The sequence below is a fragment of the Streptomyces sp. NPDC002795 genome (assembly GCF_042888725.1).
In the GTDB taxonomy this organism is placed as follows: domain Bacteria; phylum Actinomycetota; class Actinomycetes; order Streptomycetales; family Streptomycetaceae; genus Streptomyces.
In genome coordinates this window covers 161409-218550 of the sequence record NZ_JBIAQB010000012.1, presented here as the reverse complement: position 1 = coordinate 218550, position 57142 = coordinate 161409, and the positions used below count along the sequence as shown (strand labels likewise).

47 protein-coding genes and 1 tRNA gene (1 of these 48 running past the window's edge) are annotated in these 57142 nt (G+C 70.9%); 18 read left to right on the top strand and 30 right to left on the bottom strand.

Features of this window, described 5'->3' with window-relative positions; all coding sequences use genetic code 11:
• Positions 1 to 876, bottom strand: partial view of a class A beta-lactamase gene (gene bla, locus ACFYWS_RS32285; protein ID WP_389282456.1) — the 5' portion only. 36 nt of this gene lie to the left of the window's left edge; 876 of the gene's 912 nt are visible here — the first part of the coding sequence; it begins with the start codon at positions 874 to 876; the stop codon falls past the left edge of the window.
• Positions 877 to 1024: 148 nt separating this feature from the next.
• On the opposite strand from bla, the gene ACFYWS_RS32280 reads away from it, so the two are divergent.
• On the top strand, positions 1025 to 1867 hold the full coding sequence (locus ACFYWS_RS32280) for a nitrilase-related carbon-nitrogen hydrolase (RefSeq protein WP_389282344.1): 843 nt from the start codon (positions 1025 to 1027) through the stop codon (positions 1865 to 1867).
• Positions 1868 to 2038: 171 nt separating this feature from the next.
• Entirely contained in the window at positions 2039 to 3739 is a 1701-nt protein-coding gene (locus ACFYWS_RS32275) for a bifunctional 3'-5' exonuclease/DNA polymerase (protein WP_389282343.1), read from the top strand.
• Between the two features lie 126 nt (positions 3740 to 3865).
• Here ACFYWS_RS32275 and ACFYWS_RS32270 read toward each other — a convergent pair whose 3' ends face one another.
• From ACFYWS_RS32270 to topA, 6 genes are all read right to left on the bottom strand, one after another.
• Positions 3866 to 4432: a Uma2 family endonuclease gene (locus ACFYWS_RS32270; RefSeq protein WP_389282342.1), complete on the bottom strand. Its 567-nt coding sequence runs from the start codon at positions 4430 to 4432 to the stop codon at positions 3866 to 3868.
• 319 nt (positions 4433 to 4751) lie between these two features.
• A tRNA-Thr gene (locus ACFYWS_RS32265) sits at positions 4752 to 4825 on the bottom strand.
• A gap of 94 nt (positions 4826 to 4919) precedes the next feature.
• Positions 4920 to 6497 (bottom strand): alpha/beta hydrolase, encoded by a 1578-nt coding sequence (locus ACFYWS_RS32260; RefSeq protein ID WP_389282341.1) that lies wholly within the window; start codon positions 6495 to 6497, stop codon positions 4920 to 4922.
• A gap of 124 nt (positions 6498 to 6621) precedes the next feature.
• Positions 6622 to 7827 carry a DNA polymerase III subunit delta' gene (locus tag ACFYWS_RS32255; protein WP_389282339.1) on the bottom strand — a complete coding sequence of 402 codons (1206 nt, stop codon included), beginning with the start codon at positions 7825 to 7827 and terminating at the stop codon, positions 6622 to 6624.
• A gap of 91 nt (positions 7828 to 7918) precedes the next feature.
• Positions 7919 to 10999 (bottom strand): dTMP kinase, encoded by a 3081-nt coding sequence (gene tmk / locus ACFYWS_RS32250; RefSeq protein WP_389282337.1) that lies wholly within the window; start codon positions 10997 to 10999, stop codon positions 7919 to 7921.
• A gap of 104 nt (positions 11000 to 11103) precedes the next feature.
• Entirely contained in the window at positions 11104 to 13935 is a 2832-nt protein-coding gene (gene topA / locus ACFYWS_RS32245) for a type I DNA topoisomerase (protein WP_389282335.1), read from the bottom strand.
• A gap of 385 nt (positions 13936 to 14320) precedes the next feature.
• Here topA and ACFYWS_RS32240 point away from each other — a divergent pair, with 385 nt between their 5' ends.
• Positions 14321 to 14914 (top strand): TM2 domain-containing protein, encoded by a 594-nt coding sequence (locus ACFYWS_RS32240; RefSeq protein ID WP_389282334.1) that lies wholly within the window; start codon positions 14321 to 14323, stop codon positions 14912 to 14914.
• Between the two features lie 3 nt (positions 14915 to 14917).
• Positions 14918 to 15334, top strand: coding sequence for a DUF2752 domain-containing protein (locus ACFYWS_RS32235; RefSeq protein WP_389282332.1), 417 nt, complete (start codon positions 14918 to 14920; stop codon positions 15332 to 15334).
• A gap of 125 nt (positions 15335 to 15459) precedes the next feature.
• Here ACFYWS_RS32235 and ACFYWS_RS32230 read toward each other — a convergent pair whose 3' ends face one another.
• The 6 genes from ACFYWS_RS32230 to bldG form a co-directional block, all read right to left on the bottom strand.
• Positions 15460 to 15657: a hypothetical protein gene (locus ACFYWS_RS32230; RefSeq protein ID WP_389282331.1), complete on the bottom strand. Its 198-nt coding sequence runs from the start codon at positions 15655 to 15657 to the stop codon at positions 15460 to 15462.
• A gap of 119 nt (positions 15658 to 15776) precedes the next feature.
• Positions 15777 to 17303: a methyltransferase gene (locus ACFYWS_RS32225; protein WP_389282329.1), complete on the bottom strand. Its 1527-nt coding sequence runs from the start codon at positions 17301 to 17303 to the stop codon at positions 15777 to 15779.
• Between the two features lie 95 nt (positions 17304 to 17398).
• Positions 17399 to 17980, bottom strand: a complete 582-nt coding sequence (locus tag ACFYWS_RS32220) for a small secreted protein (protein WP_389282327.1) — start codon at positions 17978 to 17980, stop codon at positions 17399 to 17401.
• 252 nt (positions 17981 to 18232) lie between these two features.
• Positions 18233 to 20644, bottom strand: coding sequence for a sodium-translocating pyrophosphatase (locus ACFYWS_RS32215; protein WP_389282325.1), 2412 nt, complete (start codon positions 20642 to 20644; stop codon positions 18233 to 18235).
• A gap of 291 nt (positions 20645 to 20935) precedes the next feature.
• Complete coding sequence (locus ACFYWS_RS32210) at positions 20936 to 21370, bottom strand: ATP-binding protein (protein WP_389282323.1); 435 nt, start codon at positions 21368 to 21370, stop codon at positions 20936 to 20938.
• A 115-nt stretch (positions 21371 to 21485) separates the two neighbouring features.
• The gene (gene bldG, locus ACFYWS_RS32205; RefSeq protein WP_125514212.1) at positions 21486 to 21827 is read right to left on the bottom strand and encodes an anti-sigma factor antagonist BldG; all 342 of its coding nucleotides are present in this window, start codon (positions 21825 to 21827) and stop codon (positions 21486 to 21488) included.
• Between the two features lie 82 nt (positions 21828 to 21909).
• Between bldG and ACFYWS_RS32200 the strand changes: the two genes are divergently transcribed.
• Positions 21910 to 24366, top strand: coding sequence for a DEAD/DEAH box helicase (locus ACFYWS_RS32200; protein ID WP_389282321.1), 2457 nt, complete (start codon positions 21910 to 21912; stop codon positions 24364 to 24366).
• A gap of 71 nt (positions 24367 to 24437) precedes the next feature.
• Here ACFYWS_RS32200 and ACFYWS_RS32195 read toward each other — a convergent pair whose 3' ends face one another.
• The 7 genes from ACFYWS_RS32195 to ssd form a co-directional block, all read right to left on the bottom strand.
• Positions 24438 to 24998, bottom strand: coding sequence for an Rv3654c family TadE-like protein (locus ACFYWS_RS32195; RefSeq protein WP_389282454.1), 561 nt, complete (start codon positions 24996 to 24998; stop codon positions 24438 to 24440).
• Between the two features lie 50 nt (positions 24999 to 25048).
• Positions 25049 to 25423 carry a TadE family type IV pilus minor pilin gene (locus ACFYWS_RS32190; protein ID WP_389282320.1) on the bottom strand — a complete coding sequence of 125 codons (375 nt, stop codon included), beginning with the start codon at positions 25421 to 25423 and terminating at the stop codon, positions 25049 to 25051.
• Positions 25410 to 25646 carry a DUF4244 domain-containing protein gene (locus ACFYWS_RS32185; RefSeq protein WP_389282318.1) on the bottom strand — a complete coding sequence of 79 codons (237 nt, stop codon included), beginning with the start codon at positions 25644 to 25646 and terminating at the stop codon, positions 25410 to 25412. Before ACFYWS_RS32185 ends, ACFYWS_RS32190 begins: the two co-directional genes overlap by 14 nt.
• A gap of 49 nt (positions 25647 to 25695) precedes the next feature.
• Positions 25696 to 26478, bottom strand: coding sequence for a type II secretion system F family protein (locus ACFYWS_RS32180; protein ID WP_389282317.1), 783 nt, complete (start codon positions 26476 to 26478; stop codon positions 25696 to 25698).
• 6 nt (positions 26479 to 26484) lie between these two features.
• Positions 26485 to 27342 (bottom strand): type II secretion system F family protein, encoded by an 858-nt coding sequence (locus ACFYWS_RS32175; protein WP_389282315.1) that lies wholly within the window; start codon positions 27340 to 27342, stop codon positions 26485 to 26487.
• A 108-nt stretch (positions 27343 to 27450) separates the two neighbouring features.
• On the bottom strand, positions 27451 to 28614 hold the full coding sequence (locus tag ACFYWS_RS32170) for a TadA family conjugal transfer-associated ATPase (RefSeq protein WP_389282314.1): 1164 nt from the start codon (positions 28612 to 28614) through the stop codon (positions 27451 to 27453).
• A 109-nt stretch (positions 28615 to 28723) separates the two neighbouring features.
• Entirely contained in the window at positions 28724 to 29800 is a 1077-nt protein-coding gene (gene ssd / locus ACFYWS_RS32165) for a septum site-determining protein Ssd (protein ID WP_389282313.1), read from the bottom strand.
• A 571-nt stretch (positions 29801 to 30371) separates the two neighbouring features.
• Here ssd and ACFYWS_RS32160 point away from each other — a divergent pair.
• Positions 30372 to 31223: an HAD family hydrolase gene (locus tag ACFYWS_RS32160; protein ID WP_389282312.1), complete on the top strand. Its 852-nt coding sequence runs from the start codon at positions 30372 to 30374 to the stop codon at positions 31221 to 31223.
• A 345-nt stretch (positions 31224 to 31568) separates the two neighbouring features.
• Here the strand turns inward: ACFYWS_RS32160 and ACFYWS_RS32155 are convergent, their stop codons facing one another.
• The gene (locus ACFYWS_RS32155; RefSeq protein ID WP_389282310.1) at positions 31569 to 32393 is read right to left on the bottom strand and encodes an oxidoreductase; all 825 of its coding nucleotides are present in this window, start codon (positions 32391 to 32393) and stop codon (positions 31569 to 31571) included.
• Between the two features lie 101 nt (positions 32394 to 32494).
• Here ACFYWS_RS32155 and ACFYWS_RS32150 point away from each other — a divergent pair, with 101 nt between their 5' ends.
• Positions 32495 to 33475 (top strand): ATP-binding protein, encoded by a 981-nt coding sequence (locus tag ACFYWS_RS32150; RefSeq protein WP_389282308.1) that lies wholly within the window; start codon positions 32495 to 32497, stop codon positions 33473 to 33475.
• A gap of 18 nt (positions 33476 to 33493) precedes the next feature.
• Here the strand turns inward: ACFYWS_RS32150 and ACFYWS_RS32145 are convergent, their stop codons facing one another.
• Positions 33494 to 34801: a hypothetical protein gene (locus ACFYWS_RS32145; RefSeq protein ID WP_389282306.1), complete on the bottom strand. Its 1308-nt coding sequence runs from the start codon at positions 34799 to 34801 to the stop codon at positions 33494 to 33496.
• Positions 34802 to 35148: 347 nt separating this feature from the next.
• Here ACFYWS_RS32145 and ACFYWS_RS32140 point away from each other — a divergent pair, with 347 nt between their 5' ends.
• The 6 genes from ACFYWS_RS32140 (at position 35149) to ACFYWS_RS32115 (ending at position 43509) form a co-directional block, all read left to right on the top strand.
• Positions 35149 to 37548 (top strand): SulP family inorganic anion transporter, encoded by a 2400-nt coding sequence (locus tag ACFYWS_RS32140; RefSeq protein ID WP_389282304.1) that lies wholly within the window; start codon positions 35149 to 35151, stop codon positions 37546 to 37548.
• Positions 37549 to 37734: 186 nt separating this feature from the next.
• Positions 37735 to 39690 carry an acetate--CoA ligase gene (gene acs, locus ACFYWS_RS32135; protein ID WP_389282302.1) on the top strand — a complete coding sequence of 652 codons (1956 nt, stop codon included), beginning with the start codon at positions 37735 to 37737 and terminating at the stop codon, positions 39688 to 39690.
• Between the two features lie 198 nt (positions 39691 to 39888).
• Entirely contained in the window at positions 39889 to 41292 is a 1404-nt protein-coding gene (gene nhaA / locus ACFYWS_RS32130; protein WP_389282301.1) for a Na+/H+ antiporter NhaA, read from the top strand.
• A 64-nt stretch (positions 41293 to 41356) separates the two neighbouring features.
• A complete protein-coding gene (locus ACFYWS_RS32125; RefSeq protein WP_389282300.1) occupies positions 41357 to 41866 on the top strand; it encodes a phage holin family protein in 510 nt (169 codons plus the stop codon).
• Positions 41863 to 42816: an alpha/beta fold hydrolase gene (locus ACFYWS_RS32120; RefSeq protein ID WP_389282298.1), complete on the top strand. Its 954-nt coding sequence runs from the start codon at positions 41863 to 41865 to the stop codon at positions 42814 to 42816. The genes ACFYWS_RS32125 and ACFYWS_RS32120 overlap by 4 nt, the downstream gene beginning before the upstream one ends.
• A 510-nt stretch (positions 42817 to 43326) precedes the next feature.
• Positions 43327 to 43509 carry a hypothetical protein gene (locus ACFYWS_RS32115; RefSeq protein ID WP_389282296.1) on the top strand — a complete coding sequence of 61 codons (183 nt, stop codon included), beginning with the start codon at positions 43327 to 43329 and terminating at the stop codon, positions 43507 to 43509.
• Positions 43510 to 43523: 14 nt separating this feature from the next.
• On the opposite strand, the gene ACFYWS_RS32110 is transcribed toward ACFYWS_RS32115, so the two are convergent.
• From ACFYWS_RS32110 to nth, 3 genes are all read right to left on the bottom strand, one after another.
• Entirely contained in the window at positions 43524 to 44723 is a 1200-nt protein-coding gene (locus ACFYWS_RS32110; protein ID WP_389282295.1) for a MarP family serine protease, read from the bottom strand.
• A gap of 72 nt (positions 44724 to 44795) precedes the next feature.
• Positions 44796 to 45548, bottom strand: coding sequence for an NUDIX hydrolase (locus tag ACFYWS_RS32105; protein ID WP_389282294.1), 753 nt, complete (start codon positions 45546 to 45548; stop codon positions 44796 to 44798).
• 50 nt (positions 45549 to 45598) lie between these two features.
• Positions 45599 to 46501, bottom strand: coding sequence for an endonuclease III (gene nth, locus ACFYWS_RS32100; protein ID WP_389282292.1), 903 nt, complete (start codon positions 46499 to 46501; stop codon positions 45599 to 45601).
• A gap of 431 nt (positions 46502 to 46932) precedes the next feature.
• Here nth and ACFYWS_RS32095 point away from each other — a divergent pair, with 431 nt between their 5' ends.
• On the top strand, positions 46933 to 47607 hold the full coding sequence (locus ACFYWS_RS32095) for a Crp/Fnr family transcriptional regulator (RefSeq protein ID WP_164258843.1): 675 nt from the start codon (positions 46933 to 46935) through the stop codon (positions 47605 to 47607).
• A 78-nt stretch (positions 47608 to 47685) separates the two neighbouring features.
• Entirely contained in the window at positions 47686 to 48582 is an 897-nt protein-coding gene (locus ACFYWS_RS32090) for a sigma-70 family RNA polymerase sigma factor (protein ID WP_389282290.1), read from the top strand.
• 336 nt (positions 48583 to 48918) lie between these two features.
• Here the strand turns inward: ACFYWS_RS32090 and ACFYWS_RS32085 are convergent, their stop codons facing one another.
• From ACFYWS_RS32085 to ACFYWS_RS32070, 4 genes are all read right to left on the bottom strand, one after another.
• Complete coding sequence (locus ACFYWS_RS32085; RefSeq protein ID WP_389282288.1) at positions 48919 to 49749, bottom strand: MBL fold metallo-hydrolase; 831 nt, start codon at positions 49747 to 49749, stop codon at positions 48919 to 48921.
• A complete protein-coding gene (locus tag ACFYWS_RS32080; protein ID WP_389282286.1) occupies positions 49746 to 50636 on the bottom strand; it encodes an NUDIX hydrolase in 891 nt (296 codons plus the stop codon). The genes ACFYWS_RS32085 and ACFYWS_RS32080 overlap by 4 nt, the downstream gene beginning before the upstream one ends.
• An 87-nt stretch (positions 50637 to 50723) precedes the next feature.
• Complete coding sequence (locus ACFYWS_RS32075) at positions 50724 to 51197, bottom strand: RidA family protein (RefSeq protein WP_389282284.1); 474 nt, start codon at positions 51195 to 51197, stop codon at positions 50724 to 50726.
• Positions 51194 to 51358, bottom strand: coding sequence for a DUF4177 domain-containing protein (locus tag ACFYWS_RS32070; protein WP_326023179.1), 165 nt, complete (start codon positions 51356 to 51358; stop codon positions 51194 to 51196). Before ACFYWS_RS32070 ends, ACFYWS_RS32075 begins: the two co-directional genes overlap by 4 nt.
• An 85-nt stretch (positions 51359 to 51443) precedes the next feature.
• Between ACFYWS_RS32070 and ACFYWS_RS32065 the strand changes: the two genes are divergently transcribed.
• Together ACFYWS_RS32065 and ACFYWS_RS32060 are read left to right on the top strand one after the other, a co-directional pair.
• Positions 51444 to 52445, top strand: a complete 1002-nt coding sequence (locus ACFYWS_RS32065; RefSeq protein ID WP_389282282.1) for an ArsA-related P-loop ATPase — start codon at positions 51444 to 51446, stop codon at positions 52443 to 52445.
• A 13-nt stretch (positions 52446 to 52458) separates the two neighbouring features.
• Positions 52459 to 53700: an ArsA family ATPase gene (locus tag ACFYWS_RS32060; RefSeq protein WP_389282280.1), complete on the top strand. Its 1242-nt coding sequence runs from the start codon at positions 52459 to 52461 to the stop codon at positions 53698 to 53700.
• A 42-nt stretch (positions 53701 to 53742) separates the two neighbouring features.
• Here the strand turns inward: ACFYWS_RS32060 and ACFYWS_RS32055 are convergent, their stop codons facing one another.
• A complete protein-coding gene (locus tag ACFYWS_RS32055) occupies positions 53743 to 54087 on the bottom strand; it encodes a WhiB family transcriptional regulator (protein ID WP_389282278.1) in 345 nt (114 codons plus the stop codon).
• Between the two features lie 450 nt (positions 54088 to 54537).
• On the opposite strand from ACFYWS_RS32055, the gene ACFYWS_RS32050 reads away from it, so the two are divergent.
• Positions 54538 to 56778: a transglycosylase domain-containing protein gene (locus tag ACFYWS_RS32050; RefSeq protein ID WP_389282276.1), complete on the top strand. Its 2241-nt coding sequence runs from the start codon at positions 54538 to 54540 to the stop codon at positions 56776 to 56778.
• The last annotated feature ends 364 nt before the right edge of the window (positions 56779 to 57142 follow it).

The following is a 57142-nucleotide window of genomic DNA, read 5'->3' as shown; positions in this document are numbered from 1 at the left end:
CCGCGCCACGAGCGGGTCGTCACCTTCGGCGCCCTGGTCCGGCTTGGTCGACAGGACGGAGAGGATCACCGGCGCCCCGTCCGGCGTCCAGGCGATGCCGACGTCGTTGGTGGTGCCGTACCTGCCCGTGCCGGTCTTGTCGCCGACCACCCAGTCGGCGGGCACCGCCTTGCGGATCCGTTCGTCGCCGGTGGTGTTGTCGAGCAGCCAGCGGGTCAGCCGGTCCCGGTCGGCGGGGGCGAGGGCGTCACCGAGGACCAGACGCGCGTACGTCGTCCCGATCGCGCGGGGCGTGGAGGTGTCGGTGACGCGGCCCGGCTCGGCCGAGTTCAGCTCGGGCTCCCAGCGGTCGAGCCGAGTCGTGCGGTCGCCGATCGAGCGGACGAAGCGGGTGACGGCGGTGGGGCCACCGAGGTACTTCATAAGGAGGTTGGCCGCGGTGTTGTCGCTGTACGAGATCGCGGCGCCGCACAGCTCGTCGACGGTCATGCCGTGCGCGAGGTTCTCCGGCTTCCCGGTGACCGGGGCGCCGCCCGCACGGTCGATGTCGGCCTGCGTGTAGTGGACGCGGCGGGCCAGGAACTCCCCGTCCTTGTCGAGGTCGCGCAACACAGCGGCGACGGCCAGCGTCTTGAACGTGGAGCACATCGGGAAGCGCTCGTCGGCACGGTGCCGGACCGTGCGCCCGGTGCTGATGTCGTGCGCGAACACGCCGAGGCGGGCGCCGTGCCTGCGCTCAAGGGCGGCGAAGCGGCGGTCGGCCGACTCGGCGTGCGCCGTGCCGGTCGCCGCCCGGGCGGTGGCGGTTCCGGCGAACGCGGTGGCGCCGATGGCGGTCGCGGTGGTGAGGATGGCGCGGCGGGTGGTGGACACGATGGAGGGTGGCCCTTTCTGCGCGACGATGATCTTTTCGACCGGTACGGGTACGAGGACGGTCCCGCCCACCCCAACGGTTGCGGCCCCACCGAGGTGCCCGGGACCACCGAGATGCCAGAGGCCACCGCGACATGCGAGGCTCGGGGGCATGAGAGTGGCACTGGCGCAGACCGACTGCGAACTCGGCGATGTTGACGCCAACCTGGAAACCGCCCGCGAACAGATCGCGCAGGCCGCGGCCCAGGGAGCGGATCTGGTCGTCTTTCCCGAACTGAGCCTGCACGGCTACCACCTGGGCGGCCTGAAGTCGGACACGTCGATCGCCACGAACGATCCACGACTGCTCGGCCTCACGTCCCCCGACGGACCGGACGTCATGGTGGGCCTGCACGAACACACCAGCCTGCGCGCGTACAACACATCCGCCTACTACGCGGGCGGCGCCCTGCTGCACGCCCACCGCAAGCTGTACCTCCCGAACTACCTGGCCTGGGAGGAGCGCAAGCACGTCAGCCCCGGCCAGCACTCCCGCGCGTACGACCTGCCCCGCGACCACGGCCGGGCCGCGACGCTGGTCTGCAACGACGCGTGGCAGCCGGTGCTCCCGTGGCTGGCGGTGCAGGACGGCGCGGAGGTCCTGTTCGTGCCCGCGAACAGCGCGGCGACGCTCGACCCCGAGGCCATGGACACGACCCTGTACTGGGACACGCTCCTCTCGTACACGGCCAAGATGCTCCAGTGCTGGGTCGTCTTCGTGAACCGCGTCGGCAACGAGAACGGGGCGTCCTTCTGGGGCGGCTCCCGCGTCGTCGACCCGCGCGGCACGGTGGTGGCGCAGGCGCCGCAGTGGGAGCCGGGGCTCGTGACGGTCGACATCGACGTACACGAGGCGCGACGCCAGCGGAGGGCGGTCCCCTTGGTGGCGGAGGCGCGGCTTGGGCTGGTCGACCGGGAGGTCCGCCGATTGATCGACGAGGGCGGCGACAGCTAGGCACTCGGACGAGCCCATCAAGCCCCTGCGGCGTCCGGACCAATCCTCCTGCGGCGGTCGAGCCAATCAAGCCCCTGCGGCGATTGAGCAGCGGGGTCCGGGGCAGAGCCCCGAGACCGCAACACCGTCGCGGCGGAAAGATTGTCAGTGCCGGGTGTGACACTCGGCACTGTGACCGAACGATGGGCCCTCGCCCCCACCGAGCACGGCGGCGCCGACCTCGCCCCGCTGGGCCCGGACGGCCTGCCCACCGGCCCGATCACCCAGGCCCCGGACCTCGCGGCCGCCGTCCGCTCCCGACCGGAGGTCACCCGCTGGGTCTGGCGCGACACCCACGCCGTCTACCCCCACCTGCTCGCCGCCGGCGTCCGCGTCGAACGCTGCTACGACATCGAGGCCGCCGAGAACCTCCTGATCGCACACGAGGGCCGGCACGGCGAACCCCATTCCGCCGCGGCGGCCCTCGCCCGGCTCAAGGGCGCCCCCATCCCGCCCGACCCCCCGCCCCGCGTCGCCGCCCCCGGCTCGCAATCCTCCCTCTTCGAACCGCGCCCACCCGTCGACGTCACCCTGACCGATCTCATCGACGTATACGCGGAGCAGCAGCGCCGCCACGAGGCGACCGCCCAGCCGGGCCGGATGCGGCTGCTCACCGCGTCCGAGTCGGCGGGCATGCTGGTGGCCGCCGAGATGCACGCGGCGGGCCTGCCATGGCGGGCGGACGTGCACCGCGCGCTCCTCGGCGAACTGCTGGGCGAACGCTACGGCGGCGGGGGCGAGCCGCGCCGCCTGGCCGAGCTGGCGGACGAGGTGTCGGCGGCGTTCGGCAGACCGGTCAGACCCGACCTCCCCGCCGACGTCATCAAGGCGTTCGCCCACGCCGGCATCAAGCTCACGTCCACGCGCCGCTGGGAGATCGAGGGCATCGACCACCCGGCCGTACCGCCCCTGATCGAGTACAAGAAGCTGTACCGGATCTACACGGCGCACGGCTGGTCCTGGCTCCAGGACTGGGTCAGGGACGGCCGCTTCAGACCCGAGTACCTGCCGGGCGGCACGGTCTCGGGCCGGTGGACGACGAACGGCGGCGGCGCCCTGCAGATCCCCAAGGTCATCCGCCGCGCGGTGATCGCCGACCCGGGCTGGCGGCTCGTCGTGGCCGACGCCGCCCAGATGGAACCACGCGTCCTGGCCGCGATCTCCCGCGACCCGGCGTTCATGGAGGTCTCCGGCCAGGCCGCCGACCTCTACCAGGCGGTCTCCGACCGGGCGTTCGCCGGTGACCGGGGCCAGGCCAAGCTGGCGGTGCTCGGCGCGATATACGGGCAGACCTCGGGCGACGGCCTGAAGAACCTGGCGCTGCTGCGCCGCCGCTTCCCGAAGGCGGTCGCGTACGTCGACGAGGCGGCGCGCGCGGGCGAGGAGGGCCGCCTGGTCCGCACATGGCTGGGCCGCACCTGCCCACCGGCCGTGGGCACCGCCGAGCCCGAGGAGGCCGGCATCCCGCAGGACGAGCCCGAACAGCCCGCGGACACCGGCGGATTGACGTCCGGTTACGGCTACGGATACGCCTCGTCGAACTCGCGCGCCCGCGGCCGCTTCACCCGGAACTTCGTCGTGCAGGGCAGCGCCGCCGACTGGACCCTCCTCGTCCTGGCCGCACTGCGCCGTGATCTCGCTTCCATGGCCGCCGAGTTGGTCTTCTTCCAGCACGACGAGGTGATCGTGCACTGCCCGGCCGAAGAGGCGGACCGGGTCAGCGAGGCGATCCGGGAGGCGGCAGACCTCGCCAGCCGAATCGCCTTCGGCGAAACCCCGGTGCGCTTCCCGTTCACGGTGGCGGTGGTGGAGTGCTACGCGGACGCCAAGTGACCACCGGCACAACCAAAACCCCAGACCGGATTCGATCCGACCTGGGGTCCGCGTCTGAGCCGCCCTCGGAACCGCCCGATCCCGCAGCGCTCACGTGCCTCGGCAAGCCGCTCTCTGGCGTGGGGCTCAGATCCGCCCGAGGTCAACCTCGACCGGGAAGGGCGCCGAGGACTTCACAACACCGGTGAACACGTCCCCGTCCCGGTAGGTCCTGCTCGCCGGATCGAGCACGTACGTATACACCAGCGGGACCCCGGTCGCGGCCTGCTCGACCCGCCAGTAGAAGGCGATGCCGGCCTTGGCGTACTGGTCCGTCTTCACGATCCGATCGGTGGTCTCCGACCCCGGCGAGACGACCTCGACGACGAGCAGCACGTGCTCCGGCCGGGTGGGCGAGACATCAATCGTGTCCGCGCGATACACCACAACATCCGGACGCCGATTGGTGAGCGGAACATCCTGCAGACGGACATCGAAGCCGGTGTCGGCGTTCCACTCCGTCCCCGCAGCGGCCTCCAAGGCATTCGCCAGGATCCGGACAAGCCGGTTGTGGCGCTTGGTCGTACTGGGACTCACGACGACCATCCCGTCCACGATCTCGATCCCCGCACACTGCTCCTCGGACCAGGAGTCGTACTGCTCCGCCGTGATCTGCTCGTGCATCCACGCAGGAGCCACCGACTCGGCAGTCATGACTCACCTCCTGGACACCATGCGAGCGGGACCGATCCCGCTGAGATCAACGTACTGTCCCGACCGCCCCGGCAGGCGGTAAGCACCTGGCGACCTCGTAGAGCCCGCGGAACCAGGCGGGGTTGCCGACACATCTGGGCGTGTAGAGCACTCACCGTCCGTTCGCCGCCAAAGCCGAACAACGCGTCGAACGACCCGGCACGGGCTCCGGGCTCCCCGCATCTCCTCAAAACCGCAGGTATAAGCCTGCCCGCCACCGCACCCACAGCAACGACAAAACCCCAGGTCGGAATATGTTCCGACCTGGGGTTCCAATCTGAGCCGCCTTCGGGATTCGAACCCGAGACCTACGCATTACGAGTGCGTTGCTCTGGCCATCTGAGCTAAGGCGGCGCCGCCGCGCGCACCGGAGTGCGTCAGCAACGTCGCCAATCCTACACGCTCCTCAGGAGTGCTCCGCACAGCCTTTATGGCCGGGGGACACGCACTACGAGCAGCGTTTTCCGTCGGCCGGAGGGGTGCCGGTCAGCAGGTATTCGTCGATCGCTCCGTCCACGCAGTCGCTGCCGCGGCCGTACGCCGTGTGACCGTCGCCGTCGTACGTGAGGAGGCGGCCGGAGGAGAGCTGGGCGGCGAGGGACTTCGCCCAGCGGTAGGGGGTGGCCGGGTCGCGGGTGGTGCCGGCCACGACGATGGGGGCGGCGCCTTCGGCGGTGATGCGGTGGGCTTCGCCGGTCGCCTTCACCGGCCAGTAGCCGCAGTTCAGGGAGGACCAGGCGAGGCCCTTGCCGAAGACCGGGGACGCCTTCTCGAAGTCGGGGAGCGCCTTCTCGACCTCCGCGGGCGAGGTGAAGGACGGCGGCTGGTCCAGGCAGTTCACCGCGGCGTTGGCGAACATCATGTTCGAGTACGTGCCATCGGGGTCGCGCTCGTAGTAGCTGTCGGAGAGGGCGAGCAGACCCGCGCCGTCCTTCTGCTTCATGGCCGCGGTGAGGGCCTCACGCAGCTGCGGCCAGGCCCCCTCGTCGTACATCGCGGCGATCACGCCGGTCGTGGCGAGGGCCTCGCCGAGCTTGCGGCCGCCCTCGTCCCCGGTGTCGATCGGCGAGCGGTCGAGGGTGGCGAAGAAGCCCTTGAGGCGCTTGCCCGACTGGTCGGGGGTGCCGGTGCCGAGGGGGCAGTCGGAGCGCTTCGCGCAGTCCTTCGCGAAGGACTTGAACGCCGTCTCGAAGCCAGCGGTCTGCTGTTCGTTCATCTCACGCGCGGGCAGGGAGGGGTCCATCGCGCCGTCGAGGACGAGCCGGCCGACCCGCTCCGGGTACAGGCCCGCGTACGTCGCCCCCAGGAACGTCCCGTACGACGCGCCTACGTAGTTGAGCTTCTCGTCGTCGAGGGCCGCGCGTACGAGGTCCATGTCGCGGGCCGCCTCGACCGTGGAGACGTGCGGCAGAACTCGGCCGGACGTGCGGGTCGACGCCTCGCAGCCGGCGCCGAACCCCTTGTAGGCGGCGGTCAGACGGGCCCGCTCGGCCTGGTCGTCCGGGGTGACGTCGGTCTGCGTGTACGCGTCCATCCGCTTGCCGCCGAGGCAGGTGACGGGTTCGCTGCGGGCGACGCCGCGCGGGTCGACGGCGACCATGTCGTAGCGGGCGCGGACCTTCTCCGGGTAGCCGATGCCCGCGTACGACTGGAGGTAGCCGACCGCCGAGCCGCCGGGGCCGCCCGGGTTGACCAGGAGCGAACCGAGGCGCTTGCCGGGTCCCGTGGCCTTCTTCCGGGAGACGGCGAGGTCGATGTCGCCGGCGGACGGCTCGTCGTAGTCGAGCGGCGCCTTGAGGGTGGCGCACTCGAATCCGGGCACGCCGCACTCGCGCCACTTCGGGGCCTGCTCGTAATACGGGGCCAGATCGGCCGGCGTGGCACGGGGCAGCGCGGCGAGCGAGGACCCCGGAGCCCCCGAACTGCCCGACGCGCAGGCGGAGATGGAGGCAAGCAGTATCCCACCGGCGACGGCGAGCACGGCGGGGCGGCGGCGTGGGGTGAGGGGGTGGCGCCAGGAGTACATCGGCCGAGCGTAACGCTCCGCGCGCGACCGGTCACCTTGCGTACGACCGGTGGAAAGGTCACGCCCCGCTCTGGGACGAGAGCCAGCGGGGCCCGGGGCAGAGCCCCGCGGCGTGGGCCCGCGACTACCCCGCCCGCAACGCCACCGTCATCGCCTCCACCGCCAAGAGCGGCGCCACATTCCCGTCCAACGCCACCCGGCACGCCCCGATCGCCTCGATCCGCCGCAGCGTCGACTCGGGAGAGGTACCACGGGCGACCCGCTCCAACGTGTCCTGGATCTCGATGTTGGCCAGGTCCACGCGCGAGCCGAGCTGCATCGCGAGCACGTCCCGGTAGACGACCGTCAGCTCGGTGAGCGCAAGGTCGAGGCTGTCGCGCTGCGAGCGCGTGCGGCGCCGCTTCTGCATGTCCTCGAGGTCCTTCATGGCCCCGGCGGTGCCGCGCGGCATCCGCCCGCCGCTCTGCCCGCCGAGCGCCGCCTTCAGCTCTTCCGTCTCTTTGGTGTCGACCTCTTCGGCGAGCTGCTTGGAGTCCTCTGCGGCAGCGTCCACCAGTTCCTGCGCCGCCTTGAGGCAGCCGCCGATCTCCTCGACGCGCAGCGGCACCTTCAGGACGGCGGCCCTGCGCTCCCGCGCGCGCGGGTCCGTGGCCAGGCGGCGGGCCCGGTCGATGTGGCCCTGCGTGGCGCGGGAGACGGCGGCCGCGACGTCCGGCTCGATGCCGTCACGCCGGACGAGCATGTCGGCGACCGCGGAGACGGCGGGCGTGCTCAGGGTGAGCAGGCGGCAGCGGGAGCGGATCGTCGGCAGTACGTCCTCCACCGAAGGTGCGCAGAGCAGCCACACCGTGCGCGGAGCCGGCTCCTCCACCGCCTTCAGGACCGCGTTCGCCGACTTCTCGTTGAGCCGCTCGGCGTCCTCCACGAGGATCACCTGCCAGCGGCCGACCGCCGGTGACGTGTACGACTTGCGGACCGTGTCACGCATGTCGTCGACGCGGATCTGGGTGCCGACCGCGGCCACCGTCGACACGTCCGCGTGCGTGCCGAGCAGCGCGGTGTGGCAGCCGTCGCAGAACCCGCAGCCGGGGGCGCCGCCGAGGGCGCGGTCCGGGCTGACGCACTGGAGGGCCGCGGCGAACGCGCGGGCCGCGGTCTCCCGGCCGGCCCCCGGCGGCCCGGTGAACAGCCAGGCGTGCGTCATCTTCGACGCGGCCGGCGGCGGGGTGTTCGCGGAGGCCGCCGTCACCAGGGCGTCCGCGTCCCGGGCGGCCGCGCTCAGCTCCGCGATCACCCGGTCCTGACCGACCAGGTCGTCCCATACGGCCATGCGGCCACCGTCCCTTGCTCATGCCGAGTCCCAGCGAAACTCATTGTGCCGGTCCCCACTGACATCGCCCGAACCGTGGCCGGGATCCCGCCTACCGGCGGCGCCGGCCACCCCGGTCGTCCTCGTCCTCACGGTCACCGAGCAGCTCGTCCGCCAGCGACGGCAGGTCGTCCAGCGGCGTCTCCTCCGCCCAGTCGGGCCGGGGCCGCCGCGGCTTGCCGCTCTCGTCGACCTGCGGAAGCTCCGCCGTACGCTCATTGGGACTGTCCGGCCCTGAACCCGCCCGCTCATCGCGGAAGTAGCCGCTCGGCACCCGGTCGGCCGGCTCGGACACCTGAGGGAGGACCGCCGTCTCGTCCGCCGCGCCGGGCACGGGCGGCTGCGGCAGCTGCGTCGTCTCCTCGGCGTCCTCCGCGTCCCGTACCTGCGGCAGCACCGTGGTCTCTTCGGCGTCGGGCCGCACGATCGGCGTCGGCACCGTCGTCTCGTTGTCCACCGGCCCGTCGTCCGGCGCCTCGCTCGGCAGCTCGACCTTGCGGAAGTTCGCGGTCGGCGCGCCCGCGCTCCGCTGCGCCTGCTCCGCGGCCTGCGCCGCGAGCCGCCGCGCCTCCTCCGCACGCAGCAGCGCCTCTTCGGCCTTGCGCTGCTTCTCCAGGCGCCGCTCCTCGGCCTCGGCCCGAAGCCGCGCCTCGTCCTCGGCCTGCTTACGAAGTCGCTCCTGCTCGGCGGCGCGTGCCTCTGCCTCGGCCTTCAGGCGGGCCCGCTCCTCCTCGGCCTTGCGGCGCTCCTCCTCGGCGCGCTGCCGCGCCTCCTCGGCCTGCCGCTCGGCCTCCAGGCGCTGCGCCTCCTCCAACTCGCGGCGCTTGCGCTCCTCTTCCTCGGCACGCAGCTTGGCGAGCTGCTCCTGGCGCTCGCGCTCCAGGCGCTCCTCCTCCGCCTTTCGGGCGGCCTCTTCCTCGGCCTTGCGGCGCGCCTCTTCCTCGGCGGCCTTCCGGGCCTCCTCCTGCGCCTTGACCTCGGCCTCGGAGAGCGGGAGGAGTACGTCGAGCCGGTGCCGGACGACGGTCGTGACGGACTCCGGCTCCTGGCCGGCGTCGACCACCAGGTAGCGACCGGGGTCGCCCGCCGCCAGCGTCAGGAAACCGGAGCGCACGCGCGTGTGGAACTCCATCGGCTCCGACTCGAGCCGGTCGGGCGCCTCGGTGAACCGCTCGCGCGCGGCCTCCGGGTCGACGTCGAGCAGCACGGTCAGGTTCGGTACGAGACCGCTCGTGGCCCACCGGTTGATGCGGGCGACCTCGGTCGGCGACAGGTCGCGTCCCGCGCCCTGGTAGGCGACGGACGAGTCGATGTACCGGTCGGAGATGACGACGGCGCCGCGCTCCAGGGCGGGCCGGACGACCGTGTCGACGTGCTCCGCGCGGTCGGCGGCGTAGAGCAGCGCCTCGGCCCGGTGGGAGAGCCCCGCCGAGGACACGTCCAGCAGGATGGACCGGAGCCGCTTGCCGACCGGCGTGGCGCCCGGCTCGCGCGTGACGACGACCTCGTGGCCCTTGCCGCGGATCCACTCCGCGAGCGCCTCGGCCTGCGTCGACTTCCCGGCGCCGTCCCCGCCCTCCAGGGCGATGAAGAATCCGGTCGCGGCCGGGGCCTGCACCGGGTCGTTCCCGCCGAGCAGCGCGTCCCGCAGGTCGTGCCGGAGCGGCACCCCGCTGCGGTCGTCGGCCTTGGCGAGCACGAGCGCGGCGACGGGCAGCAGCAGCGCGCCCACGAGCATCAGCGTGTACGCGGCGCCCCCGTGCGCGAAGACGAACTTTCCGCTCTCCAGGTGATGCGGACCGATGAGCGCGGCAAGGACCGGCGCGAGCAGTGCGCCGAGCGCGACACACCCGCGTACGACGGCCTGCAAGTGCTCGGTCGTGCGCGCCCGCCGGTGGTCCTCGGACTCCTGGTCGAGCAGCGTGTGCCCGGTGTTCGCCGCGATGCCCGCGGTGACCCCGGCGAGCGTCACGAGGAGGATCACGCTCGTCACGTCGGGCACCAGGCCCGCCGCGAGCAGTCCGATGCCGGTGAGCGCGATGGCGAGGGCGAAGAGTCGGCGCCGCGAGAGCGGCGGCAGCACCTTGGGCGCCATGCGGATGCCGACGACGGTGCCGCCGGTCAGGCCGAGCACGAGCAGGCCGAACGTGACCGGGCCACCGCCCAGGTCCTTGGCGTGCAGCACGGACACGGCGACGGCCGCCGCGATCGCCCCGGCGACACAGGAGCAGGCGAGCACGAGCAGCCGGATCACGCCGGTACGGCCCTTGTCCACGCCCGTGCCGGTGCTGGGCCTGCGCAGACCCTCCAGCGGCGACCGCGCGCGCGGGGTCTGCGTGTCGGGCAGCTCCAGGAAGAACACGACCGACAGGGAGGCGGCGAAGAGACCCGCCCCTACGTAGGACGACAGCGCCACCTGGTGCGCGGCGAACCAGTCCACGCCCGCACCGATCAGGTTCTGCACCAGGGTCACGACGACGAGGCCGGCCGCGCCCAGCGGCACGGCGACGAATCCGGTGCGCAGCGAGAGCCGCCGCAGCGCGTCCGTGTGGTCGGGCAACGGCCTGACGGCCGCGCCCTCCAGAGGCGGCGGGGGCAGCAGCGCGGGCGCCGCGCTCGCCTTGGCGACGGTCCAGAACCGCTCGGCGACCCCGCCGACGAAGGCCGTCACGAGGAGCATCGCCAGCGCGTTGTCCGGCACCCAGTCGATCCACAGGGGGGCGACGATGAGCAGCGCGGCGCGCACTCCGTCGGCGCCGACCATGGTCCAGCGCCGGTCGAGCGGTCCGCCGGGCGTCGTCAGTGAGGTCAGCGGCCCGAGCAGGACGGCGCCGAACAGCAGCGTCGACAGGATGCGCGCCCCGAACACGGCGGCGACGGCGAAGGCCACGCCCCGGTATCCACCGCCGAACGACTCCTCGGGGATGGCCGTCTGTACCGCCAGCACCACGAGTACGAGCAGCCCGATCACGTCGCCGACTCCGCCGACGAGCTGGGCCGACCACAGTCGCTTCAACTGCGGTACGCGCAACAGTGCGCGCACCGCACGCTCCCTGGAGTCCGCCACCAGGGCGTCGTCGGAGGCCGTGTCGGAGGCCGTGTTGGGGTCCGTTGGCTGCGCGGCTGGGGTCATTCGTCCAGCCTATAGGGCCCCACTGACACACCGAAGGTGTGTTCCCGGTGTGAACGCCTCCCCGCATGCGACACGGGGAGGCACTCGTTCCGCCGGGCCGCCGACTACTCCGCCGGGGCCGTCTTCTTGGCGGCCGTCTTCGCGGTCGTCGTCTTCTTGGCCGCGGTCTTCTTCGCCGTGGTCGTCTTCTTGGCGGCCGTCTTCTTGGCCGCCGTCTTCTTCGCGGCGGTCTTCTTGGCGGGCGCCTTCTTGGCCGCGGTCTTCTTCTTGGCCGGGCCCTTGGCCCGCTTCTCGGCGAGCAGTTCGAACCCGCGCTCCGCCGTGATCTCCTCCACGGAGTCGTCCGAGCGCAGCGTCGCGTTGGTCTCACCATCGGTGACGTACGGGCCGAAGCGGCCGTCCTTCACCACGACGGGCTTCTCGCTGACCGGGTCGGTGCCGAGCTCCTTCAGCGGCGGCTTGGCGGCCGCGCGTCCGCGCTGCTTCGGCTTGGAGTAGATCTCCAGGGCCTCTTCCAGCGTGATGTTGAAGAGCTGCTCCTCGGTCTCCAGGGAGCGCGAGTCCGTGCCCTTCTTCAAGTACGGGCCGTACCGGCCGTTCTGCGCGGTGATGTCGACGCCCTCGGCGTCCTGGCCGACGACGCGCGGCAGCGACATCAGCTTCAGGGCGTCGGCCAGCGTCACCGTGTCGAGCGCCATGGACTTGAAGAGCGAGGCGGTCCGCGGCTTCACCGCGTTCTTCCCGGTCTTCGGGGTGCCCTCGGGGAGCACCTCGGTGACGTACGGGCCGTAGCGGCCGTCCTTGGCGATGATCTGGCGCCCGGTCTGCGGGTCGGCGCCCAGCTCGAAGTCGCCGCTCGGCTTGGCGAGCAGCTCCTCGGCGTACTCCACCGACAGCTCGTCGGGCGCGAGGTCCTCGGGGACGTCGGCGCGCTGGTGGTTCTCGGAGTCGCGCTCACCGCGCTCGATGTACGGGCCATAGCGGCCGACACGCAGCATGATGTCGCTGCCCACGGGGAACGACGAGATCTCGCGGGCGTCGATCGCGCCCAGGTCGGTCACGAGCTCCTTGAGGCCGCCGAGGTGGTCGCCGTCACCGTTCCCGGCGTCCGCGGCGCCGCCCTGGCCGTCCGAGCCTTCGCCGAAGTAGAAGCGCCGCAGCCACGGCACAGCCTGTGCCTCGCCACGCGCGATGCGGTCGAGGTCGTCCTCCATGGAGGCGGTGAAGCTGTAGTCGACCAGCCGGCCGAAGTGCTTCTCCAGCAGGTTGACGACGGCGAACGACAAGAAGGAGGGCACAAGCGCCGTCCCCTTCTTGAAGACGTAACCGCGATCCAGGATGGTCCCGATGATGGACGCATACGTAGACGGGCGGCCGATCTCGCGCTCTTCGAGCTCCTTGACGAGCGAGGCCTCGGTGTAGCGCGCGGGCGGCTTGGTGGCGTGGCCGTCGACCGAGATCTCCTCGGCGGACAGACCGTCGCCCTCGGCGACCTGCGGCAGCCGGCGCTCACGGTCGTCCAGCTCCGCGTTCGGGTCGTCGGCGCCCTCCACGTAGGCCTTCAGGAAGCCGTGGAAGGTGATCGTCTTGCCGGAGGCGCTGAACTCGGCGTCGCGGCCGTCGGCGGACGTGCCACCGATCTTGACCGTGACGCTGTTCCCGACCGCGTCCTTCATCTGGGAGGCGACGGTGCGCTTCCAGATCAGCTCGTACAGCTTGAACTGGTCGCCGGTCAGGCCGGTCTCGGCGGGCGTGCGGAAGCGGTCGCCGGAGGGGCGGATCGCCTCGTGCGCCTCCTGCGCGTTCTTGACCTTGCCGGCGTACGTACGCGGCTTGTCCGGCAGGTAGTCGCTGCCGTAGAGCTGCGTGACCTGCGAACGAGCGGCCGCGACGGCCGTGTCCGACAGCGTCGTGGAGTCCGTACGCATGTAGGTGATGAAGCCGTTCTCGTACAGCTTCTGGGCCACCTGCATGGTCGCCTTCGCGCCGAAGCCCAGCTTGCGCGAGGCCTCCTGCTGCAGCGTCGTCGTACGGAACGGGGCGTACGGCGAGCGGCGGTACGGCTTGGACTCGACGGAGCGTACGGAGAACTGCGTCTGCTCCAAGGCGGAGGCGAGCGCCCGGGCGTTCGTCTCGTCCAGGTGCAGCGTGTTCGCCGAACCGGCCTTCAGCTGGCCGAGCGAGTCGAAGTCGCGGCCCTGTGCGATGCGCTTGCCGTCGACCGCGCTGAGGCGGGCGGTCAGCGACGACGGGTCGGAGGAGTCACCGGCGCGGCCCGTCGCGAACGTGCCCGTCAGGTCCCAGTACTCGGCCGAGCGGAAGGCGATGCGGTCGCGCTCGCGCTCGACGACGAGGCGGGTGGCGACGGACTGGACACGGCCCGCCGAGAGGCGCGGCATGACCTTCTTCCACAGGACCGGCGAGACCTCGTAGCCGTAGAGGCGGTCGAGGATGCGGCGGGTCTCCTGGGCGTCGACCAGCTTCTTGTTCAGCTCGCGGGGGTTCGCGACGGCGGCGCGGATCGCGTCCTTGGTGATCTCGTGGAAGACCATCCGGTGGACCGGGATCTTCGGCTTGAGGACTTCCTGGAGGTGCCACGCGATGGCCTCGCCCTCGCGGTCCTCATCGGTGGCGAGGAAGAGCTCGTCGGATTCCTTCATGAGGTCCTTGAGCTTCTTGACCTGCGCCTTCTTGTCGCTGTTGACGACATAGATGGGCTGGAAGTCGTTCTCGACGTCCACCCCGAGGCGGCGCACCTCACCGGTGTACTTCTCGGGGACCTCGGCCGCGCCGTTGGGGAGGTCGCGGATGTGCCCGACGCTCGCTTCGACGACGTATCCGGGGCCGAGATAGCCCTTGATCGTCTTCGCCTTGGCGGGCGACTCGACGATGACGAGTCGGCGGCCGCCCTGTGCGGTCTCGCTGGTCGGGGACAACTTCGCTCTTCTCTCCGGTCGGCGGTTCGGGGCCGTGTCGATGGCTTTCTCCCGCGGGATCGTGCCGTTTCCGCGGCACTGCTGCGGAGTGTGACGGTACCTCCCGCCGGTGTGTCAAACGGGAAAAGCACGCAGCAGCCACTCGGAACGGTAACCCGACTCTTCGGGATCCTGCCCCCGGACCGTTGAGTGGACGCCTCGCCTCCGGGTGCCCGTGCCGGTGCTTCGTGTGTCGGGTTCCTGTGGCGAACGTCCCTATTACGTAGCGGTCCGTGCCCTAGGACTCCCCTGTTTATCCCTTCCTGACAAGATGGCGCGTGGCTGGGGGAGCCCGCGGGAGCCTCCGGCTCGTCCCCAAGGCATCACTATCCAGGAGCTTCCCGAAATGTCCGACAGCAATCCGTACGGCCAGCCCCCCAAGGACCAGTCGGGCGGGAACCCGTACAACCAGCCCCCGGCGGACCAGCCGGGCCAGCAGGGCGCGGGCCCGTACGGCTACCCGCAGCAGGGCTCGCAGCCCGGCTACGGCACGCCGCCCCCCGGCCAGCCCGGTCAGCCGCAGGGCCAGCCCGGTCAGCCCGGTCAGCCCGGTCAGCCCAGCTACGGCTACCCCTACCCCGGCTCCGCCCCGGCCGGCGGCGGCGCGTACCCGCCCCCGCCGGGCCCCGGCATGGGCGGTCCGGGCATGGCCCCCAACATGGGCATGCCCTACGACCCGGCGGCGCCCTACGGCTACGACCCGTACGGCCGCCCGTACTCGGACAAGACGAAGCTCGCCGCGGGTCTCCTCGGCATCTTCCTCGGTTCGTTCGGCGCGGGCCGCTTCTACACGGGGCACACCGGGATGGCCGTCACCATGCTCATCGTGTCCGTGGTGACCTGCGGACTCGGCGGCATCTGGGGCCTGATCGACGGCATCATGATGCTCGCCGGCGGCAACGCCACCGACTCTCAGGGCCGCCTGCTGCGGGACAACTGACCCGTGCCCCGCGCCGCGTCCCCCACGGCCCGCCTCAGGGGCGCGCTCGGCGCCCCCGCGGCGGTCCCGCTCGGGGTGCTCGCGGCGGGGGCAGCGGCCGCGCTGTACCTGTACGGCACGGACCCGCACGAGCCGGGCCACGCCCTGCCGGGCTGCCCCTTCCGGTTCGCCACGGGGCTGCTCTGCCCGGCGTGCGGCGGGACGCGGATGGTCTACGACCTGATGCACGGTCAGTACGTCATGGCCTGGCACGACAACGGCGCGCTGCTGTTCGCCGCCCCCTTCGCCCTTGCCCTGCTGGGGCGTTGGGCGTACGAGGGGCTGCGCGGCCGTCGCTGGTCGCCGCCGATCGGGGGTCGCGGTGCGGCCGCGATCCTGATCGGGGCGCTGGCCTGGGCGGTGCTGCGCAACGCGCTCTGAGTCACCTCTGAGCGACTTCCGAGCGACTTCTGAGCGCTTCTGATCTGCTCGCTGGTCTGCTTGCGGGTCTGTGCTTGCTGGTCTGCTTCTGATCTGCTCCTGGGCGGCGCCCAGTTGGGCCGGGCCTAGACCTGGCCGAAACACCACACGGCGAGCGCCAGGGCTCCCGCCCCGGCCGCCCCCGCGAGCACCACCGACGTCACAGGGCGCACCCCGTACGCCACCGGCTCACGGTGCGCCGCGCGCGCCCCGGTCCACGCCAACAGGCCTGCCCCGAACAATCCGAACACCGCGCCTGCGAACACCGCGGGAACACTCTCCATCGCCTTGCCTCCCCCACCTACGGACCGATTCCGGTACCCAGGCGGGTGACGCTGACACGGGCAGCCGAACCCCGGATGAACTCCCGGGCGCCACAAGGCGAAGTGCGGTCGACCGGCTTTCAGTCGACGGGCGTGAACGGCTCCAGGAACCCCAGCTCGACCAGCGTGCGGATCTGCGCGGGAGTGCGGTCGCGCAACGAAACCGGGTCCTCGCCCACGAGTTGGGCGATGGCGTCCAGGATCGTCCCGGCGCTCAGCGACCCGTCGCACACACCCGCGAACCCGGCGCCGACCGTGTCCACCTTCGTCGCACGGAGCATCCCCCGCCCCTGCCGCAGCACGACGTGCTCCGGGTCCTCGGCACCCGGCAGCCCGACCTGCTCCTGCACGACCTCCCCGGCCAGCTTGAAGTGCGCGCCGAGCAGCGCCGCGTCGTCGTACGCCCGCAGCCAGTCGACCCGCTCGAAGTGCGCGCGCACGGTCTCGCCGAGCGGCTGCTCGACAGGGTGCGGCCACTCCTCGATGACGATCGAGGGCTCTTCGGAGGCGGTCTTCCTGAGCGTGATCCAACCGAAGCCGACGGCCCGCACCTTGCGCGCCTCGAACTCGTCGAGCCAGGCGTCGTACCGCGCCGCGTACGCGGCCTGATCGCCGCGGTGGTCACCGGCGTCACGCAGCCACAACTCGGCGTACTGCGCGACGTCCTGCACCTCGCGCTGCACGATCCAGGCGTCACAGCCGCGCGGCACCCAGGAGCGCAACCGCTCGGTCCACTCCTCCCCCTCCACGTGCTGCCAGTTGGCCAGGAACTGCGCGTGCCCCCCGTCGTTCAGGTGCTCCCCTGCCTCCTGAACGACCGAGCGGCACAGATCGTCCCCGCTCATGCCGCCGTCGCGGTACGTGAGGCGGGCTCCCGGGGAGATCACGAACGGCGGGTTGGAGACGACCAGGTCGTACGTGGCGTCGCCCACGGGCTCGTACAGCGAGCCCTCCCGCAACTCAGCCGCCTGCACACCCGACAGCGCGAGGGTCAGCGCGGTCATGTGCAGCGCCCGCGGGTTGAGGTCGGTCGCGGTGACCCGCGTGGCGTGGCGCGCCGCGTGCAGCGCCTGGATCCCGGATCCGGTCCCGAGGTCGAGGGCCGAGTCGACGGGCGTACGCACGGTGATCCCGGCAAGCGTCGTGGACGCCCCGCCGACCCCGAGCACGACGCCTTCCTGGCTGCTGCCGATGCCTCCGGCGCCCCCGACCGCGCAGCCGAGGTCGGACACGATGAACCAGTCCTCGCCCTCGGGGCCGCCATACGGGCGTACGTCGACGCTCGCCGCGACCTCGTCGCCCCCGACGGCCCGCAGCCAGCCGCTCTCCACGCACGCGTCGAGCGGCAGCACCTCGGCCACGCGCTCGCGCGGCGCGGGCTGCTGCAACAGGAAGAGCCGGACGAGCGTCTCCAGGGGGCGCTCGCCCCGGGTGGCCCGCAGAGCGGGCACGGTCTCGCTGCGCGCGAGCGCCGCGTAGGCGGACGCCCCGAGCAGCTCAAGCAGCCCATCGGCAGTGAACTCGGCAGAAACCAGGGCGTCACGCAGGGACCGGGCGACGTCGGAACGGTCAACGGAGGGCAGCGGTGCAGCAACGGAAGAACTCACCCCTCCATTGTCACCCGCACACCGCGAACACGACGGCGCCCCCGGCGCGGCGCAGCAATGGCGCGACCCCGGGGGCGCAGAAGAAAACGTGAGGCCTAGGACCCCGAAGGCGTAGCGGATGCGCTCTTGCAGCTCTCCTGCTTCGCCATCGCCTTGCCCACGTCCCCCTCCTCAAGGTTCTTGAGCGCGTCGCTGCCGTCCTGGCTCAGCGTGTCCAGCTGGCCGGCGATGCCCTTGAGCCCGTCGGCGAACTTCGCCTGGTCGCCGGTGTCGAGCTTGTCGACCTTCTTCTTCAGGTCGGCGTACGACGTCGAGATCTTGTCGAGCTCCTTGACGGCGTTCTGCTGCTTCTTGTCACCGCCGTCGACCGGCGGAGCGCCGGCCTTGTCGACCGCGTCACCGATCGCCTTGTACGCGTCGGACATGTCCTGGAACGCCTGCGAGTCGGTCTTCTGGACCTGCTCGGGTTCGCTGTTGTCCGAGGTCTCCTTCTGGATCGCGGTGTTCGCGGCCTCGATCTTCTTGGCCTGCGGCTGGACCTTGTCGCAGACCTGCTTGGCCCAGGAGTCGAGCTTCTCGTTGCTGTCGTCGCTGCAGCCCGACAACGCCAGTACCAGTACCGCACCGCCGGACAGTGCGGCAGCAAGCTTCTTGTTCACCGGATTGGTCCCTTCCATGGCTCTCGGCCCCGGAACTTACACGCCACGCACACGACAATCGCACGCCGGGTGTCCTGTACGACCACTTTATTGACCTTTAGCAGCCATTTGCACCAGGAGAGATAAGGCTCACTGAAACCGGAAGGGCCCGCCCCGCAGACGTAAGGAAACTACGCCAGAACACACCGATGGGCGGACAGCCCGTCAAAAGGCGCTGTCCGCCCACCTGTTGTCACCCTGACGTGCACTCAGGTCACGTACGCATGTTCCTCACGTACGTGTCGTGGAGACCACGGCGGGATCCGACTGTTCCGGCACCCGTCCGGCCCCTTCGGCGCCCCCGTCCTCGTCCCCGCCGACCGCGATGCCGCGTCGCTTGGACATGTACACAGCACCGATGATCACGGCGAGCGAGACGACGGCGGCCGTGATCCGCACGCCCACGCTCGCGTCGTCCCCGTAGCTGAACTTGACCACCGCGGGCGCGATGAGCAGCGCCACGAGGTTCATCACCTTCAGGAGCGGGTTGATCGCGGGGCCCGCGGTGTCCTTGAAGGGGTCGCCGACCGTGTCGCCGATGACCGTCGCCGCGTGCGCCTCGCTGCCCTTGCCGCCGTGGTGCCCGTCCTCGACGAGCTTCTTGGCGTTGTCCCACGCACCGCCCGAGTTGGCGAGGAAGACGGCCATCAGCGTGCCCGTCCCGATCGCCCCCGCGAGATACGCGCCGAGCGCGCCGACGCCGAGCGTGAAGCCGACCGCGATCGGCGCCAGGACGGCGAGCAGCCCGGGCGTGGCGAGCTCCCGCAGCGCGTCCTTCGTACAGATGTCGACCACACGCCCGTATTCCGGCTTCTCCGTGTAGTTCATGATCCCGGGGTGCTCGCGGAACTGCCTGCGCACCTCGTAGACCACCGAACCAGCCGACCGCGAGACGGCGTTGATGGCGAGCCCGGAGAAGAGGAACACCACCGCGGCTCCGGCGATGAGCCCCACCAGGTTGTTGGGCTGTGAGATGTCCATGACCAGGTTCATGGGCCCGCCGTCGCCGACTTTCTCGCCGACGTCTCTGGCCGCTGTGAGGATCGCGTCCCTGTACGAGCCGAACAGGGCGGCGGCCGCGAGCACGGCGGTCGCGATGGCGATGCCCTTGGTGATGGCCTTCGTCGTGTTGCCGACGGCGTCCAGGTCGGTGAGCACCTGCGCGCCCGCGCCCTCGACGTCACCGGACATCTCGGCGATGCCCTGCGCGTTGTCGGAGACCGGGCCGAAGGTGTCCATGGCGACGATGACGCCGACCGTGGTGAGCAGCCCCGTACCGGCCAGGGCGACCGCGAACAGGGCCAGCATGATCGACGTACCGCCGAGCAGGAACGCCCCGTACACGCCGAGCCCGATCAGGATCGCGGTGTAGACGGCCGACTCGAGGCCGATGGAGATGCCGGCGAGCACGACGGTCGCCGCGCCGGTCAGCGACGACTTGCCGATGTCCTTGACCGGTCGCCTGCTCGTCTCGGTGAAGTAGCCGGTGAGCTGCTGGATGAGGGCCGCGAGCACGATGCCGATCACCACGGCGACGACCGCGAGGATCCGCGGGTCGCCCGCCTTGCCGCTGATCGCCTCGTCCGTGACGCCGTCCAGGTCGGCGTACGTCCCCGGCAGATACGTGTAGACGGCGATGGCGACGAGCACGATCGAGATCACCGCGGAGATGAAGAACCCGCGGTTGATGGCGCTCATCCCGGAGCGGTCGGAGCGGCGCGGCGCGACGGCGAAGATGCCGATCATGGCCGTGATGACCCCGATCGCGGGCACGATCAGCGGGAACGCGAGGCCGGCGTCGCCGAAGGCGGCCTTGCCGAGGATCAGCGCGGCGACCAGCGTGACGGCGTACGACTCGAAGAGGTCGGCGGCCATCCCCGCGCAGTCTCCGACGTTGTCGCCCACGTTGTCGGCGATGGTCGCGGCATTGCGCGGATCGTCCTCCGGAATGCCCTTCTCGACCTTGCCGACCAGGTCGGCGCCGACGTCGGCGGCCTTGGTGAAGATGCCGCCTCCGACACGCATGAACATCGCGATCAGCGCGGCACCGAGCCCGAAGCCCTCCAGGACCTTGGGCGCGTCGGCCGCGTAGACGAGCACGACACAGGAGGCGCCGAGCAGGCCGAGCCCCACCGTGAACATGCCGACGACGCCGCCCGTACGGAAAGCGATCTTCATTGCTTTGTGCGAGACGGCGGTGAGATCCTTTTCCGGCTCGCCTTCCGCCGGGGTCGCTTCTCTTGCGGCGGCGGCGACGCGCACATTGCTGCGCACCGCGAGCCACATTCCGATATAGCCGGTGACGGCCGAGAACACCGCGCCGATCAAGAAGAAGATCGACCGGCCCGCTCGCTGATTCCAGTCGTCCGCCGGAAGCAGCATGAGCAGGAAGAACACGACGACTGCGAATACGGCGAGGGTTCGCAGCTGTCGGCCCAGATAGGCTTTCGCGCCTTCCTGGACCGCGCCCGCGATCTCCTTCATCGAGTCCGTGCCCTCGCCGGCCGCGAGTACCTGGCGCACCAGGACTCCGGCGACGGCGAGCGCCGCGAGCGCGACGACGGCGATGACGACGACGATCAATCTGTTGTCGTCGGTCAGAACTGCGGCTGCGAACGTAGCAGGGGTAGAGGGCTCCGCCATTCGTCCTCCTTGACGCTTGGACTGAGCTCAAGATGTGGACGGATTGTAGGGAGCGGACCCTGATCAAAACAGGGCGCGGCAAACGGAATTGTTTCCTACCCAGCAAATGTTCGGTGAACCTCACCCGGCAGGCAGAGGCGGAATTGCTAACCCCTTGAAGGCATTAGCGAAGATCTTTTATTGGCCGATTGGTTGATCGACCTCAGGAAATACCGAAGAGGCCCGGATCACCGTCTGGTGATCCGGGCCTCTTCGAAAGATCTCCGGGCAGCGCGCGGAGCGCTCGGCGTGCTACGGAAGCGTCGCCGGCAGGGTCGGCCACGTCATCCGAATGAGTCCGCCGTCCGTGTCCGCGGTGACCTCGACATCGTCCACGAGGCCGCTGATGACGGCGAGACCCATCTCGTCCTCACCCTCCGCCTCCAGATCGTCGGCGGAGCCCGTGCCGTCGGCCGCGGCCGACGGGGGCACCGTACGCGGCGCCTCGTCACCGACCTCGATGGAGAACTGCTTCTCGTCCTCGATCAGGGCCACCCGCACCGGCGCCGCGATGCCGCTGCTCTGGTGCAGCCCGACCGCGCGGCTGCAGGCCTCACCGACGGCGAGCCTGACCTCGTCGAGCACGGCCTCGTCCACGCCCGCCCTGCGCGCCACGGCGGCCGCCACCAGGCGGGCCGTCCTGACGTGCTCGGGCAGAGGGCTGAAGCGGAGTTCGACAGTGGCCATGCATCCCCCTCGGACAGACGGGCCCACAGTGGTACGAGCGTGCTCCCGGGGATCGGCCGGCCTCGGCCGCCCGATCCCCTTGTCTCCACCGGTGTCACCACCGGCATCGACCGGATCAGTCGGTCGCCGAGACGGCTTCCTCGACCGAGGTGTGGATCGGGAACACCTTGGTCAGTCCGGTGATACGGAAAATCTTGAGAATGCGCTCCTGGTTGCACACCAGGCGCAGCGAGCCCTCATGGGCACGCACGCGCTTCAGGCCGCCGACCAGCACGCCGAGCCCGGTGGAGTCGAGGAAATCCACGCCCTCCATGTCGACGACAAGGTGGAAACTGCCGTCGTTCACCAGCTCGACCAGCTGCTCGCGCAACTTGGGCGCGGTATATACATCGATTTCGCCACCGACCTCGACGACCGTACGATCGCCGACGGTACGGGTCGACAGGGACAGGTCCACGGATCCTCCAGCACCTTGCTATCGAGCGGTCGCCCCTCGGGGATACCTCGGCTTGATCCCCCGGGACGGTTCGCCAGCCGCGATGGCATTCAATCACTTACCGGCAGGCGTGCACGACGCCTTGAGAGCATTGTCCGTCACGCCAGTGACACACTCGGTGCCGATGGCCAAGAATCACCGATCCGAACGACCCTCGGTATCCGCCCCAGACCGCCCCTCTCCCGGTGCGGTCCTGGACCGGCTCGCCTCGGGTCCGAGCAGGGCTGCGCGTGTCACCCATACGGAGCACTTGCCCCCTCGCCCCGGCCGTCATGCCGTCTGGCCCGATCGGATCCGGGCCGAGGTCATCGCGGCCGTGCAGACCGCCGGAATCGCGCACCCCTGGGCCCACCAGGCACTCGCGGCGGAGCACGCCCTGGACGGCGATTCGGTGGTCGTCGCCACCGGCACGGCCTCCGGCAAATCGCTCGCGTATCTGGTTCCGGTCCTGTCGTCCCTGCTGGACGGATCCGAGGCGCCGAACGGGCGCGGCGCGACCACGCTCTACCTCGCCCCGACGAAGGCGCTCGCGGCGGACCAGTGCCGATCGGTGAAGGAACTTTCACAACCGCTCGGTACGGCGATTCGTCCCGCGGTCTACGACGGCGACACTCCGTTCGAGGAACGCGAGTGGGTACGCCAGTACGGAAACTACGTCCTCACCAACCCGGACATGCTGCACCGCGGCATCCTGCCCTCGCACCCGCGCTGGTCCTCCTTCTTCAAGGCGCTCAAGTACGTCGTGATCGACGAGTGCCACACATATCGCGGCGTCTTCGGCTCCCATGTGGCGCAGGTGCTGCGAAGACTGCGCCGCATATGTGCCCGCTACGGATCCGACCCCGTCTTCCTGCTGGCCTCGGCCACCTCGGCCGAACCGGCCGTCTCCGCCCAGCGGTTGACGGGTCTGCCGGTCGTCGAGGTCGCGGACGACGCCTCGCCGCGCGGCGAACTGGTCTTCGCGCTCTGGGAACCCCCGCTGACGGAGATGCAGGGCGAGAAGGGCGCGCCGGTGCGGCGCACGGCGACCGCCGAGACGGCGGACCTGCTGACCGACCTCGCGGTCCAGGGCGTGCGCTCCGTCGCCTTCGTACGCTCCCGGCGTGGCGCCGAGCTGATCTCGGTGATCGCGCAGGAGCGGCTCGCCGAGGTCGACCGCTCGCTGGCCCGGCGGGTCGCGGCCTACCGCGGCGGCTATCTCTCCGAGGAACGCCGCGCCCTCGAAGCGGCCCTGCACTCCGGCGAACTCCTCGGCCTCGCCGCCACCACCGCCCTCGAACTCGGCATCGACGTCTCGGGGTTGGACGCGGTGCTGATCGCCGGATACCCCGGTACGCGCGCGTCCCTGTGGCAGCAGGCAGGACGTGCGGGCCGCTCGGGCCAGGGGGCGCTGGCGGTCCTGGTGGCCCGTGACGACCCCCTGGACACCTACCTGGTCCACCACCCTGAAGCCCTTTTCGACCAGCCGGTCGAATCGACGGTCCTCGACCCCGACAACCCGTACGTCCTCGCTCCGCACCTGTGCGCGGCGGCGGCGGAGATCCCCCTGACCGAACCGGACCTGGCCCTGTTCGGCCCTGCGACGGGGGAACTACTGCCGCAGCTGGAGGCGGCGAAGCTGCTGCGGCGCCGCTCCGCCACGAAGGCCTGGCACTGGACGCGCCGCGAGTCCGCCGCGGACCTGGCCGACATCCGCGGCGAGGGCGGCTCCCCCGTACAGGTCGTCGAGGCCGGCACCGGCCGGCTGCTCGGCACCGTCGACGCGGGCTCCGCCCACACCTCGGTGCACGACGGCGCGATCCACCTCCACCAGGGCCGCACGTACGTGGTGAAGAAGCTGGACCTCGACGACAACGTCGCCCTCGTCGAAACAGCGAACCCCACCTACTCGACCACCGCCCGCGACACCACGGCCATCTCCATCCTGGAGACCGACGTCGAAGTCCCTTGGGGCGACGGCAGGTTGTGCTACGGCTCGGTCGAGGTCACCAACCAGGTCGTCGGCTACCTCCGCCGCCGCCTCATCACCGGCGAGGTCCTCGGCGAGACCAAGCTCGACCTCCCTCCTCGTACGCTGCGCACCCGCGCCGTGTGGTGGACGGTCACCGAGGACCAACTCGACGCCGCCCGCATCAACCCCGAGATCCTCGGCGGCGCCCTGCACGCCGCCGAACACGCCTCCATCGGCCTGCTCCCCCTCTTCGCCACGTGCGACCGCTGGGACATCGGCGGCGTCTCGATGCCGCTCCACCCGGACACCCTCCTGCCCACGGTCTTCGTCTACGACGGTCATCCCGGCGGCGCGGGCTTCGCCGAACGTGCCTTCCACACCGCCCGCGAGTGGCTGACCGCCACCCGCGAGGCCATCGCGTCCTGCGACTGCGACGCCGGCTGCCCCTCCTGCATCCAGTCCCCCAAGTGCGGCAACGGCAACGATCCGTTGCACAAGCGGGGGGCGGTACGTCTGCTCTCCGTTCTGCTGAAGGGGGTGGCGGGGTAGGCGGGCGGGTCACCCGTTCCGTTTCGGCCTTCCGTCCCTACGCCTCGGGGCTCCGCCCCGGACCCCACGCCTCAAACGCCGGCGGGGCTTGATCGAGGGCCCGCCCGTACCCGGACCTCCGAGCACCCCTCGGGGCTTCGCCCCGGACCCCGCGGGCTCTCGTCCAAGAGCGGGACTTGATTGAGGGCCCGCCCGTACCCGGACCTCCGAGCACGCCTCGGGGCTTCGCCCCGGACCCCGCGCCTCAAACGCCGGCGGGGCTTGGCTGTGGGCCCGCCCGTGCCCGGATCTCCGAGCACGCCTCGGGGCTTCGCCCCGGACCCCGCGGGCTCTCGTCCAAGAGCGGGACTTGACTGAGGGCCCGCCCGTGCCCGGACCTCCGAGCGGAATGCCCCGTGCCCCGCTACCGCGGTCACATCCGACACCTCCCCGCGCACCGCGCACCGCACCACCCCCGCCTCCTGCGCCCGCGCCACCCGTGCCGCCAGCGCGCACGCCTTCGCTCTCCCCTCCGTCCAGTGGTCCGCCGCGGCGAGCGCCGCCAGGTCGGCCGCCGAGCCCGCACGGTGCCGTGCCTCGACCGCCTGCCCCATGGCCAGCACCGCCCCGAACACCACCCCCACCGCGGCCATCGCCATCGCGACCCACACGGTCGCCGACCCGCGGTCACCCCCTCTCGCCCTCATGTCCCCGCCACCGCTTCCTCCGCCGCCGCCACCGCCTGCGCGCTCAGCTCCACCCCGAGCGCTCCCGGCCCCACGGATCTCGCCCGCACCGTCACCCGCACCAGATCGCCCTCCCGGCCCACCGCGACCCGCGCACCCGGCGGCGCGGCCTCCCGCGCCGCCGCCACCGCGGCGCCCCTGGGCTCCTGCCGGGCCACCGCCCTGGCCCCGGCCCGCGCGGCGTCCACGCACCTGATCTGCGCCGACGCCGCGAGCACCACCCAGACCAGCGCCATCGTGAACGCCACGAGCACCGGCAGCACCACGGCCGCCTCCGCCGTCACAAACCCCGCATCGCGCCCCCGCCCACGTCGGGGCTCAGAACGAGCCATGGAGCGCCTTCGCCACCAAGGACTGCAACGCCGACTGCACCACGTCGCTCGTCACCACCTGGTACAGCACCCCGGCGAAGCCCACCGCCGCGATCAGCCCCACCGCGTACTCGGCACTGACCATCCCGGCGTCCCGCCCGCCGGACCGCACCGACCGCGCCCATCGACGAACGCCTCCGCGCAGCCACTCGCACCAGGCCCGCCCCACACGCATCCCACTCATGCCAACTCCCTTGATAGGTCACCCTGTTCTGCCTTCCGAAGCCCGCCGCTCAACTCCCTCCCAGCACCCCGCCTCCCAGTCCGATCACCACCGGCACCACCCCGACCACCAAGAACGCGGGGAGGAAACACAGGCCCACCGGCGCCGTGATCGCCACCGCGGCCCGGCGTGCCACCGTCGTCGCCCGACGTCCCCGCTCGGCCCGGCACTCCGCGGCGAACCGCGCCACCGGCGCCGCCGCAGGAGCCCCGGACTCACCCGCCCGCTCCAACAGCCGGACCAGCCCATCGGCGCCCGGCACCGCCGACAACTCCCGCCACGCCACACCGAGTTCACCGCCGAGCCGCACCTGCGCCGCGCCCCGCTCAAGCCCCCGCCCGACGGGTCCGCCCAGCGCCTCACCGACGGCCCGCGCCGCCTCCACCGGCCCCGCACCCGCCGCGAGACATGACGCCAACAGGTCGCAGGCCAATGGCAGTTGACGTACGGCGACACCCCTCGCACCCACCCCCATCCCGGCTCTCGCCCCCTCCTCCCGGCCGCGCCACCAGCGCCACACCCCCATCCCGCAGACCACCCCGACCACGGCCCCGGCCGCCCCGCCCACCAGCACGAACCCGGCACACACCGCCCCCGCGACCGGCACCCACCGCCGCACCCCGGCCGGCAGCACCACGGCCCGCCGCACCGACTCCGCCGCGGCCACCTCGAGCACGACCCGCACCCGCCGCCGCAACGCCCGCTCGGCCCTCCGCTCCGCGACCTCCCACACCAGCCACATCACCATCACCGCGGCGCACAGCACCGCCCCCAGCCTGTGGACAACGTCCATGGCTCCTCACCCCTCCGCCCCTCGCACGATCCGCATCGCCCACCACAACCCGGCGGCTTCCAACGCCCCACCCACCACCAGGCAGCCGATCCCCGGCCACGTGTGCAGCAGCACCCGCAGGGGCCGCGCCCCCATGCCCGCCCCGAGCAACAGCGCGAACACGGGCAGCCCGGCGAGCAGCACCGTGGTCGACAAGGGGCCCGCCAACTGGGCTCTGAAGTCGGCCCGTTGATCCCGCTCCGCACGCAGCGCGTCCGCGAGCCGTTCGAGACCGGACGCGAGCCCGGCACCCCGGTCCACCGCCACCCGCCAGCACGCCGCCAGCCCGTTCAACCCCTCGGCCCCCGGCTCCCGCGCCGCCGCTCTCAGGGCCCCGGGCACCTCCCCGCCGAACCGGGCCGCCGCCACCACGGCCGCGCTCCCCGCACCGGTCAACGCCTCGGACCCCCGCACCGCCACCACCAGCGCATCCCCCGGCTGCCGGCCTGCCCGCACCTCACCCGCCAACAGCCCGCACAGCCGGATCACCGCCTCCCCTCGCCGCTCCTTCCCCCGCCGCGCCGCCCCGGCCGCGCGGAGCCGCCCCACTCCCGGCACGGCACACACCGCGAGGACGACCGGCAGCACCGAGGCTCCGGCGACCCCGACCACCACCCCGCCCACCGCGCACCACCATTCGGGTCGCGCGCGTACCCACGCCCACCACCGCTCCCCCAGGCCCAGCCACCGGGACAACACCCCGAGGTCCGCCCCCACCCCCAACACACTCCGAGCCCGCCGCACCTCCAACTCCCGTACCCGCACCGCCCGCATCACGACCACCGCCCCCAACGCGGCCACCACCACACCGGAACCACCGCCCAAGACCCCACCACCCACAGCCCACGCACCCCTCTCCACCGGCTCTGCCGAATCCACCGACCACGCGCCTTCTCCCAGGCCCCACGTCCGACGCCGCGCGGGCCGGCCCACTCACCCCAACCGCACCCCCAACAACCCACCGAGCCGCGCCCACCCCGCCCCCTCCACAAACCCCCGCTCGCCCCACTCCAGCGCCGGTACCGCCCGCACCCAGCCCTCCGCGTCCCGCTCCAGCACCTGGACCTGGGCGATACGCCGCCGCCCGCCCCGGTCCCGTACGAGATGCAGCACCACGGAGACCGCCGCCGCCAACTGGCTGTGCAGCGCCGCCCGGTCGAGCCCCGCCGCCGTCCCCAGCGCCTCGAGCCGCACCGGGACATCGCTCGCCGCGTTGGCGTGGACCGTCCCTGAACCGCCCTCGTGGCCCGTATTCAGGGCGGCCAGGAGCGAGACCACCTCGGCGCCGCGCACCTCGCCCACCACCAGCCGGTCGGGCCGCATCCGCAGCGCCTGCCGGACCAGGTCGTCGAGGCCCACGGCCCCCGCGCCCTCCTGGTTGGCGGGGCGCGATTCGAGCCGTACGACGTGGGGGTGGTCCGGCCTCAGCTCGGCGGAGTCCTCGGCCAGGACGATCCGCTCCCCCGGCCCCACCAGGCCGAGCAGCGCGCTCAGCAGCGTCGTCTTGCCGGTGCCCGTACCACCGCTGATCAGGAAGGACAGGCGCGCGTCGAGCAACGCCCGCAGCACCCGGTCGCCGCCCGGCGGCACCGTCCCCGCCGCCGTCAGTTCCTCCAGGGTGAACGCCCGGGGCCGCACGACCCGCAGGGACAGGCAGGTGCAGCCCGCCGCGATCGGTGGCAGCACCGCGTGCAGCCGGGTCCCGTCGGGCAGCCGGGCGTCCACCCACGGCCGCGCGTCGTCCAGGCGGCGCCCCACGACGGCAGCGAGCCGCTGCGCCAGCCGCCGTACGTCGGCGGCGCTTTCGAAGGCCACGTCGGCCCGTTCCAGGCCGCCTCCCCGGTCGACCCACACCTTGTCCGGCGCCGACACCAGGACGTCCGTCACCGAAGGGTCGGCGAGCAGTGCCTCCAACGGCCCCGCGCCCACCAGCTCCGACCTCAACCGTCCCGCCGCGCCCAGCACTTCGGCGTCGCCCAGGATCCTGCCCTGCGCCCGCAGCGCCTCGGCCACGCGCGCGGGCGTCGCCTCCGACCCGTTCTCGGCCAGCCACTGCCGTACGCCGTCCAGCATGCGCGCCCCGACCACCGCACTCATGACACCCCTCCTCGCACCCTCTGCTCGACCGTCCACACGCCGACCGCTCCGGCCGCCACCGCGCTCTCCCCAGGCCGCCCGACCGCGCCGGGCCACTCGCCCTCCCGATTCACGCCGCATCCCCCTCCACCGCCGCCACCGGCATCCGCTCCCAGAACGCGCCGCAGAACCGCACCAGCGGCCCGCTCTTCACCACCCCGGCGTCCGCGGGCAGTTCACCGGCGAACGGCAGTCCGACGAGCCGCGCCACCTCGTCCGCCGCGAGGCCTCCCGCGCCGCCCGCGGGCGCCGTCACCACCCGCAGGTCCCGCAGCACCATCCCCGCCGCTCCCGCCATCCGGCGGGCCGCCGCGACGGCCCGCAGCTCCGGTGGCACCACGAGCAGCCCCAGGTCGAGCTGTGCCAGGGCCTCGACGGATCCGGCGTCGACCCGGCGCGGCAGGTCCACCACGACGACGCCACCCCTGCGCCGCCCGGCCGCGAGCACGGCCCGCACCGCCTCAGAGGGCACCGTCGCAAGATCGCCGCGGTCCCAGCTGAGCACCCGCAGATCGTGCAGCCGGGGCAGCGACTCCTCCAGGGCCGTGCTGCCGACCCGGCCCCGCGACTCGGCGAAGGCCGGCCAGCGCAGTCCGTCCACCGCCTCGCCGCCGAGCAGCACGTCGAGCCCACCGCCGAGCGGGTCCGCGTCGACGAGGAGCGTGCGCCGTCCCGACCGTGCGGACGCCACGGCCAGCGCGCAGGCGAGCGTGGAGGCTCCGGCCCCGCCGCGTCCGCCGAGCACCCCGACGGTCAGGGCGGGCCGCCCCACTCCCTCGACGACATCGGCGATCCGGTCCATCAGCCACTGCTCGCCGTCCGGCAGGACAAGGACATGGTCGGCGCCGATCTCCACGGCCCGCCGCCACACCCCGGAATCGTCCTGATCACGCCCAACCAAGATCACTCCACGCCGTCGGGACACCCCGCGCAGCCGCCGCGCGGCATCGTCTCCGACCAGCACGAGCGGCGCCGATTCCCAGCCTCCCCAGCCCTCTCTGCCCGCCGGCGCCCCGTGCCCGACCTCGGGCCGCACGCCCGCCGCCGCGCACAGACGCAGCAGGTCGTCCAGCAGGTCCACGTCCTCCGTCACGATCAACGGGGCGCGTCGCACGTCCCGCGCTTCGCACTCGATGACTTCCGCCATGGTCCGGTCCCCCTCTCGCCGCGCTCGCCCGCCCATGCGGACGATCCGTTCCGCACGTGAAGTCGGAGGTGTCCAAGGCGCCGAATACCGCCCGTCCACCACGGCTCGGCCATAACAAACCGGCCATGAACACGGATCCGAACTTCGCGTGCGGAATCACCGTGCAGCGATCCCGGAAAACGTGGGGATCTTGGTCAATAACTGTGGACACGAGAAGGCTTGTGAATATCCCAGTCACCCATACCGGTGACACCTTGAACTAGGCATGAAACTGTCCACAGAGCAGCGTCACGGTCACACAGCGTGAGGAACCTTCAGCGCGCCGCCCGCAGTGCGCGAGCCTGCGAGAACCCGCCGTCCGGGCATGAAAAAAGGACCCGAAAACGGGTCCGGACATGCGACGACCCCCGCCGGGGGGGAGAGCGGGGGTCGTCCTCCACGGTCCGACTCGGGGGGGGAGGAGCCAGACCGGGTACGCACGGTCGCGAACGATCCGTGACTTCCATGGTGTACCCGAGAGGCTTCTCAAGCAAACCCACGCGCCACAGCTTACGCCGAATGGTTGGCGCCTATGCTCGGCCTCGTGGAAAACCACTCCTTGCCTCACTCCGCGCCCCGTACAGCAGCGTTCTTTGACCTGGACAAGACGGTCATCGCTAAGTCGAGCACACTTACCTTCAGCAAGTCGTTCTACCAAGGCGGTCTGATCAACCGGAGGGCCGTACTGCGCACCGCGTACGCCCAGTTCGTCTTCCTCGCCGGCGGCGCCGACCACGATCAGATGGAGCGGATGCGCGAGTACCTCTCGGCGCTCTGCCGCGGCTGGAACGTGCGGCAGGTGAAGGAGATCGTCGCCGAGACCCTGCACGATCTGATCGACCCGATCATCTACGACGAGGCGGCGTCCCTCATCGAGGAACACCACACCGCCGGACGCGATGTGGTCATCGTCTCCACATCCGGCGCCGAGGTCGTCGAGCCGATCGGCGAGCTCCTCGGTGCGGACCGGGTGGTCGCCACTCGCATGGTCGTGGGCGACGACGGCTGCTTCACGGGCGAGGTGGAGTACTACGCGTACGGGCCCACGAAGGCGGAGGCCATCAAGGAACTGGCGCGCTCCGAGGGGTACGACCTCGCGCGCTGCCACGCGTACAGCGACTCGGCGACGGACCTGCCGATGCTCAGCTCGGTCGGGCATCCGCACGCCGTCAACCCGGACCGGGCGCTGCGCCGCGAGGCCCTCGCGCGCGGGTGGCCGATCCTCGACTTCCACCAGCCGGTCCGGCTCAAGCAGCGCCTGCCTCACCTGTCCACGCCCTCGCGCCCCGCGCTGCTCGCGGCGGCCGGGGTCGGCGCGGCGGCGGTCACGGCCGGCCTGGTCTGGTACGCGAGCCGGCGGCGCGCGACGTCAGGCGTCCAGTGATGCCGCTGATGCCGCCGGTTCGCCCTATTTGAACCTAAAAGTAAAGAAGTGTGGCCAGGGCTTCCGCTTGCCCTGGCGGAGGAGTACAAAGGATTCAACGGCCCGCGAGACCAAGGACATCCGAGAGGAACACCTTTAACCGCAATCAGGCCCCACGGACCGATGCATGAACACCGGGCACCCACGCGACGTCGACCCGTCGATTACGGGCCAGCCGCACCAGGCGACGGGCAAAGAACCCGACCTGATGGGCAATATCTCGAGGACGCTTGGTAACCCAGTGGACATGCCAGCGGCGGTACGAGCACTCGTACCGCCGCACCTCTTTTTCCCGGCCTTTTCCCGCTACGCGGCGCCCCGCTGCAGCGCCTCACAGACGGCCGTCGACTCCCTGGCACCCAACTCGATCGCCTTGCCGCAGTGGGTGATCCAGGCCGCCATCCCCTCCGGCGTACCGGAGACGTAACCGTCGAGTGCGGCCGCGTAGGCCGCGCGCCCCAGTTCGGCGTGGCCCAGCTCCGCCGGGCAGACGGACTTCGGGTCGAGGCCGCTGCCCACCAGAACGATGCGCTCGGCGGCGCGCGCGACCAGGCCGTTGTCCGAGCCGAAGGGGCGCAGGGCGAGCAGCTCGCCGTGCACGATGGCGGCGTTCACCAGGGCCGGGGCCGCGCTCTCGGCGATGATCAGCTGCGAGAGCCCCTCCAGGCGGCCCGCCACCTCCTCGGCGTCCGGCACCGGGAGTTCGACGAGCGGCTCGTCGACCGTCTCGCCCGCGAGCCGCGGCCGGCCCACCGCGTCACTCTTGTCGGCCGCCGCGACCAGGTGGAGGCGCGCGAGCACCCGCAGGGGCGACTGCCGCCAGATGGAGAGAAGCTGACCCGCCTCGGCGGTCAGCCGCAGGGCCGCGCCGACCGTGGGCGCCTCCTTGTCGCCGTCGCCGCCGCTGAAGTCGGTGCGCCTGCGCACCTCTTCGAGCGGCCAGTCAGCGCCGGAGAGCGCCGCGCTGCCACGCGCGCCGCGCAGTGCGGCCTCGGACGTGATCTCGTTGCTGCGACGCCGCATGACCCGGTGCCCGTAGACCCGGTCCACAGCCTTGCGCACGGAGTCCACTGAGTCGGCCACGCCCGGCAGGTCGGCCAGGGCGGCGAGGGGGTCGGCTGTCGTACTCATGAGTACGACCCTACGGGCCACGCGGCGCCGCCCCACGAAGGAGTGGTCTTCTTCACGCGACATCGACACGGACGGCGACCATACCGATACCCTTTGTGAACATGAAGATCGCTTTCGTCGGGAAGGGCGGCAGTGGCAAGACCACGCTGTCCTCCCTGTTCATCCGCCACCTCGCCGGCACCGGCTCCCCGGTCATCGCCGTCGACGCAGACATCAATCAGCACCTCGGGGCCGCGCTCGGGCTCGACGAGGGCGCCGCGGGCGAGCTGCCCGCGCTGGGGGCCCGGCTGCCCCTGATCAAGGACTATCTGCGCGGCTCGAACGCGCGGATCGCCTCGGCCGACACGATGATCAAGACCACGCCGCCCGGCGAGGGCTCGCGACTGCTCAGGGTGCGCGAGAACAATCCGGTGTACGACGCCTGCGCCCGCGATGTGGAACTCGACGGCCACGCCGTGCGTTTGATGGTCACCGGACCCTTCACCGAGGCCGACCTCGGTGTCGCCTGCTACCACTCCAAGACCGGAGCGGTGGAGCTGTGCCTGAACCACCTCGTCGACGGCCGGGGTGAGTACGTCGTGGTCGACATGACCGCGGGCTCCGACTCCTTCGCCTCGGGCATGTTCACCCGCTTCGACATGACGTTCCTGGTCGCCGAGCCGACCCGCAAGGGTGTCTCGGTCTACCGCCAGTACAAGGAGTACGCGCGGGACTTCGGCATCGACCTGAAGGTGGTGGGCAACAAGGTGCGGGACGCGGACGACCTGGAGTTCCTGCGCTCCGAGGTCGGCGAGGACCTGCTCGTCACCGTCGGACACTCGGACTGGGTGCGCGCCATGGAGAAGGGGCGCCCGCCGCGCTTCGAGCTCCTGGAAGCTCCCAACAAGGCTTCCCTGCAAGCACTTCAGGACGCGGCCGACGCCACGTACGAGGTCCGCGACTGGGAGCGGTACACGCGGCAGATGGTGCACTTCCATCTGAAGAACGCCCAGAGCTGGGGCAACGAGAAGACAGGGGCCGACCTGGCGGCGCAGGTCGACCCCAGCTTCGTACTTCGCGAGAGCGTCGCGGCGACTGCCTGAGCAACGGCAGCGCGGTGGCTACGACTTGGTGGCCGGGGCTCCCGGCACCCCCTTCGGGGCCGGAGCCCGCTTGCCGCCGAGGTAGGACTCCCAGCCCTGCTTCGGCCCCTCGCCCACACCGAGGCCCCCGAGCTTCTTCAGGACCTTCGGGTCCTGGGCGTCGAGCCAGTCGGCGAGCTGCCGGAAGGAGACACAGCGGACGTCGGGCTTCTTGCAGACCCGCTCGACCGTCTCCTCGACGGCGCGCATGTAGGTCCCGCCGTTCCAGGACTCGAAGTGGTTGCCGATGACGAGCGGCGCGCGGTTGCCCTTGTAGGCGCGGTCGAAGCCCGCGAGCAGGCTGTCGCGCATCTGGTCACCCCAGTACTCGCGCTTCGAGGGGTCGCCCTGGGTCGCCGTGCCGGACTGGTTGACCATGAAGTTGTAGTCCATGGTCAGCTGCTCGTAGGAGTGGCCCTTGAACGGGACGAGCTGCATCGACAGGTCCCACAGGCCGTTCTTCTTCTTGGGCCAGACCTGGTCGTTGACGCCGCTGGTGTCGTAGCGGAAGCCGACCTCGCTCGCGGCGCGCGTGAAGTTGTCCTTGCCCTCGAGGCAGGGGGTGCGGGCGCCGATGAGCTCCTTGTCGTAGTCGAAGGGCAGCGGCGCGGACCGGTTCAGGCCCGCGTTCGTCTTCCAGCCCTTCACGAACGACTTGGCCTGCTGGATCTCGCTCTTCCACTCGGCCACCGACCACTGGCCGACCCCGCCGCTCTTGCCGCAGAAGTGGCCGTTGAAGTGGGTGCCGATCTCGTTGCCCTCGAGCCAGGCGCCGCGCAGTTGCTCGACGGTGTCCTTGATTCCCTTGGCGTCGTTGAAGCCGATGTCCGAACGGCCGGCCGAGTGCTGCGGCGCGTGGTACTTGTCGGCCTTGTCCTGCGGCAGCAGGTACACGCCGCTCAGGAAGTACGTCATGGTCGCGTTGTTCTCCTTCGCGACCTTACGGAAGTGCGAGAACAGCTTCTGGCTGTCCTCGCCCGCGCCGTCCCAGGAGAAGACCACGAACTGCGGCGGCTTCTGCCCCGGTCTGAGGCGCTCGGCCCGTGGCAGGTTCGGCTGCCGCCCGGTGTACGCGGTCGAACCGTCGCCGATCAGCTTGATCGCGCTGCCCGGCTTGGCCTGCTTCGGGCCGGGGGCGCCCTGACGGGGCTTGGTCTTCTCGGTGCGGTGCTCGCCGGATCCGCCGGTTTCCCCGGTGGCGCATCCGGCGAGTGCCGCGGCGCACGCCGCGACGGCGGTGATGCCCGCGGCGAGCCGCTTGGCGGCAGTCCTGTGGGTGGCGGCCATCTTCCGCCCACCTTCTTCCTGGAGTCGGCTTGTGTGGCGGTGGAATGCGAGAAACGCCCGTTATGCACGGACATCGCCGACACCGTGGCACGAGAGCCGAACGGAGATAGTCCGACAAGCCGACCAGGATTCTTATTCACTACTGAGCGTGAACCGTTGACCCATTTGCCCCTTTAATCCGTCCACAACCTTTACTCTGCATTACGATTCATTTACCGACCGCTACTGAGCGTTGCTTTCATCCCGCCGCTGCACGCCGTGAACCACGGCCGCGATCGACCCCGCCCACCGCAAGGGGTCACCCCACATTCCGCGACCGCGCTGCACCCCGGAGGAGACGGGAAACCATGTCAGCCTGCGTATCCACCCACGCCAGCGACTCCGACCGGACGGGAGGGCCCTCGGGCTCCGCCCGTACCGCGCACAGCCCACCACCCCCGCCCCGCCGCTTCCGCATCGCAGGAGCCGACCTCTCCGCGTCCGTCGCGGTCTTCCTCATCGCCCTGCCGCTCTCCCTGGGCATCGCCCTCGCGACCGGCGCACCCCTGGAGTCGGGGCTCGTCGCCGCCGCTGTCGGCGGCATCGTCGCCGGCTGCATCGGCGGAGCGCCGCTCCAGGTCAGCGGGCCCGCCGCGGGCCTCACCGTCGTCACAGCCGAGCTGATCCAGCGCTACGGATGGCGGACCACCTGCGCCATCACCGTCCTCGCCGGAATCGCCCAACTGGGCCTCGGCTGCCTACGAGTGGCCCGCACCGCCCTCGCCGTCAGCCCCGCCGTCGTCCACGGCATGCTCGCCGGTATCGGTGTCACCATCGCCGTCGCCCAGCTGCACATCGTGCTCGGCGGCAGCCCCGACAGCTCGGTGCTCGCCAACTTGGCTTCGCTGCCGAGGCAGTTGGTTGACGCCCAGCCCGCCACCCTGGGCGTCAGCGCGCTCACACTCACCGTGCTGCTCGCCTGGCCCCGCATCCCGGGGCGGATCGGCCGCTTCGCGCGCAAGGTGCCGGCCGCGCTCATCGCCGTGACCGCCGCGAGCGTGACCGCCGCGCTGCTCGGGCTCAGCCTGCCCGAGGTCGATCTGCCCTCCTGGAGCAGCCACGCGCTCGCCGGGCTGCCGGACGGGCCCGTGCTCGGCATCGTCGCCGCGGTCCTGACGACCACGCTCGTGTGCAGCGTGCAGTCGCTGCTCGGGGCGGTCGCCGTGGACAAGATGACCGCCAAGCGCTCGGACCTGCCGCCCGCGACGCGCCGCTCGAACCTGGACCGGGAGCTGCTCGCGCAGGGCGCGTCGAACATCGTCTCCGGCTCGCTCGGCGGGCTGCCCGTCGCCGGCGTCGCGGTGCGCAGTACGGCGAACGTGAAGGCGGGCGCCGTGAGCGGGAACTCCTCGATGCTGCACGGCGTTTGGGTAGTAGCCGCCACACTGCTCCTGGTGCCCGTCCTGGAGCTGATCCCGCTCGCCGCGCTCGCCGCCCTGGTGATGGCGGTCGGCATCCAGATGGTGTCCCTGAACCACATCCGCACGGTCACCCGCCACCGTGAGGTCCTGGTCTACGCGGTCACCACCCTCGGCGTCGTCGTCTTCGGCGTGCTCGAAGGCGTAGGACTCGGCGTCGCGGTGGCCGTCGGCGTCGCGCTGCACCGCCTCGCGCGCACCCGCATCACGCACGAGGTGGATTCCCGCGGCGTCCACCACGTGCGCGTACGTGGGCAGTTGACGTTCCTCGCGGTGCCCCGGCTCAGCCGGACCCTGCACCAGGTGCCGCACGGAGCGGGCTGTGTCGTGGAGCTGGACGGGTCCTTCATGGACCACGCCGCGTACGAGGCGTTGCAGGACTGGCAGAAGTCGCACACCACGCAGGGCGGCAAGGTCGAGGTGGCCGGGCGGGGAGGGGCCCGGATCGCCGAACCCGCGCGCGCGAGCCATACCTGCTGCCGGCCCTGGACGCCGTGGCGCAACCACCACTGCGACCGACCCTCGCACGACCACGACCACGACCGCGACCGCGACCGGGCAGCGCCCGAGGCCGCCCGGCCGCGGCGGGCCGGCGGGCATCAACTGGCCAGCGGGATCAGCGCGTTCCAGCGCAATACGGCGCCGCTGGTGCGCGAGGAGCTGGCGCGGCTCGCGCGCGAGGGGCAGAAACCCACGCAGCTGTTCCTGACGTGCGCCGACTCCCGGCTCGTCACATCGATGATCACGTCGAGCGGTCCCGGTGATCTCTTCGTCGTACGGAATGTGGGCAACCTCGTGCCCCTGCCCGGTGCCGAGAGCGGGGACGACTCGGTGGCGGCCGCGATCGAGTACGCCGTGGACGTGCTCCAGGTGCAGTCGATCACCGTGTGCGGGCACTCCGGATGCGGGGCGATGCAGGCGCTGTTGAGCAGCCCGCCGAGCGGCCATGGGGCGCTCACCCCGCTCAAGCGCTGGCTGCGGCACGGGATGCCGAGCCTGGAGCGGCTGTCCGACATGGGGCTGCCGTGGGCGCGGCTCGCGGGGCGGGCGCCCGCCGACGCGGTCGAGCAGCTCTGCCTGACCAATGTCGTCCAGCAGTTGGAGCACCTGCGGAAGCACGAGTGCGTGGCGCGCGCCCTGGAGCGGGGCGCGCTCGAACTGCACGGCATGTACTTCCACGTCGGGGAGGCGCAGGCGTATCTGCTCGCGGAGACCGACCCGGTCTTCGGACAGGTCGCGGCCACCGCCCTCGACGGCAGCCTCGACGAAGGCAGCGCCACGCGGGCCTGAACCAACCCACTCCCGCCTCCGTGCAACAGATGAGACCGTAGGGCCCCCGACCTGGTCGGGAGCCCTACGCGTACAGGTCTAAACCAATTCGCGGACCCCCCTTGTCACCAGGGGTCGCGGTCTGATGAGCTGTGGCCTGGGACACAACGGTCGCCTCCGACACAAACACTGCATGGGAGAAGCGTCGTGAGCAACGAAAGCCTGGCCAACCTTCTTACGGAGGAGCGACGCTTCGCGCCGCCCGCTGACCTGGCCGCGAACGCCAACGTCACGGCCGAGGCGTACGAGCAGGCCAAGGCTGACCGGCTCGGTTTCTGGGCCGAGCAGGCCCGCCGCCTGACCTGGGCCACCGAGCCGACCGAGACCCTCGACTGGACGAACCCTCCGTTCGCCAAGTGGTTCAAGGACGGCAAGCTCAACGTCGCGTACAACTGCGTCGACCGCCACGTAGAAGCAGGAAACGGCGACCGCGTCGCGATCCACTTCGAGGGCGAGCCCGGCGACAGCCGCGCGATCACCTACGCCGAGCTCAAGGACGAGGTCAGCCGGGCCGCGAACGCCCTGACCGAGCTGGGAGTTCAGGCCGGCGACCGGGTCGCCGTCTATCTGCCGATGATCCCGGAAGCGGTCATCTCGATGCTCGCCTGCGCGCGCGTCGGCGCCGCGCACTCCGTGGTCTTCGGCGGTTTCTCGGCCGACGCCATCGCCAAGCGCATCGAGGACGCCGACGCCAAGGTCGTCATCACCTCCGACGGCGGCTACCGGCGCGGCAAGCCGTCCGCGCTCAAGCCCGCGGTCGACGAGGCGCTGACCCGCGTATCCGTCGAGAAGGTCCTCGTCGTGCAGCGCACGAAGCAGGACGTGGCGTGGACCGAGGGCCGCGACCTGTGGTGGCACGAGACCGTCGGCCGCCAGTCCACCGAGCACGCGCCGCAGGCCTTCGACGCCGAGCAGCCGCTGTTCATCCTGTACACGTCGGGTACGACGGGTAAGCCCAAGGGCATCCTGCACACCTCCGGCGGCTACCTGACGCAGGCCAGCTACACGCACCACGCCGTCTTCGACCTCAAGCCGGAGACGGACGTCTACTGGTGCACGGCCGACATCGGCTGGGTCACGGGCCACTCGTACATCACCTACGGGCCGCTCTCGAACGGCGCGACGCAGGTCATCTACGAGGGCACGCCTGACACCCCGCACCAGGGCCGCATCTCCGAGATCGTGCAGAAGTACGGCGTCACGATCCTCTACACGGCGCCCACCCTGATCCGTACGTTCATGAAGTGGGGCGACGAGATCCCCGCGAAGTTCGACCTGAGCAGCCTGCGGGTGCTCGGTTCCGTGGGCGAGCCGATCAACCCCGAGGCCTGGATCTGGTACCGGAAGCACTTCGGCGCCGACAAGTGCCCCGTCGTGGACACCTGGTGGCAGACCGAGACCGGCGCGATCATGATCTCGCCGCTGCCGGGCGTCACCGAGACGAAGCCGGGCTCCGCCCAGCGCGCGCTGCCGGGCATCTCCGCGACCGTCCTCGACGACGAGGCGAACGAGGTGCCGAACGGCGGGGGCGGCTATCTCGCCCTCACCGAGCCGTGGCCGTCGATGCTGCGCACCATCTGGGGCGACGACCAGCGGTTCATCGACACGTACTGGTCCCGCTTCGAGGGCAAGTACTTCGCCGGTGACGGTGCCAAGAAGGACGAGGACGGCGACATCTGGCTGCTCGGCCGGGTCGACGACGTCATGCTCGTCTCCGGGCACAACATCTCGACCACCGAGGTCGAGTCGGCGCTCGTCTCGCACCCGGCCGTCGCCGAGGCCGCCGTGGTCGGCGCCGCCGACGCGACGACGGGCCAGTCGATCGTCGCCTTCGTGATCCTGCGCGGCACCGCGAACGCCGACGACGAGTCGCTGGTGGCGGACCTCCGCAACCACGTGGGCACCGCCCTCGGCCCGATCGCCAAGCCCAAGCGCGTCCTGCCGGTCGCCGAGCTGCCCAAGACGCGCTCCGGCAAGATCATGCGCCGCCTGCTGCGCGACGTCGCGGAGAACCGGGCGGTGGGCGACGTCACGACGCTCGCCGACTCCTCCGTGATGGACCTGATCCAGGCGGAGCTGCCGTCGGCGTCCAGCGAGGACTGATCCGCGTACGAACCCACGGGGACGGGCATCCGGCGAGCGCGCCGGGTGCCCGTTTCGTACGTAAGGTGATGATCACCAAGTAGGCCGGGGCACCCTGTAGGGTAAAAGTCGCGTCAACGACGCGACAGAGATCCAACAGGTGCGCCGGGAAGTCTGGTCGGCAACGTAGTCAGCCGTACCCGACCGGAGGTCTCACCCGTGAGCGCGCCCCATAACAAGCCCGGCCGCAAGGCGTTCGGCCGACTCTCGCTGCCCGAGCGGACCTTCGTCGCCGACGCGCTGCGCACCGAGACCGTCGGCGGTGTCCTGCTCCTCGTCGCCGCGATCACCGCCCTCGTCTGGTCCAACATCCCGGCCCTGCACCACAGCTACGAGGCCGTCAGCGACTTCCATCTGGGGCCCGGGGCACTCGGCCTCGACCTCTCCATCGAGCACTGGGCCGCCGACGGGCTGCTCGCCGTCTTCTTCTTCGTCGCCGGCATCGAACTCAAGCGCGAGCTCGTCGCGGGTGATCTGCGCGATCCCAAGGCCGCCGCGCTGCCGGTCGTCGCCGCCCTCTGCGGCATGGCGATGCCGGCGCTCGTCTACGTGGTCGTCAACGCGATCGGCGGCGGCTCGATGGCTGGCTGGGCCGTGCCGACGGCCACCGACATCGCCTTCGCGCTCGCCGTCCTCGCCGTCATCGGCACCTCGCTGCCGAGCGCCCTGCGCGCGTTCCTGCTGACCCTCGCGGTCGTCGACGACCTCTTCGCGATCCTGATCATCGCGGTCTTCTTCACCGACGACCTGAACTTCGCCGCGCTCGGCGGCGCGTTCCTCGGCCTCGCCGTCTTCTGGCTGCTGCTCAAGAAGCGGGTGCGCGGCTGGTACATCTACGTACCGCTCACCCTGGTCATCTGGGGGCTGATGTACAACAGCGGCGTCCACGCCACCATCGCCGGTGTCGCCATGGGCCTGATGCTGCGCTGCCACCGGGAGGAGGGCGAGGAGCGCTCGCCCGGCGAGCACATCGAGCACCTGGTGCGGCCGCTCTCCGCGGGGCTCGCGGTGCCGCTGTTCGCGCTGTTCAGCGCCGGTGTCGCGGTGTCGGGCGGGGCCCTGGGCGACGTGTTCACCAAGCCGGAGACCTTGGGCGTGGTGCTCGGTCTCGTCCTCGGCAAGGCCCTCGGAATCTTCGGCGGTACGTGGCTGACCGCCCGGTTCACCAAGGCCTCGCTCTCCGACGAACTGGCCTGGCCCGATGTGTTCGCGGTGGCCTCGCTCGCCGGCATCGGCTTCACGGTCTCGCTGCTCATCGGGGAACTGGCCTTCACCGACGACCCGTTGCTGACGGACGAGATCAAGGCGTCCGTGCTGATGGGCTCGCTGATCGCAGCGGTGATCTCCAGCGTGCTGCTGAAGATCCGGAACGCCAAGTACCGGGCCCTGTGGGAGGCCGAGGAGCGCGACGAGGACCTTTCCGGGATACCGGACATCTACGAGGTGGGCGATCCGGAGTACCACCTTCGGATGGCCGAGATGTACGAGCGGAAGGCCGCGGAACAACGAAGGCTTGCGCAAGTGGCGGCCGGGGCAGGCGGCGAGGACGAGCGTCCGGCATGATCTGACGGAGAATCGGCGCAGTACGCGCAAATGAAGCAGCCACAGAAGAACAGGGGAGTACGCGATGAGCGCACCCGACGACAACCCGGTCGGCGCCGAACGCAGCGTCGGCCAGCTGTTCGCATCGGCGACGGCCGAGATGTCCGCGCTGGTGCACGACGAGATCGCCCTGGCCAAGGCACAGCTGAAAAAGGACGTGAAGCGCGGCGCGACCAGTGGTGGCGCGTTCATGGCGGGAGTGGTCGTCCTGACCTTCTCGCTGCCGATGCTGAGCTTCGCGCTCGCGTACGGGATCAACGCGTGGACCGGCGGGTTCAACGGTGACGGCGGCTGGAACATGGCTTGGTGCTTCCTGCTGTCCTTCGCCGCGAGCGTGGTCATCTTCCTGCTGCTCGCACTTGTCGGCGTCGTCTTCGCCAAGAAGGCCAAGCAGGGCAAGGGCCCGCAGAAGACCGCCGCCTCGTTCAAGGAGACGGCGGGCGTACTGCAGAACGCCAAGCCGCACCCCCGTGAGGTGACCGCGGACGGGCACGACACGAAGTCCATCGAGGCTGTGGCACGCTCGTCTTCATGACGGACCCTGCCACTCCTTCGGCCCAGCCGCCCGGATCCTTGGTGCTCCTCGACGTCCCGGGCGGGCACAAGGTGACCCACCGGGACGTCGCGGCCAACGGTGCGCGCTTCCACATCGCCGAGATGGGGGACGGGCCGCTGGTCCTGCTCCTGCACGGCTTCCCGCAGTTCTGGTGGACGTGGCGGCACCAGCTCGCCGCGCTCGCCGACGCGGGCTTCAGGGCCGTGGCGATGGACCTGCGGGGGGTGGGCGGCAGCGACCGTACGCCGCGGGGGTACGACCCGGCGAACCTCGCGCTCGACGTCACCGGGGTGATCCGGTCGCTGGGCGAGCCGGACGCGGCGCTCGTGGGCCATGACCTCGGCGGATATCTCGCCTGGACCGCGGCCGTGATGCGGCCCAAGCTGGTGCGCCGGCTCGTGGTCTCCTCGATGCCGCATCCGCGCCGGTGGCGCTCGGCGATGCTGGCGGACTACCGGCAGTCGCGCTCTGGATCGTACGTCTGGGGTTTCCAGCGCCCCTGGCTGCCCGAGCGTCAACTCCTCGCGAACGAGGGCGAGTTGGTTGGCAAGCTGGTCCGGGACTGGTCGGGTCCGCACCAGCCCGACGACGCGACCGTGCGGGCCTACCAGCAGGCCATGTGCATCCCGTCGACCGCGCACTGCTCGATCGAGCCGTACCGATGGATGGTGCGCTCCCTCGCGCGCCCCGACGGGATCCAGTTCAACCGGCGGATGAAGCGCCCCGTGCGGGTACCGACGCTGCATGTGCACGGCTCCCTCGACCCGGTGATGCGCACACGCAGCGCGGCGGGCTCGGGCGAGTACGTGGAGGCCCCCTACCGCTGGCGCCTCTTCGACGGCCTCGGCCACTTCCCGCACGAGGAGGACCCGGCGGCGTTCTCCAAGGAACTGGTCAACTGGCTCAAGGACCCCGAACCCGACCGGTAGACCCACGCGAAGCCGCCGCCCCCGGCTGGGGGTCCGGGGGTCATCCCCCGGGAAGACACAGTCCGCACGAGGAGGACCCGGCGGCGTTCTCCAAGGAGCTCGTGAACTGGCTCAAGGACCCCGAACCCGACCGGTAGACCCACGCGAAGCCGCCGCCCCCGGCTGGGGGTCCGGGGGTCATCCCCCGGGAAGACACAGTCCGCACGAGGAGGACCCGGCGGCGTTCTCCAAGGAACTGGTCAACTGGCTCAAGGACCCCGAACCCGACCGGTAGACCCACGCGAAGCCGCCGCCCCCGGCTGGGGGCCCGGGGGTCATCCCCCGGGAAGACACAGCCCAAGGAACTGGTCAACTGGCTGAAGGATCCCGAGCCGGGTCGGTGAGCCCTGCTTGGCGGGAGAATGGCGAGGGGAACGCCTGTGCTTCGAACGGCCAATTGCCTCGCGCATACGCCAATTTGGGGGGCGTGAGGGCGGTTACCGACCATGGGGCAGGGGCACACGTCGGGGTATGGGCTGGACGCACGACTACAGTGACGCAGCACGCAATCGCCGCCCAGCGATGACGCTGGGCTCTCCCCGGAGAGGGGCGCCGGACGGCTTGTCGGCGCACGATCCCCGGTTGGGCATTCCTCGTATTCTGCGGCGCCGGGCCCGGTGGGTCTCCGCGCGGATACGGCACGGGGGCCGTTGACCCGCTGAACTCACCTACAGCGCGCAGGCGTCCGTGTCGACCTGCTGGTTGGCCGCACGGCCGCGCGTGATGTCGGTGCTGATCTCGTCACCGGACAGCGCGTAACCCGTCTCCGAGTCGTCGAGCGACTTGGCGAACACGACGCCGTAGACCCTGCCGTCCGGAGTGAGCAGCGGTCCGCCGGAGTTGCCCTGACGGACCGTCGCGAACAGCGAGTACACATCGCGGCGCACGGTGCCGCGGTGGTAGATGTCCGGGCCGTTCGCCGTGATGCGGCCGCGTACGCGCGCGGGGCGGACGTCGTACGCGCCGTTCTCCGGGAAGCCCGCGACGATCGCGCCGCCACCGCGCTGCGCGTCGGTCTCCGTGAACTGGAGCGGGGGCGCCTTGAGGGCCGGCACGTCCAGGACCGCGATGTCGCGCTTCCAGTCGTAGAGCACGACCTTCGCGTCGTACTTCACGCCCTCGCCGCCTATCTGCACGGTGGGTTCGTCGACGCCGCCGACCACATGCGCGTTCGTCATCACGCGGCGGTCGGAGAACACGAAGCCGGTGCCCTCCAGGACCTTGCCGCAACTGGGCGCCTGGCCCACGACCTTGACGATGGACCGCTTCGCGTTGCGCGCCACCTGGCTGCCCGCGAGCGCCGGGTCCGGCGGCTTCACTTCGGCGATCGGCTCGTTCGCGAACGGGCTGAAGACCTGCGGGAACCCGTTCTGCGCGAGGGTCGAGGAGAAGTCCGCGAACCATGTGTCCGCCTGCGTGGGCAGCGCCTGCGAGACGCCCAGCAGCACCTTCGAGCTGCGTACTTCCTTGCCGAGCGTGGGCAGCGTGGTGCCGGCCAGCGCGGAACCTATCAGCCAGGCGACCAGGAGCATCGCCGCGACGTTGACCACCGCGCCACCCGTCGCGTCGAGCGCGCGGGCCGGGGACCAAGTGATGTACCTGCGCAGCTTGTTGCCCAAGTGCGTGGTGAAGGCCTGGCCGACGGAGGCGCAGACGATCACGACGACCACGGCGACGACCGCGGCGGTCGTGGTGACCTCCGCGTCACTGGTGATCGCGTCCCACAGGAGGGGCAGCGCGTAGACCGCGACGAGGCCGCCCCCGAGGAAACCGATCACCGACAGGATGCCGACGACGAAACCCTGGCGGTACCCGACGATCGCGAACCACAGGGCCGCGGCGAGCAGCAGGAAGTCCAGCACGTTCACCGATTCACGCCCCGCCTTGCATCTCGCCTCGCCCCTGTCGGCCTGTGCTCGTGATTCACGGCGCCCACCCTGTCACGACCGCCAATCGAGTGGGACCGTCTTTGATCGGTCCCAGGGGCGCTCCCACCCCGCGTAGTGCAGCAACCGGTCGATAACGCCCGCGGTGAACCCCCAGACCAGCGCCGATTCCACCAGAAAGGCAGGGCCCTTGTGGCCGCTCGGGTGGACCGTCGTCGCCCGGTTCTCCGGGTCCGTGAGATCCGCCACGGGGACCGTGAAGACACGCGCCGTCTCCGCCGGGTCGACCGCCGCGACGGGTGTGGGCACCCGCCACCAGCCCAGTACGGGCGTGACGACGAAGCTGCTCACCGGGATGTACAGCTTCGGCAGCACACCGAAGAGCTGGACTCCGCCCGGGTCGAGCCCCGTCTCCTCCCAGGCCTCCCGCAGGGCAGCGTGCAGCGGTCCTTCGGCGAACGGGTCGCCGTCCAGGGGGTCGAGGGCGCCGCCGGGGAACGAGGGCTGGCCCGCATGGGATCTGAGCGAGCCCGCGCGCTCCATGAGCAACAGCTCGGGCCCGCGCTCCCCCTCGCCGAACAGGATCAGCACGGCGGACTGCCGGCCTGCCCCGCTCTCCGGCGGCAGGAAGCGGCTGAGCTGCTCACCGCGGACGGTGGTGGCGGCGTGCGCCACGGGGTCCAGCCAGGCGGGCAGCCCCTCCGTGCGGAGCGCCACGTCGAAGGGGGGCGGGCCACCCGGCCCGTGCGCCCCCGCCGTGCCGTGCGCCCCGCCGCTCATCCCGCCGATCTCGCTCACGTGCTTCATCGCCGCCCCCTCGCGGTGTGCTGGGCCCAGGGGCCCTCCCATGCGGTCCGTCACGACTCCCGGCCGGCCAGGGGCGGTGCCGGGAGGCCGCCCGCGTCCAGGTAGGACTGCGGGGGCCTGAGGCGCTGGCCGGGGAAGCCGCCCTTCTCGTACTTGAGCAGCTTCTCCGCCTTCTGCGGGTCCGTCTCGCCCTCCCCGTACGCGGGGCAGAGCGGGGCGATCGGGCAGGCGCCGCAGGCCGGCTTGCGGGCGTGGCAGATGCGCCGGCCGTGGAAGATCACGTTGTGGCTGAGCTGGGTCCACTCGCTCTTCGGGAAGAGCGCGCCGACGGCCGCCTCGACCTTGTCGGGGTCCGTCTCGTCGGTCCACTTCCAGCGGCGCACCAGTCGGCCGAAGTGCGTGTCGACGGTGATGCCGGGCCTCCCGAACGCGTTCCCAAGCACCACGAAGGCCGTCTTGCGGCCCACGCCGGGCAGCTTGACCAGGTCTTCGAGGCGGCCGGGCACCTCACCGCCGAACTCCTCGCCCAGCGCCTTGGCCAGGCCCATGATCGAGCGCGTCTTGGCGCGGAAGAAGCCGGTCGGCCGGATCAGCTCCTCGACCTCCTCCGGGTTGGCCGCGGCCAGGTCCTCAGGGGTCGGGTACTTCGCGAACAGGGCCGGCGTCGTCTGATTGACCCGCAGGTCCGTCGTCTGGGCCGACATGACCGTGGCCACCAGGAGCTGGAAGGGATTCTCGAAGTCCAGCTCCGGGTGGGCGTACGGGTACACCTCCGCGAGCTCGCGGTTGATCTTCCGGGCGCGGCGGACGAGCGCCGTGTGCGACTCGGGGCGCGCGGTCGCCTTCTTCGCGGCGGTCCGCGTCGGGGCGGCCGTCTTCTTCGCGGCGGCCGGCTTCTTCGCGGCGATCGTCTTCTCTGCCTTCGCTGCGGTCTTCTTCGCGGGCGCGGACATCTACTGGGCGGCCTTCCCCTGTACGGACACGGACTTGAGTACGGGCACGGCCCCGATCACGCTCACCGGGGACGCCGTCAGCTCCCTGGTCACGGCCTCGGGGGCACCTTTCTGCGCCTGTTCGCCCACAGCGGAATCGAGATCGTCCGCCACCGTCACGACCCCCTTCGCCTGCGCTCTCACCGGCATTTTGAACACTCGGCCAGCCTAAAGCCCGGCACTGACATCCGCCTTGAAGCCGCTGGATCGCTCCACGATTGGCCCCCTCCCCCTCGGGTTGTGGCGCGGGTGCGGCAGACTTGTGTACGAGTGACTGATCACACTGTTTGGACCGTCCGGCAAAATGGGCAGTGAAAATGATCGACAACCGGGGCGATCCGGTCGATTCGATCGGGCCCACTCCCGATGCAGGCGACATAGGAGAGAAACTCGTGGACGACGTTCTGCGGCGCGCCCCGCTCTTCGCGGCGCTCGATGACGAGCAGGCCGCGGAGCTCCGCGCCTCCATGAGTGAGGTGACCCTCGCACGTGGGGACGCCCTGTTCCATGAGGGCGACCCCGGAGACCGCCTGTACGTGGTCACCGAGGGCAAGGTGAAGCTCCACCGCACTTCCCCCGACGGGCGCGAGAACATGCTCGCCGTCCTCGGCCCCGGCGAGCTGATCGGCGAGCTGTCGCTGTTCGACCCGGGCCCCCGCACCGCCACCGCCAGCGCCCTCACCGAGGTCAAGCTCCTCGGCCTCGGCCACGGCGACCTCCAGCCCTGGCTGAACGTCAGGCCGGAGGTGGCCACGGCGCTGCTGCGCGCCGTCGCCCGGCGCCTGCGCAAGACCAACGACCAGATGTCCGACCTGGTCTTCTCCGACGTGCCCGGCCGTGTGGCCCGTGCGCTCCTCGACCTGTCGCGCCGCTTCGGCGTGCAGTCCGAGGAAGGCATCCACGTCGTGCACGACCTGACGCAGGAAGAGCTGGCCCAGCTGGTCGGCGCCTCCCGCGAGACGGTCAACAAGGCGCTCGCGGACTTCGCGGGCCGCGGCTGGCTCCGCCTGGAGGCCCGCGCCGTGATCCTCCTGGACGTGGAGCGCCTCGCGAAGCGCTCGCGCTGACACCACACGCTTACGTAGACGGGTCCCGCCACATCTCGTGGCGGGGCCCGTCTACGTAGAGGCAAAGGGGAGCCCTTCATGACACAGCCGCCCGATCTCGTCACCCGTTTCGAGGAGGAGCGCGGGCGGCTGCGCTCCGTGGCGTACCGAATGCTCGGTTCGCTGAGCGAGGCCGAGGACGCCGTGCAGGAGGGCTGGCTGCGGCTGCAGCGGGCCGACACCGGCGACGTACGGAACCTGAGCGGCTGGCTGACCACCGTCGTCGGGCGGATCTGCCTGGACATGCTGCGCACCCGCACGGCGCGCCGCGAGGAGCCGCTGGAGGACGGGTCCGCCGAGACCCGCGTCCCCGACCCGGTGGTCCGCCCCGCCGACCCCGTTCACGAGGCCGAACTCGCGGACTCCGTAGGGCTCGCGCTGCTCGTCGTGCTCGACACGCTCGCACCCGCGGAACGCCTCGCCTTCGTGCTGCACGACATGTTCGCGGTGCCGTTCGAGGAGCTCGCCCCCATCGTGGAGCGCACCCCCGCGACGACCCGGCAGATGGCGAGCAGGGCTCGGCGCCGGGTGCAGGGCGCGACCGCGCCCCGGAACACCCCGCTGGCCCGGCAGCGCGAGGTCACGAGCGCCTGGCTGGCCGCCACGCGCGCGGGCGACTTCGAGGCGCTGCTCGAACTCCTCGACCCGGGCGTCCTGTTGCGGGTCGACGCGGGCGGTGGCACCGCCTCCGGGCTGCTGCGCGGGAGCCTCGCGGTGGCCAAGCAGGCCGCGTTCTACGGGAAGCTGGCGCAGGCGGCGTACCCGGCGTTCGTCGGCGACGGCCTCGGCATCGTGCAGGCGCCCCGCGGCCAGGTCGTCGCGGTGCTCGCCTTCACGTTCCGGGACGGCAAGGTCGTCGGCGTCGACATCATCGCGGACCCGCCGAGGCTCTCCGAGCTGGGCATGGAGTGGGTGAGCCCAAGCGGCGGCGAGTGAGGTGCGGGCTCCGCGACCTTGGGCCCGGCGTCGGTTGCGGCCTCGGGGCTCTGCCCCGGACCCCGCCGCTCAATCGCCGCGGGGGCTTGAAATGCTCACGCCCCCGCGGACGCTCGAAATGCCCACGTCCCCGCGGACGCTTGAAATTCTCACGCCCCGCGGACGCTCGAAATGCCCACGCCCCCGCGGACACTGGAAGCGCCCATACCCCCGCGGACACTTGAAATGCGCACGCCCACGCGGACACTGGAAGCGCCCACGCCCCCGCGGACGCTCGAAATGCCCACGTCCCCGCGGACGCTTGAACGGCCGTCCGGGAGACGCTTGAAGGCCGCTCTAAATCAGGCCGTGTTCCCGCAAGTAGTCCAGCTGGGCCCGCACGCTCAGCTCGGCCGCCGGCCACAGTGACCGGTCCACGTCCGCGTACACGTGCGTCACGACGTCGGGCGCGGACACGTACCCGTTCTCGACGGCCGTCTCCACCTGGGCGAGCCGGCTGGCGCGGTGCGCCAGGTAGAACTCGACGGCGCCCTGGGCGTCCTCCAGGACCGGACCGTGCCCCGGCAGCACCGTGTGCACCCCGTCGTCCACCGTCAGGGAGCGCAGCCGGCGCAGCGAGTCCAGGTAGTCGCCGAGGCGGCCGTCCGGGTGGGCGACCACGGTCGTGCCGCGCCCGAGGATCGTGTCGCCGGTCAACACGGCCTGGTCGGCCGGGAGATGGAAGCACAGCGAGTCCGCGGTGTGGCCGGGAGTCGGCACGACGCGCATCTCCAGGCCACCCGTGGTGATCACGTCACCGGCGGCCAGGCCCTCGTCGCCGAGCCGCAGCGCCGGGTCGAGCGCCCGCACCTTCGTCCCGGTCAACTCGGCGAACCGGCCCGCCCCTTCGGCGTGGTCCGGGTGCCCGTGCGTGAGGAGGGTGAGCGCGACCCGCTTGCCCGCCTTCTCGGCGATGTCGAGGACGGCGTGCAGGTGCTCGTCGTCCAGCGGCCCCGGGTCGATGACGACGGCGAGGTCGCTGTCCGGTTCGGCGACGATCCAGGTGTTGGTGCCGTCGAGGGTCATCGCGGACGGGTTGGGCGCCAGGACGTTGACCGCGCGGGCGGTGGCGGGGCCTGTGACGACACCGCCGCGTGGCTGACCGGGCAGCGCCGCGGCTTCGGTCATGAGGAGGCTCCGCCGTTCCTGTCGCTCTTCCCGGTCGGGATGTGCTTGGTGAACTCGTCGTGTCCCGGCCAGGACAGCACCAGCTCGTCCTCCTCCATGCGCGCCTGTGCGAGTACGGGAGTGAGATCGCGCCCCGTTGCCCCGTCCAGGGCGTCGCCCACGCGCGCGTACTCGGCAAGCGTGCGCAGCGTCGCGATCGTCGGCGGCATCATCGTCAGCTCGCCCCGGTCGTACTCCGCCGCGGCCCGCCCCGGCATGATCCACACCGTGCGGTCGGCCTCCGAGGAGTCGTCGCTGGTGCGCTGGCCCTTCGGGAGCGCGGCCACGAAGAACCACGTGTCGTAACGGCGCGGCTCGAACTCCGGGGTGATCCAGCGGGCCCACGCGCCGAGCAGATCGGAGCGCAGCACCAGGCCGCGGTTCTCCAGGAACCCGGCGAAGGACAGGTCCCGGTCGATCAGCGCCTGCCGGTCGGCCTGCCACCGCTCGCCCGTCGTGTCGTCGACGACGGTGTCCGGGGTCGGCCCGGCGAGCAGCACACCCGCCTCCTCGAACGTCTCCCGCACAGCGGCGCAGACGATCGCCTGGGCCTCCAGCTCCGGAACACCGAGGCGCCCGGCCCACTCCGCACGCGTGGGGCCCGCCCAGCGGACCAGCCGGTCGTCGTCGCGCGGGTCGACGCCGCCGCCCGGGTACGCGTAGGCGCCCGCCGCGAACTTCATCGACGTACGTCTGCGGAGCATGTGGACCTCGGGGCCACCGGGCGCGGCGTCTCTGAGCAGCATCACGGTGGCCGCGCGGCGCGGTGTCGCGGGCGTGAGCGTGCCGTCGGTGAGGGCACGGATACGTTCCGGCCACTCGGGCGGGTACCACTGGCCGTTGGACATGGCCGGAGGCTATCTCGTGTCACGTAGATGTTCGAGAGGCCGCCCACGACGAAGATCGTGGACGGCCTCTCGTGCGAGAACGGCAGCTCAGGCCTCGGAGGTGAGCTCCACCTGGATCTCGACCTCGACCGGCGCGTCCAGCGGCAGCACGGCCACGCCCACGGCGCTACGCGCGTGCACGCCCTTGTCGCCGAGGACCTCGCCGAGCAGCTCGCTCGCGCCGTTGATGACGCCGGGCTGGCCGGTGAAGTCGGTGGCGGAGGCCACGAAACCGACGACCTTCACGACACGCTCGATGCGGTCCAGGTCACCGGCGACGGACTTGACCGCCGCGAGCGCGTTCAGCGCGCAGGTGCGGGCCAGGTCCTTGGCCTGCTCGTCGGTGACCTCGTCGCCGACCTTGCCCGTCAGCGGCAGCTTGCCGTCGACCATGGGCAGCTGCCCCGCCGTGTACACGTACACGCCGGACCGCACGGCCGGCTGGTACGCCGCGACCGGCGGAACGACGGGCGGCAGCGTCAGACCGAGCTCGGCGAGCCGCGCGTCGACGACGCCGCTCATGCCTGCTTCTCGCGCTTCAGATAAGCCACCAGCTGCTCAGGGTTGTTCGGCCCGGGCACGACCTGGACCAGCTCCCAGCCGTCCTCGCCCCAGGTGTCCAGGATCTGCTTCGTCGCGTGCACGAGGAGCGGCACGGTCGCGTATTCCCACTTCATTGCCATGGGCCCGACTGTATCCGCCGGACATGGCCGAAGCGTTCCGGAGGCTGCTGCGTGGATGTCCGACGTACTGGTTAGGCTCGAATACGTGAGCAGGCTCCAGGTCGTCAGCGGCAAGGGCGGGACCGGAAAGACCACGGTCGCCGCCGCGCTCGCGCTCGCCCTCGCGACCGAGGGCAAGCGCACTCTCCTTGTGGAGGTGGAGGGCAGACAGGGCATCGCACAGCTCTTCGAGACGGAGGCGCTCCCCTACGAGGAGCGGAAGATCGCCGTCGCGCCGGGCGGAGGAGAGGTCTTCGCACTGGCCATCGATCCCGAACTGGCGCTTCTGGACTACCTCCAGATGTTCTACAAGCTGGGCGGCGCGGGCCGCGCACTGAAGAAGTTGGGCGCGATCGACTTCGCGACCACCATCGCGCCGGGCCTGCGGGACGTACTCCTGACGGGCAAGGCCTGCGAGGCCGTGCGCAGAAAAGACAAGCAGGGGCGGTACCTCTACGACTACGTGGTGATGGACGCGCCGCCCACCGGCCGCATCACCCGGTTCCTCAACGTGAACGACGAGGTGGCGGGCCTCGCCAAGATGGGCCCGATACACAATCAGGCGCAGGCGGTGATGCGGGTCCTCAAGTCCCGTGAGACCGCGGTGCACTTGGTGACGCTCCTTGAGGAGATGCCGGTGCAGGAGACCCTCGACGGGGTCGCCGAGCTGCGCGCCGCGAAGCTGCCCGTCGGACGGATCATGGTGAACATGGTGCGACCCGCGCTCCTCGGGGAACCCGCCCTGGCGCTGGCCTCCGACGGCGAGGTCCGCCCCGCGGTCACCGAGGCCCTGGCGGCCGCCGGGCTCGGCAGCGCCAAGCGGCTCACAGGACCACTGCTCGCGCAGGCCGGGGAGTACGCCGAGCGCTACGCCCTGGAGCGCGCCCAGCGCGACCAGCTCGCCGAGGCGGACCTGCCGCTGCACGAACTGCCGCTGCTCCCCGAGGGCCTCGACCTCTCCGGGCTCTACACACTCGCCGAGGAACTGCGACAGCAAGGGATCCAAGGGAATCAGGGAACCGCATCCAGGACAGGACGCCACTCATGACGGGACGCCATTCATGACGCTGACCCCTGAGGGCACGCTCGACGTGGACCCGCTGCTCGACGACCCGCAGACCCGCATCGTGGTGTGCTGCGGCAGCGGCGGCGTCGGCAAGACCACCACGGCCGCCGCCCTCGGGCTGCGCGCCGCCGAGCGCGGCCGCAAGGTCGTCGTCCTCACCATCGACCCGGCCCGCAGGCTCGCCCAGTCCATGGGCATCGACTCGCTGGACAACACCCCGCGCCGCGTGAAGGACATCGACGACGCCACGGGCGGCGAACTGCACGCGATGATGCTCGACATGAAGCGCACGTTCGACGAGATCGTCGAGGCGCACGCGGACGAGGAGCGCGCGAAGGCGATCCTGGGCAACCCCTTCTACCAGTCGCTCTCTGCGGGCTTCGCGGGTACGCAGGAGTACATGGCGATGGAGAAGCTGGGCCAGCTGCGCTCGCGCGACGAGTGGGACCTGATCGTCGTCGACACCCCGCCCTCGCGCTCAGCGCTCGACTTCCTGGACGCGCCCACCCGGCTCGGCTCCTTTCTCGACGGGAAGCTGATCCGGCTGCTCATGGCGCCCGCGAAGATCGGCGGCCGCGCGGGCATGAAGTTCCTGAACGTCGGCATGTCGATGATGACCGGCACGCTCGGCAAGCTGCTCGGCGGTCAACTCCTGCGTGACGTCCAGACGTTCGTGGCCGCGATGGACACGACGTTCGGCGGTTTCCGTACGCGCGCGGACGCCACGTACAAGCTGTTGCAGGCGCCCGGCACGGCGTTCCTCGTGGTCGCCGCGCCCGAGCGGGACGCGCTGCGCGAGGCGGCGTACTTCGTGGAGCGCCTGGCCGCGGAGAAGATGCCGCTGGCCGGGCTCGTACTGAACCGGGTGCACGGCAGCGGAGCGAGCCGGCTCTCGGCCGAGCGGGCGCTCGCCGCCGCAGAAAATCTTGACGAGCGCCGCATTGTGGATCAGGCGGGCGGGAAGGAAGAGGATCGTGCCACTCCCGAGGCACCCCCCGAGGCACCTTCCCAGGCCGACCCCACCATTGAGCAACTGACCGCGGCACTGCTGCGGTTGCACGCTGAGCGCATGCGGATGGTCGCGCGCGAACAGCGCACGCGTGACCGCTTCACCGCGCTGCATCCCGAGGTCGCCGTGACCGAGGTCGCGGCCCTGCCCGGTGACGTACACGACCTGACAGGTCTGAGGGACATCGGAGAACGGCTCGCGGCCGGTGGCACTCCGGCCGGAGCGTGAGCCGTACGTCCGTCATCCGTCGGACGGTGGTGCGCGCGCCGGCTACCCGACGGCCGCGAACCTCTCGTACGTCTCGTCGTTCTCCAGCTCCACGGGCAGCAGGCCCGCGCCGCGCTCGTACTCCGTACGCGCCGTCTCAAGCAGCGTGCGCCACGAGGTGACCGTCGGACGCCTGCGCAGCAACGCGCGGCGCTCCCGCTCCGTCATGCCACCCCACACGCCGAACTCGACGCGATTGTCCAGCGCGTCCGCCAGGCACTCGGTCCGCACGGGACATCCCGTGCACACCGCCTTCGCCCGGTTCTGCGCTGCTCCTTGAACGAACAGTTCGTCCGGATCGGTAGTGCGGCAGGCCGCCTGCGCACTCCAGTCGACTACCCAGCCCATACCGGCGCCGTCCTCTCCCGAATCGAGGCTCCCCCACGGCGGCAGCGGCATATTCACCGCCGCCAGTTGAGGACGTTACGGAAGGTGGGCACAGCGCAACACCCCCTTCGGGCCCAATCTTGAATGGCCCGAACGGACTATGCGTAAGCGGCAGATCACCCGACGGAGTGACCGGAGGACATGCGTAACAACCCCGGCAAACCGGGACAGTTCACTTGAGTCACAACGGGCGTCGAGTGACACACAAGGCGAAGTCGGACACCCCTGGAGCCCTACGCAGAGCTCCACGAAAGGGTCCGGGAATGACTACAAGAGGCACTTCATACGTACCGGGAACGATTCGGGGTCGTCCCGCATCTTGATACGAGACCGCACTGCTGTGACAGTTGAGTGCAGCTTAGGCCAAGGCATATACGGCTGTCCGGAGAATCGACACGTAGGCTGCCCCGCATGGGAAAGAAGCGCTCGGGCGGTGGCGGCGGTCTGTCGCCGGCCCAACAGGCCGCCAAGTTCCTCGGAGTCAGTGTGCTCGCCGGGGCCGTGCTGGCGGGGATCGCCCTGCCCGCGGCAGGCGCGCTCGGCCTCGCGGCCAAGGGCTCGGTCGAAGGGTTCGACGAGATCCCGGCGACGTTGAAGACCCCGCCGTTGAGCCAGCGCACCACGATCCTGGACAACGAGGGCGGGAAGATCGCGACCGTCTACTCGCGCGACCGCACGGTCGTGAAGCTCGACGACATCTCGCCGTACATGCAGAAGGCGATCGTCGCGATCGAGGACTCGCGGTTCTACGAGCACGGCGCCGTCGACGCCAAGGGCATCCTGCGCGCGATCAACGCCAACGCGCAGAACGGCGGCGTCTCACAGGGCGCCTCCACCCTCACCCAGCAGTACGTGAAGAACGTCTTCATGGAAGAGGCGGGCGACGACCCGACCAAGCTGGCGCAGGCGACTCAGCAGACCATCGGCCGCAAGGTCAAGGAGCTGAAGTACGCGATCCAGGTGGAGAACGAGGTCGGCAAGAAGAAGATCCTCAACAACTACCTGAACATCACGTACTTCGGGCAGCAGGCCTACGGCGTCGAGGCCGCGGCCCAGCGCTACTTCTCCAAGCCGGCCAAGGACCTGAACATCCAGGAGTCGGCGATGCTCGCCGGCATCGTGCAGTCACCCAGCCGCTACGACCCCGTCAACGACGAGGCCGAGGGGAAGAAGCGGCGCAACATCGTGCTGCAGCGGATGGCCGAGACGCACGACATCACGCGGGCCGAGGCCGAGAAGGCCCAGAAGACCCCGATCGAACTGAACATCAGCAGGCCGCAGAACGGCTGCATCACGGCGCAGCGCGGCGCGGCGTTCTTCTGCAACTACGTCAGGAACTCCTTCCTCAACAACCCGGCCTTCGGCAAGACGTCCGAGGAGCGCGCCAAGATCTGGAACCGCGGCGGCCTGACGGTGAAGACGACGCTGGACCCGCAGACGCAGGACTCCGTGCAGGAGTCGATCAAGCGGCACGTCTACCAGTCGGACAAGGTCGACGCGGCGGGCGCGTTCGTCGAGCCGGGCACCGGCAAGGTCCTCGGCATGGGCCAGTCCAAGCCGTACGGCTCCGACGCCAGCAAGAACGAGTCGGAGATGAACTACTCGGTCAACTACCGGGACGGCGGCTCCAACCTCGGCTTCCCGACGGGTTCGACGTTCAAGCCGTTCGTGGCGGCCGCGGCCCTGGAGAAGGGCACGCCGGTGACGAAGCAGTACCCGGCGCCCTACCAAATGCCGTACCCGAGCCGCGTCCAGACGTGCAGCGGCAAGCCGTGGGTCAACGACGGCGGCTACAAGCTGGAGAACGAGAACGAGTCGGAGGTCGGCCCCTATCGCCTCAAGGAAGCGATGGCCAAGTCCATCAACACGTACTTCGTGCAGATGATCGGCGACATCGGCATGTGCCCGGTCGTGAAGATGACCGACAAGCTGGGCGTGGTGCAGGGCAACGGCAAGAAGGTCGACGAGGTCCCCTCGTCCATGACCCTCGGCTCGACGGGCCTCTCGCCCCTCACCATGGCCTCCGCGTACGCGGCGTTCGCCAACCGCGGCACGTACTGCACGCCCGTCGCCATCGACGCGATCACCGACCCCAACGGCAAGGCGCTCACCGTGCCGAAGTCGAAGTGCTCGCGGGCGATGTCGCAGTCGACCGCCGACAAGATCAATACGCTGCTCAGTGGCGTGGTCGACTCCGGTACGGGCAAGACGGCCGGCCTCACCGGCCGGGACAACGCCGGTAAGACCGGTACCACCGACGGCCGGAAGAACGCCTGGTTCGCCGGCTACACGCCGAACCTGTCCGGCGCCGTCTGGGTCGGCAGCGCCTCGCAGGCCGTCGAGATGACCAACATCACCATCGGCGGCCAGTACCACGACAAGGTCTTCGGCGCCGATACGCCGGGTCCGATCTGGCGGGACGCGATGAACGGCGCACTGTCCGGCAAGGACGCGCCCACCTTCAACAAGGTGAACATCCCGGACCCGGACAAGAAGAAGGACAAGGGCAAGGACAAGGCCGACAAGCCCGAGCCCGGGGACGACGGGGGCAACGGCGACACCGACCCGCTGCCCGACGTCTCGATCCCGCCGGACTTCATCGGGGGCAACAACGGGAACGGGAACGGACACGGGGGTGGCTGGGGCCGGTGAGGTCCTGGTTCTGCTGCTGAGGGCCTGCTGCTGAGGTCCTGCCGCTGAAGGCCTGCTGCTGAAGGCCCGCCGCTGAGGTCCTGCCGCTGAAGGCCTGCTGCTGAAGGCCTGCTGCTGAAGGCCCGCCGCTGAGGTCCTGCTGCTGAAGGCCCGCCGCTGAGGTTCTGCTGCTGAAGGCCTGACTGAGGGCCTGGCTTTGGGGCCAGGCTGAGAGGCCTGGCTGAGGGCCTGGCTGAGGGCCTGGCTGTGGCGCCAGGCTGAAGGCCTAGCTGTGGCGCCAGGCTGAAGGCCTAGCTGTGGCGCCAGGCTGAAGGCCTAGCTGTGGCGCCAGGCTGAAGGCCTAGCTGTGGCGCCAGGCTGAAGG

What these genes read in the sequence shown, in the direction of transcription:
- nth (WP_389282292.1), bottom strand. Translation starts at nt 46,501, where the DNA reads ATGTCCGCGCCCGCGAAGAAGACCGCAGCGAAGGCAGAGAAGACGATC.
- ACFYWS_RS32120 (WP_389282298.1), top strand. Translation starts at nt 41,863, where the DNA reads ATGACGGACCCTGCCACTCCTTCGGCCCAGCCGCCCGGATCCTTGGTG.
- ACFYWS_RS32055 (WP_389282278.1), bottom strand. Translation starts at nt 54,087, where the DNA reads ATGGGCTGGGTAGTCGACTGGAGTGCGCAGGCGGCCTGCCGCACTACC.
- tmk (WP_389282337.1), bottom strand. Translation starts at nt 10,999, where the DNA reads ATGACCCCAGCCGCGCAGCCAACGGACCCCAACACGGCCTCCGACACG.
- ACFYWS_RS32070 (WP_326023179.1), bottom strand. Translation starts at nt 51,358, where the DNA reads ATGGCAATGAAGTGGGAATACGCGACCGTGCCGCTCCTCGTGCACGCG.
- ACFYWS_RS32105 (WP_389282294.1), bottom strand. Translation starts at nt 45,548, where the DNA reads ATGAAGCACGTGAGCGAGATCGGCGGGATGAGCGGCGGGGCGCACGGC.
- ACFYWS_RS32075 (WP_389282284.1), bottom strand. Translation starts at nt 51,197, where the DNA reads ATGAGCGGCGTCGTCGACGCGCGGCTCGCCGAGCTCGGTCTGACGCTG.
- ACFYWS_RS32255 (WP_389282339.1), bottom strand. Translation starts at nt 7,827, where the DNA reads ATGGCCGTATGGGACGACCTGGTCGGTCAGGACCGGGTGATCGCGGAG.
- ACFYWS_RS32060 (WP_389282280.1), top strand. Translation starts at nt 52,459, where the DNA reads ATGACGCTGACCCCTGAGGGCACGCTCGACGTGGACCCGCTGCTCGAC.
- ACFYWS_RS32155 (WP_389282310.1), bottom strand. Translation starts at nt 32,393, where the DNA reads ATGAGTACGACAGCCGACCCCCTCGCCGCCCTGGCCGACCTGCCGGGC.
- ACFYWS_RS32160 (WP_389282312.1), top strand. Translation starts at nt 30,372, where the DNA reads ATGCTCGGCCTCGTGGAAAACCACTCCTTGCCTCACTCCGCGCCCCGT.
- ACFYWS_RS32180 (WP_389282317.1), bottom strand. Translation starts at nt 26,478, where the DNA reads ATGGACGTTGTCCACAGGCTGGGGGCGGTGCTGTGCGCCGCGGTGATG.
- ACFYWS_RS32140 (WP_389282304.1), top strand. Translation starts at nt 35,149, where the DNA reads ATGTCAGCCTGCGTATCCACCCACGCCAGCGACTCCGACCGGACGGGA.
- ACFYWS_RS32185 (WP_389282318.1), bottom strand. Translation starts at nt 25,646, where the DNA reads ATGAGTGGGATGCGTGTGGGGCGGGCCTGGTGCGAGTGGCTGCGCGGA.
- ACFYWS_RS32280 (WP_389282344.1), top strand. Translation starts at nt 1,025, where the DNA reads ATGAGAGTGGCACTGGCGCAGACCGACTGCGAACTCGGCGATGTTGAC.
- ACFYWS_RS32125 (WP_389282300.1), top strand. Translation starts at nt 41,357, where the DNA reads ATGAGCGCACCCGACGACAACCCGGTCGGCGCCGAACGCAGCGTCGGC.
- ACFYWS_RS32215 (WP_389282325.1), bottom strand. Translation starts at nt 20,644, where the DNA reads ATGGCGGAGCCCTCTACCCCTGCTACGTTCGCAGCCGCAGTTCTGACC.
- ACFYWS_RS32050 (WP_389282276.1), top strand. Translation starts at nt 54,538, where the DNA reads ATGGGAAAGAAGCGCTCGGGCGGTGGCGGCGGTCTGTCGCCGGCCCAA.
- ACFYWS_RS32195 (WP_389282454.1), bottom strand. Translation starts at nt 24,998, where the DNA reads ATGGCCGCGGTGGGGGTGGTGTTCGGGGCGGTGCTGGCCATGGGGCAG.
- ACFYWS_RS32240 (WP_389282334.1), top strand. Translation starts at nt 14,321, where the DNA reads ATGTCCGACAGCAATCCGTACGGCCAGCCCCCCAAGGACCAGTCGGGC.
- ACFYWS_RS32210 (WP_389282323.1), bottom strand. Translation starts at nt 21,370, where the DNA reads ATGGCCACTGTCGAACTCCGCTTCAGCCCTCTGCCCGAGCACGTCAGG.
- ACFYWS_RS32085 (WP_389282288.1), bottom strand. Translation starts at nt 49,749, where the DNA reads ATGACCGAAGCCGCGGCGCTGCCCGGTCAGCCACGCGGCGGTGTCGTC.
- ACFYWS_RS32190 (WP_389282320.1), bottom strand. Translation starts at nt 25,423, where the DNA reads ATGGCTCGTTCTGAGCCCCGACGTGGGCGGGGGCGCGATGCGGGGTTT.
- ACFYWS_RS32115 (WP_389282296.1), top strand. Translation starts at nt 43,327, where the DNA reads ATGGGCTGGACGCACGACTACAGTGACGCAGCACGCAATCGCCGCCCA.
- ACFYWS_RS32230 (WP_389282331.1), bottom strand. Translation starts at nt 15,657, where the DNA reads ATGGAGAGTGTTCCCGCGGTGTTCGCAGGCGCGGTGTTCGGATTGTTC.
- ACFYWS_RS32080 (WP_389282286.1), bottom strand. Translation starts at nt 50,636, where the DNA reads ATGTCCAACGGCCAGTGGTACCCGCCCGAGTGGCCGGAACGTATCCGT.
- ACFYWS_RS32090 (WP_389282290.1), top strand. Translation starts at nt 47,686, where the DNA reads ATGACACAGCCGCCCGATCTCGTCACCCGTTTCGAGGAGGAGCGCGGG.
- ACFYWS_RS32170 (WP_389282314.1), bottom strand. Translation starts at nt 28,614, where the DNA reads ATGAGTGCGGTGGTCGGGGCGCGCATGCTGGACGGCGTACGGCAGTGG.
- ACFYWS_RS32150 (WP_389282308.1), top strand. Translation starts at nt 32,495, where the DNA reads ATGAAGATCGCTTTCGTCGGGAAGGGCGGCAGTGGCAAGACCACGCTG.
- ACFYWS_RS32220 (WP_389282327.1), bottom strand. Translation starts at nt 17,980, where the DNA reads ATGGAAGGGACCAATCCGGTGAACAAGAAGCTTGCTGCCGCACTGTCC.
- ACFYWS_RS32200 (WP_389282321.1), top strand. Translation starts at nt 21,910, where the DNA reads ATGGCATTCAATCACTTACCGGCAGGCGTGCACGACGCCTTGAGAGCA.
- ACFYWS_RS32270 (WP_389282342.1), bottom strand. Translation starts at nt 4,432, where the DNA reads ATGACTGCCGAGTCGGTGGCTCCTGCGTGGATGCACGAGCAGATCACG.
- ACFYWS_RS32260 (WP_389282341.1), bottom strand. Translation starts at nt 6,497, where the DNA reads ATGTACTCCTGGCGCCACCCCCTCACCCCACGCCGCCGCCCCGCCGTG.
- ACFYWS_RS32145 (WP_389282306.1), bottom strand. Translation starts at nt 34,801, where the DNA reads ATGGCCGCCACCCACAGGACTGCCGCCAAGCGGCTCGCCGCGGGCATC.
- ssd (WP_389282313.1), bottom strand. Translation starts at nt 29,800, where the DNA reads ATGGCGGAAGTCATCGAGTGCGAAGCGCGGGACGTGCGACGCGCCCCG.